Here is a 57,074-nt window from a genome sequence, read left to right as displayed (position 1 = left end):
CCCGCGGTAGCGGTACCGATGGTTTTACCGTTGTCGAGAATGGTGACGGTATCACCGGCTGCCGCGGTTCCTTTGAGGATCGGGGTGGCATCGTTACTGGTCTTCCCGCTCAGATTGTCTCCGGCGGAATCGGTGAGGCTGATATCTCCTGCCGGGGCCGGGGTAGCAGGGCCGACGGTGACAGTGATGGCGGCTGAAGGCTGGCTGGTATTACCGGCCGCATCGGTGACCGTGGTGGTGATACTGTGGCTGCCGTCGGTCAGAGCATGCAAGGTACTGCTCCAGCTGCCGTCACTGCCCGCGGTGGCGGTGCCGATGGCTTTACCGTTGTCCAGAATGGTGACGGTGTCGCCGGCTGCCGCGGTGCCCTTCAGGATCGACGTGGTATCGTTGGCCGTTTTCCCGCCCCGTTCGTCCCCGGCGGAATCGGTCAGGCTGATATCGCCTGCTGCAGCCGGCGCCGTGGTTTCGATCGTGACAGGAATAGCCGCCGAAGACTGACTGGTATTGCCGGCGGTATCGGTGACGGTGGTGGTGATACTGTGGCTGCCGTCGGCCAGGGCCGGCAGGGTGCTGCTCCAGCTGCCGTCGCTGCCTGCCGTGACTGTGCCGATGACTTTACCGTTGTCCAGAATGGTAACGGTGTCGCCGGCTGCCGCGGTGCCTTTGAGAACAGGGGTGGCATCGTTACTGGCTTTCCCGCTCAGGTTATCCCCGGCGGTATCGGTTAGTTCGACATCACCGGCTGCTGCCGGCGCCGTGGTATCGACCGTGACAGGAATGGCGGCCGAAGGCTGGCTGGTATTGCCGGCGGCATCGGTAACGGTGGTGGTGATGCTGTGACTGCCGTCGGCCAGGGCCGGCAGGGTACTGCTCCAGCTGCCGTCGCTGCCGGCAGTGACTGTGCCGATGACTTTACCGTTGTCGAGGATAGTGACGGTGTCGCCGGCTGCCGCGGTCCCTTTGATAATCGGGGTGGTGTCATTAGTAGTCTTGCCGATTAGAGAGTTACCAGAACTATTGCTAATTTCTATATGACCTGCGGGGGGATTGTCTTCCTCAGAGGGAGATGAATTATCCGAAGAAGTTATATTGTCATGATGATTGGCACCTAAAAGCATAGCGCCTACACCCAGTAATGCAGCACCTACGGTGGCTATTTTTTCAAAACTTCCGGTTGCAGCATTATTTGCCGAAGATATTGAATCTAAACTTGTAATTGATGATAGGTGGAAATTATTATCATTATCATTTAACCACCATAAGTTTCCATGATGATCCTCAATAACTAAATCACTATGCTGCCCGTTACTGTATGAAAGGAAAAAGTTTTTCAGTTTTAGATGATCTCCTGATGTGGTAACGATGACCAGATCATTTCCATCTCTGCTAAAAGAGGAAATCTGTTCACGGTTCAAATGAAGGAGAATTGTGCTAGGGCCTGAAATATTCACATTTGATGTATTCAGCGTAAGTTTCTGGCCGGTATCTTTTATCGTAACGGAGACATTTTCCATAGGATCATAATTACCTTTAAAAATATTTATTGAGGTGGATATTAACCAGCATCAGTAGGATCATATTTTGGTCACATGAACACAGGTTTTGATTTCGATGGTCTGAACTTGGTATTGGGCAAAAATTAACCAACAGATGGAATATATCAGTTCCCAGATATTTTCCATCTGTTAACCAGGTCAGTAGTTTGCTTTTAATAGTACAAGATTGTAAAGATTAACTTATATTTAACTATTTTTGGAAGCAAGGTTGTTTTTATTAAATGGATGAATAAATCGCAATTGCATATTTTTATCCTTATAAAACATAGTATTACATTGAGAGCCTGTTTGTTTCAAAATGTATATTATGTGTTTTTTCATTAATAATTATTAATGGTATTTTTGATTATCACGCTTCTTACAAGATAAGGAAATTTAAACTTAAACCCTATATTTTGGAGGGTTTTTTTCATATTGCTACATTAGTCTGTTATAGAGTCGCTGATTTTTTGGCGTCGTTTTACAAGCAGGCAGGCCTTGGATATCACGCTTTTACTCGGAAGCTACCTTAATAAATCATGATAAATTAACTCTCATCATTACATTACAGTTGAATATTTCGAAAGAGAGTGAAGGGGATTTTAGAAACACTATAATCTGCCAGGTCGTTTATTTAACCTTTATTCCTGTGTGGTTATTTTTCTGTTGGAATAGTAATCATGATTATTATCTTGCTAAGAATACAACAGAGCTCATTTGGTATCAGTGCGTGGAGTAACATGGAACGAATAGGGGGTTATAATACTTATCGGTTGGTAATATGACTCTCTATATTATCCTCCCCGAGCCAGAAGATGATGTATAATAAGTTGGAAATTAGCACGATCATGTATTTAAGAGGGAACGTTTTATATCATAAGACGTTCAGAATGTTATTGTCAGTAGCCTACAAGCACACGACATTTTACAGGCAGGGCATAGGAGCAGAAGATGGCGCAGGGTCCACTGACTGAGAAAGAGCTGGAATGGCTGGATGATATTTTTATGAAGTACGGGGATGACGATTCAGTGCTGGATGTTTCCGGGCTGGATGGTTTCCTTACGGCCATTCTGTCAGGGCCGGTCATGGTTGAGCCGGAAAGATGGCTGGTAGAAGTGTGGGGCGGAGCAGGTAAGGTGCCGCGCTGGAGTTCTGAACGCGAAATGGAACGGTTTATGAACCTCACTTTCCAGCATCTGGACGATATCGACCAGCGTTTATCGGACTACCCTGAACAGTTTGAACCGCTGTTTGGCGCCCGTGAAACAGAAGGTCAGGAGTTCACCATCGTTGAGGAATGGTGTTTCGGCTATCTGCGCGGAGTGGCACTCGGGGGCTGGCCGGAATTACCGGCGGCATTACAACCTGCGCTGGATGCCATTGCGTTACACGGACAGGAAGAAAAATTCCCGCTGCTGGAAACCTTAAGCCCGGAAGCTTACGAAGAAAGTATCGACGCGATTTTACCGGCAGCACTGGCACTGCACAGCTACTGGCTGGAGCATCGCTGTGACGAAGTGGTCAGTCAGCCGTTTATCGCAGAGGTCAAAGCCGGACGTAATGACCCTTGCCCTTGTGGCAGCGGGAAAAAATTCAAACAGTGTTGCCTGCACTAATCACCGGTGATCTCACGGGGAGAACCCCGTAACATCACCGGAGGGTATTAGTGGCTAATCACCTGTAGCTGATCACCCACGGCTTTGTAGTCTTTCTGATTGTCCGGGCCGATAAAGTCAGCGGCCGGGGCATTGACGTGAAAGGCAGCAAACGCCTCTGATTTTACCGGTTTCCAGGAAGAGGCCAGGTTTTTATCGCCTTCCCCTTTGTAGACCGCAATGTAAGGGTAAGGGTACACCGGACGGGTAGCTTTCAGTGCCGGCATCGCGCTGGCATAAGGCTTGCCGGGACGCTGAACCCCATGGAACGCCGTCTGAGCCGCACTGGCTGGCGATGGCGGAGGGCCGGGCGGCATCTCTGCCCCGGCATTCAGTGTTTTACCAGTGATCAGTGCCTGAGGTGCTTTACCGTCTTCTGTCCAGGCCATTAGCGGTGTCAGTAAGTCGACCTGATCGTAACCTTCACCCCGTCCGCAGTGTGCCACGCCCGGTAACAGGAACAGCTTCATGAACGTATCCGTCTCCTTCTGACCGAGCGTTTTGACCACGCCCTGATAATAGGCCAGCGAGAAGGCCGGGCTTACTGAGTCATCAGCCAGCCCGTGCCACATAATCAGTTTACCGCCCTGCGCACGGAAAGGTGCCAGATTGGTATTCGCTGCGTTATACAGCGGGGCATAACGGGCGACTTTTTCAAAATTCGCCAGGTTGAGCGGGAAATCACGCATAGAGCGGATAGTGTTTTTACCCGGGGCCAGCAATACAGATTGCAGTGCCGGTAACACCATCGATTCGGCCGGAGATGTGCCGTTGCGGGTGGCAGGTACAGGCCAGCGGAGTTCCGAACCGACAGGGAAGCCGCCCGGCACAAACTGATGACCCTGACCATCATTTGCCCCTTCATAGTAGCGACTGACGACGCCCAATTCTTCGCGGGTCAGGCAGGCTGAGTGATCTTTGTCACCGGGCTTACATATTTTGAACCAGGAAGGTGAGAAAGGGCAGGCATACGGGTTCTGCAGAATGCCGTCATTGACACCGGATAAGGTCGGGCAGTGGGCAAGCGCCGTTTTGTGGATCAATGGCAGGCGATCCGCTAACAGGATGGCAGAGCCGTCTTTACGTTCGTTGGCCACCACACTCCAGCCATGGAAGAAGGAGTTCTGGAAAGAGAAGAAGGCTGCCGGTGCGCCGGCACTGATCCCGTCGAAGTCTTTCGGAAAACGCTGGGCTTCCATCAGGGCCTCGCGGCCACCGTCAGAGCATCCCATAAAGTAGGCATATTTCTGTGGCTGATGATAGAGCGCAGAGATCAGTGCTTTGGAGAGCAGCGCAGTCAGGTGATTGGCTCGCCAGGCAAAATCAATCCGCTTTTGCGGATCTTCAGCCCAGGTGGCATCCATCATACTGCCGCTGTGGCCCATATCGGTAGCGGCAACCACAAACTCACCATTCATCGCAGGAATGCAACCGCCGGTATTCGAGAGCCTGAGATTGATCGTGCCGCATAATCCGCCACAACCTACCTGCAGAAAGCGCTGGGTCCAGTGTTCTGTCGGAAGCGCAACCTGCACGCCGATATCCGGCGCGATGCGGGCAGAAACTTTACAGTACGTCCCTTTTTCACTGTTTTCATTGCGGGCAGACAGGATTGTCACCGCCGCACCGGTTTGTGCAGAAAAATTCTGCTGCGCCAGCGCGCTACAGTCAATCACCGGTTTGACCACCGGTAATGTGGCCGCTTTCGTCAGCGGGCTGAAGAGAGAGAACAGCAGGCCGACAGCCAGCAGTCTGCAAACGATCATCAAAGATTTCATTACCTGAGTATCCGTTATTGGCAAGCGGGTATCCGTCCCGACAGACATATGCCTGGGAAACTGCGGGTGCTTCAGGACGGAGGATCCGCAGCAACGCATTAGCCGCATTGCTGCTGAATAAGCTTAGCAACCGGACGGCAGAAATGTATATTCACTGAAGCGTAAAAGAAGTGTTAAAACGCCGCACTTCTGTCACGTTCCGGCGGATGATGCGGCCTTCGGCCGAATAAAGGAGTCCTGATGAGCGAGTTTATTTTCTCTGTGTTACCTGCAGCCGTGGAATTTTATGACCGGCAGCAACATCTCAAGGCCAGGCTAGAGGGCGGCTACCAGACTACCGCGGCCGGGTTATTCAACACCGGACAGGCAGATGCACTTGCGACCGAAACGCTTATTTACCGGATTGAAGAAGTGCTGGAATCCGAAGGCAGAATTGTTTCTCCGGGCGGCATTGCGATATGCCATGACCCGTTATTGGGCAGGGTGTGCGGGGACTTTCTGGCGGGCGAAACAACCATTACGCCCGCGGGCGTTGAGGTGGCCTTTAATCGTTTGTCTGAACAACTTTCTTATGCCCCTCTGGCGCTGACCGGCCTGCAAACGGGGACGTTCTGTTACTTCGTATTCATCCGCGAAATGATCCATCATCTGCAGATAGCTCACCTTTACTACCAGCCCTGAAAATATCTGAAATATTTTTAATATCCTCCTGAACAGAGGGTAGCCAGCGGTCAGGGGATTATGTAATATGACGTCTGGACATCCAGACGGATATACGTGCAGACGCATAATATTATCCGGCAGGGATCAGGGAAAAACACCGGTCGGCACCGGTAAACCGCAGACACTGAGCCGCAGGTGCGACATTCCGGGCGGCAGCACTATTACAATAATCAGCCTGATCACAGGCGGGTATACAGGACAGAACATGAAAAAAATTGCATTCTCATTACTGGCATTAAGCCTGTTCAGCACCGCTCCCGTTTTTGCCGACACTATGACTCCGGTGCCTGCGGCCATTGCCAGCCACCACGGTCCAATCCGTATTGCGGTTATCCGTAACCTGGGGTCAGATGATAACACCACCCAGTTTGTCGCCGGGGCTATCAAACAGGCGAGAAAACTGGGCTTTAAGGTCAATACCTTCCTGAGTAACGGGGATGATGCGCGTTTCCAGGACTTCGTGAACCAGGCGATCACCCAAAAATATGACGGGATTATCCTGTCACAGGGCCGTGCACCTTACTCAGAAGATCTGGTGAAACGCATCACTCAGGCAGGGATCGCAGTCTCTGTCTTTGATACGGCGGTGCCTGACAATATTCCGGGCGTGACAGTAACCCGTCAGGATGATGCTTCCCTGACGGATATGTCTTTCGGACAGCTGGTGAAAGATTTCCACGGTAAAGCGAATATCGTCAAGCTATGGGTCGCCGGTTTCCCGCCGATGGATCGTCGTGAAAAAGAGTATCAGAAGTTACTGAAGCAGAACCCGGGCATTAAACAGCTGGAGTCTCTGGGGGCAGTATCCAGTGATGTTCAGGGCGATACCGCGAACAAAGTCGGTGCCATCCTGGCGAAATATCCGAAAGGAAAAATCGATGCTATCTGGGGATCATGGGATGCGTTCAGCCAGGGTGCTTATAAAGCCTTACAGGAAAATGGCCGGACAGAGATCAAGCTTTACAGCATTGATATCTCCAACCAGGATCTGCAGATGATGCACAGCAAAAATAGCCCGTGGCAGATGACGGCGGCCGTCGATCCGCAGTTGATCGGTGCCACTAACGTCCGCCTGGTCGCGCTGAAAATTGCCGGCGAAAAAACGCCAGCGACCTATGAATTTAAAGCAGCTTCAGTCTCGCAGGCACTGCTGAAACAGCAGAGCGGTGATGTCAACATGGCCAGCCTGCCAAAAATTATTCCGGGCTGGGGAACGACGCAGGATTTCGTCGCACCATGGTTTGCCACCCTCGAAGCAAAAGCGAAATAAGACAGCGATGAGCGCGCTACCACCACCGGAATACAGCCGCAATATGCGGCTTATCGGGCACAGTGATCAGGGGGGGCGGCCGGACGGCGTCCAGCTTATGGTTCATCGCGGGTTTGCCTATATCGGTCATATGGTCTCCTCCGGGTTTTCGGTGGTGGATGTGCGGGATCCCTCCCGACCGAAAACGGTGAATTATATTGCCGCACCGCCCGGAACCTGGAACATACACCTGCAGGCCCATGACGATCTGTTACTGGTGATCAATGCCCGTGACCTGTTTGCGGATACGCGTTTTGCCGATGAGAAAGTCTATTACACCCGACAGGTCGGTGAGACGGTCAGTGATGTGCAGGATAAAGGCTGGAGTGCCGGTCTGCGTATTTTTGATATCTCGGTGCCGCAGAGTCCGCGTGAGATAAGTTTTCTGTCACTCGGAGGCATTGGTATCCACCGCATCTGGTATGTGGGGGGACGCTGGGCCTATGTCTCGGCGTTGCTGGACGGTTTTAGCGATTATATCTTCCTGACCATTGATTTAGCGGATCCGCGCCATCCGACGGTCGCCGGTAAATGGTGGCTGCCCGGCATGAATCAGCAAGCCGGTGAAGTGCCTGACTGGCCGGAAGGTAAACGTTATGCCCTGCATCACGCGATCATCAGCGGAGATACGGCCTATGGGAGCTGGCGTGACGGGGGACTGACGTTACTGAACATCAAAGATCGCACCGCCCCGGAACTGATCAGTCATCGCAACTGGAGCCCGCCTTTTGGTGGCGGTACGCATACGGCGCTGCCTTTACCGGACCGGGATTTACTGGTCGTTCTGGACGAAGCGGTGCTCGATCAGCAGCAGGATGGAGAGAAATTGATCTGGCTGTTTGATATTCGTGACCCGGCGAACCCGGTCAGTATTTCGACCTTTCCGCCGCCGGACGAAGCCGATTATATTGCCAAAGGAGCGCATTTCGGGCCACATAACCTGCATGAAAACCGGCCAGGCAGCTTTATCAGTTCCACGCTGATCTTTGCGACCTATCAGAATGCCGGGGTACGTGCGTATGACATCAGCAATCCTTACCGGCCGGTAGAAACGGGTGCGCTGGTGCCGGCGGCCCCCGAAAAAATGATGGATACCCGGCCCGGACGTCCGCAGGTGATCCAGTCCTGTGATGTCTTCGTGGATGCACAGGGGATCATTTACAGTACGGACTACAACGGCGGCTTGTCGGTTATCGAATATCTGGGCTGATGGCTCAGGCCGGTCGTTCAGACCGGCCCGGATCCTGTTGCCGTTTTCCTCCCGCCGGGGACCGGACTGACCCGGAGTCAGTCGGCGGATTATCATCCTCAGCAATTACCGTCCGGAGGCGTACGGGTGCCAGGGGGATATGATCGCCCGTCGCAACCGGAGGTGCAGGCGGCCTTCCCTTTAGCAGATAGCCGGTAGTGCCGTGACCTGGCGGATCAGCGTTTCTCTGGCGTTATCCAGCAGTTGCGGGTTGGTTTGCCGGGATAACTCTGCCCGGGATTTTTTACCCAGGAAGTAATGGATCCTTTCACTGTTCGCACCGGAAGGGTGTGGTAATCCCGCCAGTACCCGCGCCGGATCGATCCGCTGTTGCTGAACCAGTAGCGCCACACCTTGTGTTGCCACCGGCCCCAGCGGGACAAAGACCGCCTGCGGAAGTTGCGCAGCTTCTGCCGCGAACCCGCGTTCAATGCTGTGTCTCAGCAGTGCTGACTGGCGGAAAGACGGGGTATTGTTATAATTTTTGCCGTTCACAAACACTGGCTGATTAAACAGCGAGGTAAAATGCACCAGTGACAGATGGTCCCCGAATAATGCTCTGCAGGAAGGGAGGGCCAGCCAGTCAGCCAGCCCGACAGCATCCAGTAGCTGGATCAGATTATTGCGGATAGCACCGCTGAACGCACCCTGCTGTTTTGCGAGTAATAACGCCTGCTCATCACTGCTGCCCGCCAGCAAAGCCTGCTGTGCCGCAGTGACCGCATCCCGCCATTGCTGGTAACCCGGGGTGATCCCGACCAGCACGATGCGGGCAGCCGGATTCAGGTAGTCAAACGGGATGTAGTATTCAGCCAGAGCGCCTTCCTGACCCAGTAAAAATTCCTGAGGGAGCTGTCGGCGGACAGAGGGGGTAAAGTCTTTAATGGCCTGACGGAACTGGCTGAACATCATGAGCATTATCCTGAACAAATTTCACGAGATATTCCGGCTCCCCGCCCGTGGAGGTCAGGGTTAATTCTGACTGGCCGGTATGGCAATCATAAAACAGCATTAACCGGGCACCCGGCAGGGGGAATAAACTCACCCTGTGGAACGGGTCATGCATAGGCTCCGCTGTGGAGACCGGTATCCGGGTACAGATAAAAAAAAACCTCACCCGTCAGGTGAGGCTTTCTGAGACATCAGTACGGCGACGGCTTAGTCATCCAGGAAGCTGCGCAGAACTTCTGAGCGGCTTGGGTGACGCAGTTTACGCAGTGCTTTCGCTTCGATCTGACGGATACGTTCACGGGTAACATCAAACTGTTTACCCACTTCTTCCAGGGTATGGTCAGTGTTCATATCAATACCGAAACGCATACGCAGAACTTTTGCTTCACGGGCAGTCAGTCCGGCCAGAACATCATGGGTTGCTGAACGCAGGCTCTCAGAGGTTGCAGAGTCCAGTGGCAGTTCCAGCGTGGTATCTTCGATAAAGTCGCCCAGATGTGAATCTTCATCATCCCCGATCGGTGTTTCCATCGAAATCGGCTCTTTAGCGATTTTTAATACCTTACGGATCTTATCTTCCGGCATCAGCATACGCTCAGCCAGTTCTTCCGGAGAAGGCTCACGACCCATTTCCTGCAACATCTGACGCGAAATACGGTTCAGTTTGTTGATGGTTTCAATCATGTGCACCGGAATACGGATAGTCCTTGCCTGGTCTGCAATCGAACGGGTGATTGCCTGACGGATCCACCAGGTTGCATAGGTAGAGAATTTATAACCGCGACGGTATTCAAACTTATCAACGGCTTTCATCAGACCGATGTTACCTTCCTGAATCAGATCCAGGAACTGCAGACCACGGTTGGTGTATTTCTTAGCAATGGAGATCACCAGACGCAGGTTCGCTTCAACCATCTCTTTTTTCGCACGGCGGGCTTTCGCTTCACCGATGGACATACGACGGTTAATGTCTTTTACCTGCTCAATCGTCAGGCCGGTCTCTTCTTCAATCTGTGCCAGTTTCTGCAGGCCACGGGAAACATCTTCCTGAACTTCCTGCAGTTTTTCGGACCATGGTTTCTTCAGGGCCAGAGCCGCTTTGAACCAGGTATCGTTCGTCTCGTTACCGGTGAATAACGTGATGAAGTTCTTCTTCGGCATCTTGCAGATTTCAACACACAGTCGCATGATGGCGCGTTCCTGACCACGGACACGATCCATCATTTCGCGCATATTGTTGACCAGATAATCAAACTGTTTAGGCACTAAGCGGAACTGCTTAAAGACCTCTGACAGGTTCTGGATTTCGACAATAGCGTCAGCATGGCTGCGGCTTTTGCTTTTGATGACGTTACGGGTGACTTCATACTGAGCACGTAATTCAGTAAATTTCTCGCGCGCCAGTTCAGGATCGATAGAGTTATCGTCATCTGAATTGTCGTCGTCGTCTTCTTCGTCTTCATCATCGTCACGATCTTCTTCTGAAAGTTCAGACCCGACGTGTGTTGCTGTCGGTGCCAGATCTTCTTCAGCATTCGGATCGACAAACCCGGTAATGATATCGGAAAGACGGGTTTCACCGGCTTCAACTTTGTCGTACTGCTCAAGCAGGTAGGTGATTGCTTCCGGATATTCTGCGACGGAGCACTGAACCTGGTTAATACCATCTTCAATGCGCTTAGCAATGTCGATTTCGCCTTCACGGGTCAGCAGTTCTACTGTCCCCATCTCGCGCATATACATGCGGACCGGGTCTGTCGTCCGGCCAATTTCGGATTCTACGCTGGATAATACCTGCGCAGCGGCTTCTGCTGCATCTTCATCAGTATCCGAACTGTTTTCATTCAGCATCAGATCATCAGCATCCGGGGCTTCTTCCACCACCTGGATGCCCATGTCGTTGATCATCTGAATGATGTCTTCAATCTGATCGGAGTCGACAATATCTTCCGGCAGATGGTCATTGACCTCAGCATAGGTCAGATAGCCTTGCTCCTTACCACGGGTGACAAGTAGCTTCAGCTGTGACTGCGGGTTTTGCTCCATAAGACGGTATCCACACTTCTGTTAATGAGATTGGTGTTGGCCGGGGCTAACCGGCAATAACAGTAAAGGCGTTCAATAGCTGCGGCCTTCATCGCAGCAATGGGCATCTGCCCTCAGTAATCGGCAATTAAGCCGCGAGTAATCTTTTTGTCATCTTTCAGGTTTCAGTATAGAAGAACCTGGCAGAGTCTGTGGTCTCTGATGATTTTTTCATCAGTATTTACATTCGTAATCGCACACCCGCGTGCAGCGAATGTGCTAATGACTATTTTTTCGCTAATGCGGTCAGCAGCGACTGTAGTTCCCGCCGTTCTTCACTGTTCAGTCCGCGGGTACGATCATAGGCAATTAACTGCTCAAGGCGTTGTTCCAGTGCCGAGTCATAGAGACTTGCCAGTGAATCGCTGAAGACGGCTTCAACTTCTTCATCCACTATCATGTGGTTCCAGATAGCCAGAGTTTCAAGGGACTGGCCGGTTTTTGTATCGCGATAGCTTTCCAGCAACTGAGCGGTTGTCATACCCGGTTGCTCATTGCAACGTTGTACCAGTTCAGCGAACAGGGGGAGGCCGGCAATGCCTGTCTCCATCAATCCGTCAAGTGAGGGTACCTGCGCGGCAAGTTCAGGATGCTGCAATAGCAGGGCAACCAGTACCCGCATGGTCGTCTTTTTCATCACCGGGCCCGCAGGGGCGGCTTTATTCTCAGCCTGTGCCGGTAACAGCTTCTCCAGCTGCCGGTCATCCAGAATACCCAGTTTATTCCCTAGTACCTGACGCAGATAAATTCGCAAGGTTTCGCCAGGGATTTGACTAATCAGCGGCAGTGCCAGTGTGCTCAGTCTCGCTTTCCCTTCACGGCTGCTTAAATTGGTCTGCGGCAGTAAACTTTCAAATAAAAAGTCTGACAACGGCACGGCCTGAACCATACGCTGCTCAAAGGCCTGTTTACCTTCTTTACGTACCAGCGTATCCGGGTCTTCCCCGTCCGGCAGGAACATAAAGCGCAGCTCCCGTCCGTCGGTCATATAGGGCAGGGCGGTTTCTAAGGCCCGCCATGCTGCATCCCGGCCCGCCCGGTCTCCGTCGTAGCAACAGATCACGGTATCGGTATTTCTGAATAATAACTGGATATGTTCGCTGGTGGTTGAGGTACCTAACGAGGCAACGGCATAATCGATGCCAAACTGTGCCAGCGCAACCACATCCATATACCCTTCAACGACCAGCAGCTTTTCTGGCTGCGGATGCTGACGGGTGACTTCATAAAGGCCGTATAACTGGCGTCCTTTATGGAAAATCGGTGTTTCAGGTGAGTTCAGGTATTTAGGGGTATCATTCCCCAGCACCCGTCCCCCGAAACCAATGACTCTGCCGCGTTTGTCGCGGATAGGGAACATGATCCTGTCACGGAAACGGTCGTAACTCCGGCCATTATCATTGGTGATGAGCATTCCGGCCTCAGTCAGGGAGTGTTTATCCTCCTGCTGTTTTCCGAAACGCTTCAGGGCATTGTCCCAGCCCGGCGGAGCATAACCTATTGAAAAATGGTCGATGACCTGCTGGCTTAACCCCCGGCTTTGAATATACTGGCGTGCGGGTTCGGCCTGTTGTCCGGTGAGCGATGTCTGATAGAAGCTGTTCAGGCCATCCATCAGTTGATAAAGACTCTGACGCTGATGGCGTTCCAGGGGGCTATCGCCGCTGCCACTTTCATAAGGGACTTCCAGTCCGTTCATGGTGGCGAGTTCTTCGATGGTTTCCACGAATTCCAGACGGTCGAAATTCATCAGAAAGTCGATAGCATTACCATGGGCACCACAGCCAAAACAGTGGTAAAACTGTTTGTCGCCGTTAACGGTAAAGGACGGTGTTTTTTCGTTATGGAAAGGGCAACAGGCGTGATAATTTTTGCCTTGCTTTTTTAACTTTACACGGGCATCGATCAGATCCACGATATCTGTGCGCGCAAGCAAGTCATTGATAAATATACGCGGTATTTTCCCAGCCATAGACTCCGGATCTTTAGCTCATAAACGGCAACAAGCCGCGCTTCCTTTCGGAAAGCACGGCCTTTCACTTAACTCAGTCTGCGCATAACACGCAAGGGAGCGGACTCCCTAAGAAATTAGTACAGACGAGTACGGCGTGCGTTTTCGCGAGCCAGTTTCTTGGCATGACGCTTAACAGCAGATGCTTTAGCGCGTTTGCGTTCAGTCGTTGGTTTTTCATAAAACTCACGACGACGCACTTCAGCCAGAACGCCTGCTTTTTCGCATGAACGTTTGAAGCGACGCAGTGCAACGTCGAAAGGCTCGTTTTCACGTACTTTGATTACCGGCATGTAACTCTCACCTCGATAAAATTCGGTTTTTGCAGCTGGCTGCAGCGCCAGCTTATTTCAAAATGGTGCAGTATTTTACTCCAGCGTAGGCTGACTTGTAAAGCACCATGAACAATTTCAAACCAACGAGCACTCTGCGCTGCGGCTGCCGGTTTTTTCAGACCGCGAAGTATAGCCTATTCTTTGGCCGGTAAAAAATGTTTTTAATGAAATCGTGCAGCGTAGGTCTGAATTACCACCTGTGGTACACTCCTGCAGCGAAATCAGAGGTGAGTGTGATGCGAGTTTTGGGTATAGAAACGTCTTGCGATGAAACCGGAATTGCAATTTATGACGATGAATCCGGTCTGCTGGCTAACCAGTTGTATAGTCAGGTAAGTTTACATGCGGATTACGGCGGTGTTGTGCCGGAACTGGCCTCACGGGACCATGTGCGTAAAACCGTGCCCTTAATCCAGGCAGCCCTGGCAGAAGCAGGCCTGACCCCGAAAGATATTGATGCGGTCGCTTATACCGCCGGTCCCGGACTGGTCGGCGCTCTGATGGTCGGGGCGACGGTCGGACGTTCGCTGGCGTTTGCCTGGCAGGTTCCGGCTATCCCGGTTCATCACATGGAAGGCCATCTGCTGGCTCCTATGCTGGAAGATAACCCACCGGAATTTCCGTTCGTTGCGTTACTGGTTTCCGGGGGACATACCCAGCTTATCAGTGTGACCGGCATCGGTGAGTATCAGTTACTGGGCGAGTCCATTGATGATGCTGCCGGTGAAGCGTTTGATAAAACGGCGAAGCTGCTGGGCCTGGATTATCCGGGCGGGCCGCTGTTATCTAAAATGGCGATGCAGGGCGTGGCCGGTCGTTTTACCTTTCCGCGGCCGATGACGGATCGCCCCGGACTGGATTTCAGCTTTTCCGGGCTGAAAACCTTCGCGGCGAATACCATTCGTAACAATGACGATGATGAACAGACGCGTGCGGACATTGCCAGAGCCTTTGAGGATGCCGTGGTTGATACGCTGATGATTAAGTGCAAAAGAGCGCTGCAGCAGACCGGCTTCCGGCGGCTGGTGATTGCCGGCGGAGTCAGCGCCAATCGTACTTTACGGACACGTATGGCGGAGATGATGCAGCAGCTGGGGGGCGAGGTATTCTATGCCCGTCCGGCTTTCTGTACCGATAATGGTGCCATGATCGCCTATGCCGGGATGGTGCGTTTTAAAGGCGGAACCGAAAGTGATTTGGGGATAACGGTCCGTCCCCGCTGGCCATTATCAGAACTGCCCCCGCTGAACGATTAAAAAACGGTCAGCCGTTCTGAGGGCGGGTATGCCCGGAGGTCAGGGCTGAGTTATTCTGACTTCCGGCGTTTGCCTCTGCGTTTCCAGAGTCTGGGTTCCAGGCCGCGCCACAGGCGCTGAATATTATCATGGTGGCGCAGCAGGATAAGACAGGACAGCATGGATACCGGAAAGGTGAACTGCGGTTTAAACCACCACACATAGAAAGGTGCGATCAGCGCACTGATAATCGCTCCCAGCGACGAGTACCCGCTGAGCAGGACGGTCAGCAACCATGTCCCCATCATCAGCCCCGTCAGATCCCAGCCAATAGGTGCGATTGCACCCAGCGCGGTGGCAACGCCTTTACCGCCCCGAAAATGAAAAAATAACGGATAGATGTGTCCCAGACAGGCTGCGATGGCCGTGAGACCTAAAAAGAACGGGGATACGTGCAGGGCATAGGCCAGCCAGACCGGTAACATTCCTTTTAAAACATCAAATAACAATACCGCGACCGCAGCGAGTTTGCCGCCGAAGCGCAGAATATTCGTCGCACCCGGATTACCGGAACCTTGTGTCCTGGGGTCAGGGTATCCGCATATTTTACACAGCAGTATTGCTCCGGAAACGGAGCCACAAAGATAGGCAAAAAGGATCATTCCTGCGGCAATTACTGTCATAATACCCTCTATACCCTGTCCGTTATCCTGGTCGCTGACAGAGGATAATACGCATAAAGTGTCGGAAGTGGTATCGGTTCACGGCAAAAATACAGAGAGTGTCACTATGGATATAGTTTTTATTGAGCAACTGACGGTATTCACTACCATTGGTGCTTACGACTGGGAACAGACGATTCAGCAAAAACTGTTGCTGGATATTGAAATGGCCTGGGATAACCGTAAAGCCGCAGCCAGCGATGATGTTGCCGACTGCCTGAGCTATGCGGATGTTTCTGAAGCGGTGCTTCACCACTTGCAGGGACAGCGTTTTGCCCTGGTAGAGCGGGTGGCGGAAGAAATTGCCGGGTTACTGATGCAGCGTTTCGGGCTGGAAGGGGTAAGGATCAAAGTGAGTAAACCTGGTGCGGTAGCGCAGGCGACTCAGGTCGGTGTCCGTATTGAACGGGGTAATATTCCGAAATAAAAGGTAATACTCTTGCGGTGATTGCCATCTTAATGAAACCCAACCACATTACCAATGTCATAAGTCCGGTTCATTTATTACGTTACGGAATTTTCAGACATTCCGCAGCCGTGGTAACCGGACCCTGGCAGTTGTATACCGTCTGAAAATCAGACGGTGATGGGGAGTTTTTAAGGGCAGAATAAAAAAGAGGGTAGTCCCGGATGGCAGATATGCATCACCTGTTTGTTGCCGCTATTTTAGGCATAGTGGAAGGGTTAACAGAGTTTTTACCGGTGTCATCGACGGGTCATATGATCATCGTCGGTCACTTGCTGTGTTTTGAAGATAAAACCGCCGAAACGTTTGAAGTGGTGATCCAGCTGGGGTCAATTCTGGCCGTGGTCGTCATGTTCTGGCGGCGACTGTTTGGTCTGATAGGTATCCGTTTTGGTCAGGTTCCCCATGAAGGTGAAGGTCAGGGGCAGCTGACGCTGATCCATATTTTACTGGGGATGATCCCTGCGGTAGTTATCGGTCTGCTCCTGCACGACAGAATTAAAGCGTTATTTACGCCGATGAATGTCATGTATGCGCTGGTCGCCGGGGGGGTGTTACTGATTCTGGCCGAAAAACTGAAGCCGGCACAACCGAAAGCCGTCGGTCTGGATGATATCACCTACCGGCAGGCTTTTATGATCGGTCTGTTTCAGTGTCTTGCGCTCTGGCCGGGTTTCTCGCGGTCAGGCGCAACCATTTCCGGGGGAATGCTGACGGGAGTCAGTCGCTTTGCCGCCTCAGAGTTTTCTTTCCTGCTGGCGGTTCCGATGATGATGGGGGCAACCGCGCTGGACTTATATAAAAGCATGGGCTTCCTGACGGTCAGTGACATACCGATGTTTGCTACCGGATTTATTATGGCATTTATCGTCGCTCTGGTGGCGATCAAAACCTTCCTCGGCGTGATCAAACGGATGTCGTTTATCCCGTTTGCGATTTACCGTTTTATCCTGGCAGCGATCGTGTTTGCGATTTTCAGCTAATCCGGCAATGACGCGGGTGCCGGGCCACAGAGGGTGTGGCCCGGCATCTTTTAACTATTCACCTGGTGGCTGACAGTACGGGATTAACGCCTCCGTCCGTTTCTTTGTCAGTTCCTGACGTATCTCCGGCCCTTTAAATCCTGCCTGAACAATCGCCGCGACCGGTACGGCGGCGGCAATCTCATACATCTTTCTGACAAAAGCCCCCTGGGGGTAAGGATTAGCGGTTAATCCTGCCCGGCCGCGGGCATCAGCTTCACTGGCGAGCGTCAGTTGCAGAATACGTTCGGGTTTTCGCCAGCCGTCGATACTGTCAAACAAACCGATAATCTTCTCTGCCGGCTGGCGCTCAATCGTGTGCAGTACGTCATGAAACTCAGTGATCAGTAACGCAAGATCCCGGTAATGGTTCGGGACTTTCAGGCGCTGGCACAGGGCGGTGATCAGTGGCAGTCCAGCCACGCCATGACCCGGGTGTGACGGCCAGAGGGCCGGCGGGGTCAGGGCTTTCCCGGCGTCGTGAAACAGCGCGGCGAAACGCACGGCGGGATCATCGGTGAGTGACGCCGCCATTGCCAGCGTCATCAGGCTGTGGATGCCGGTATCGATCTCAGGATGCCATTTGGCCGGCGCGGGGACGCCGAACAGATTATCCAGCTCAGGGAACAATACCTGCAGAGCACCACAGTCACGCAGCACCTGAAAATAGACCTCCGGAGCGGGTCCGCTGAGCACCTTTTCGGTTTCTTTCCACACCCTTTCCGGGGTCAGGTGTGCCAGTTCACCGCTGGCGGATAATTGTTGCATCAGGGAAAGGGTTTCGGGGGCGATGGTAAACCCCTGCGCCGAGAAACGGGCGGCAAAACGGGCAACTCTCAGAACCCGTAACGGGTCATCGATAAAGGCGGGGGAAACATGACGCAGCAGACGCTGGTTCAGATCCTGCCGGCCCAGCCAGGGGTCGATAATTTGCCCGTCGCTGTCCTGAGCCATCGCATTGATGGTCAGGTCCCGTCGTTGCAAATCGTCTTCCAGCGTGACATCCGGGGAAAAGCGGGTGGTGAAACCGGTATAGCCATGGCCGGCCTTACGTTCGGTGCGTGCCAGTGCATATTCTTCATGGCTGACCGGGTGCAGAAATACCGGAAAATCGCGTCCGGCCTGTTGGTATCCCTGTGACAGAAGCGTGTCGGGGGTTGCTCCGACCACCACCCAATCCCGATCTTTCACCGGTAACCCCAGCAGGGCATCACGGACGGCACCGCCGACCAGATATGTTTTCACGGCATAACTCCTTTATCACCCACGTATACCTGCCAGAGTATACATGACTATGACAATTCAGAAATTATCTGCCGGAAATCCTCTGCCGGGGCAGTCGTGTCCCCGGCAGAGATCAGTCTGTCGCGGCTAGCGCATCCAGCGGTCACTGTTTTTGCGACGCGGGATCATATGAGGCAGCAACAGACCGATCAGCAGACCGATCCCCAGCACCCCGCCGCCATACATAAACCACTGCATAATGATGGCGCGTTGCTTATCATCCAACTGAACGTTCGCGGCACTGACTTTTTTCTGTGCGACGATCAGCTGATTTTTCAGATCCTGGTTTTCCTGCTTCAGCGTATTGATAGCCGTATCACTGCCGGCCACTTTCTTTTGCATATCAGCCGTACGCTGATTCCAGCTGTTATCGATATTTGCCAGTTTATCGGTCAGATCTTTCACTTGTTGCTGCAGTTGCGGTACCTGGGTACGCAGGCTGGGGGTATCACTCAGTTGTGACAGCGGGATCCAGTTAGTCCGACCCTGGCCATCACGAATTTCGGCGTAGTGGGTATTCTGATCCGTCTGTAACAAGGTGACCTGGTCTCCGGCATTCAGCTTGCCGACCAGACGGTATTGATCCCCGGGGCCACTGCGGACCCAGGTGGACAGCTCATCAGAAATATAGCGGGTGGTGTCTGCATGGACGACCGGCGCAATACCGGTGAAAGCCAGCAGAAAAATACCTGTACGAGTAATTTTATTCATTCGACGTCGTTTTTGCATATTATAGGGGTCAGTTCAATGCCACAGTCTGGCGAGGGGCCGTAGAGATATAAATGAGAACTTTCCTGTTCTCGGCGATGGTAAAGCCTAACAAATCCAGGACATTGAGTCTTTAGTCGATTACTCTGGTTAAGGAGTAATTCTCCGGTTAATTGATAGCAATTGTGATACTCAGAGATCCTATGACCATAGAAACAGAATTAAAGTTCATTGCCAGTAAAGAAGCCGTGACCCGTCTGGCAGAACGCCTGAATAGCTGCCCGGGCCAGCATTTCGAACCCCGCGCGTTGGCAAACATCTATTTTGAAACGTCTGACAACCAGCTGCGTCGCTGGGATATGGGGTTACGCATCCGTGGCGTTGATAACCACTATGAGATGACGCTGAAAACCCGCGGACAGACGATCGGCGGCTTGCATCAGCGTCCGGAATATAATGTCAGCTTAACCTCGAATGCTCTGGATATCCGTTTATTGCCTGCAGATGTCTGGCCGGAAGGCACGGATGTTGAGGCATTGCAGCAACAATTGCACCCGCTGTTTCAGACCGACTTTGCCCGGGAAATCTGGCTTATCACCTATGCCGGCAGTGAAATCGAAGTAGCGTTCGATCAGGGTGCGGTGATAGCCGGTGAACTACAGGTGCCATTATTTGAAGTCGAACTGGAACTGAAACAGGGAACCCGTCACGATTTAATGGCTTTTGCTTTTGAACTGATCCGTGACGGTGGGCTGCGTCCTGGCAGCCTGAGTAAAGCTGCACGCGGTTATCATCTGGCTCAGGGCAATCCGCAGAAAGATGTCCATCCGTTCCCGCGTCTGCAGTCGGATAAGAAACTGAACTGCGAGCAGGGCTTACAGGCGATGCTCTCCACCTTACTGGCGGAGTGGCAGTACCATGAAGAACTCTGGCTGAACGGTGATCGCAAAGCGGCAGCCCGGGTACAGGAAATTCTGCTGGCGATCCGTGAAGTGTTTACATTATTCGGTGGCATGCTTCCGCGCAAAGCCAGCGGGCAGTTGCGCGAACAGTTGCTGGCACTGGAACAGGCGATGACGGGTGACATTGCGGCTGAAACGCTCTGTTTCTCTGCCGTTTCTGCAGAAACTCAGCTGACACTGACTCACTGGTTAATCGAACAACCGTGGAAAGCTCTGCTGGAAGAGAAACACCGTAAAAAAATGGAAGGTTCGTTTAAACGCTTCTGTGATGTGATGCTGGGGCGGGTTTTCGCTGAATTAAAACAGATCACCAGTGGAGTTAATCAGGTGTCTGAATATCAGGACAGGGCTCTGAAAATTCATAAGCAGTTACTGGCTGTCTGCCTGCTCTGCGGTGCCTACCCGCTGTCGGCGGTCGATGAGTGGCTGGCACCCTGGTGGCTGGCACTGAAAAAAATTAATGAACAGCAGTACGACGATCTCCCCTGGACCTTACGTTCGCTTCACCGGCAGGCCCCTTTCTGGCTGAACGGTAACGAGGCGGCCAGAAACAGAGAATAATCGCTGCAGACTACAGGCAGCCCTTCAACAGAACTCACAGGAAAAGTGTATGTTGCCGTTACCTTCGTTGTTGCAGGATCTGGCCGGTAAAGCGGCCGCTACCCTGGCTCCGCCGCTATCACCGGATACCCTGCCGGCGGCCGCGCTGGCATTCAGTGACTTTATCTGCGAAAGCTTACAACAGCACCCCGGCTGGTGGCAGCAGATACAGCAACAGCCGCCTCAGGCGGAGGAATGGCAACAGTATTCGTCGTGGCTAAGCACCGCGTTACAGCCGGCTGACAGTGAAGCTGCGGTGATGCAGATATTGCGAGAGTTCCGGCGGCATATGCTGGTACGTATTGCCTGGATGCAGACACTTTCTCTGGCCGGTACGGAACAAAGCCTGCGTCAGTTGAGTGAGCTGGCGGAGGTCCTGATCGTGGCGGCCCGCGACTGGACCTACCGCCAGTGTTGTCTGGAATGGGGAACCCCCTGTAATGCCGATGGAAAACCCCAGACCCTGTATATTCTGGGAATGGGCAAGCTGGGCGGCGGCGAGCTGAATTTCTCGTCAGATATCGATCTGATTTTTACCTGGCCTGAAAACGGGACGACCCGCGGGGGGCGACGGGAACTCGACAACACGCAGTTTTTTACCCGCATGGGTCAGCGTCTGATAAAACTACTGGATCAGCAAACCCCCGACGGCTTTGTGTATCGGGTCGATATGCGTCTGAGGCCTTTCGGCGACAGCGGACCTTTAGTCATGAGTTTTGCGGCCATGGAAGACTACTACCAGGAGCAGGGGCGTGACTGGGAACGGTATGCCATGGTCAAAGCGCGGATCATGGGGGCCGCGGACGATGAAGGGTACCAGGAGCTGCAGCAGATGCTGCGTCCGTTTATCTACCGGCGTTATATTGATTTCAGTGTGATCCAGTCGTTACGCACGATGAAAAGCATGATAGCCCGTGAGGTCCGCCGTCGCGGGCTGACGGATAATATTAAGCTGGGCGCCGGAGGGATCCGTGAGTGTGAGTTTATTGTTCAGGTCTTTCAGCTGATCCGTGGCGGACGTGAGCGTTCTCTTCAGCAGCGTTCCTGGCTTGCCGCACTGGAGGCTATTGCTACGCTCCATCTGTTACCGGCAGAGGAGGCTGAGCAGTTACGGACGGCCTACCTCTGGCTGCGCCGGCTGGAAAACCTGTTGCAAAGCATCGGTGATCAGCAGACGCAGACATTGCCTTCGGATCCCCTGCAGCAGGAAAGACTGGCCTGGGCGATGGGAACTGACGGCTGGATGCAGCTTCGTACGGCACTGGCACAGCATATGTCGCGGGTGCGGGCCATCTTTGATGCACTGATCGGCGAAGACATTCCCGATGCGCCCGGGCAACATGCGCCGGGTGATTATAATGAATTATGGCTGGGTGATTACACCGGCGAAGAACTTAGCCCGTTGACACCGGCACTGGATGAAGAGCAGCGCCGGCAATTACTGCACCACTTACACCACTTCCGTCACGATGCTAACCGCCGTACCATCGGCCCCCGGGGCCGCCTGGCGCTGGACCAGCTGATGCCGCGTCTGCTGGCAGAACTCTGCCCTCGTCCGCAGGCGGATACCGTGTTGCAGCGACTGCTCCCCCTGCTGACGGGAGTGCTGACACGAAGCACGTATCTCGAGCTGCTGACGGAACATCCCGGTGCACTGTCTCACCTGATCCGGTTATGTGCAGCGTCTCCGATGGTGGCCGATCAGCTGGCCCGTTATCCGTTATTACTGGATGAATTGCTGGACCCGGCGACACTTTACCAGCCGACGGCCACGGATGCTTATCGTGATGAATTACGTCAGTATCTGATGCGCATACCGGTGGATGATGAAGAACAGCAACTGGAAGCACTGCGCCAGTTTAAGCAGACTCAGCAGTTGCGTATTGCCGCTGCCGATATTGCCGGGGCATTACCGGTAATGAAAGTCAGTGATCACCTGAGCTGGCTTGCTGAAGCGATCCTTGAAACTGTGGTGCAACAGGCCTGGAATGTGATGGTTCAGCGCTATGGCCGGCCTTCGCACCTCAGTGATATGCAGCAGCGGGGATTTGCGGTGGTCGGTTACGGAAAACTTGGCGGACTTGAACTGGGTTACAGCTCTGATCTGGATCTGGTTTTTCTGCATGACTGTCCTGAGGATGCCTTTACCGATGGCGGGCGCAGCATTGATGGCCGTCAGTTCTATCTGCGGCTGGCCCAGAAAATTATGCATTTATTCAGCACCCGCACCGCGTCGGGCATTTTGTATGAAGTGGATGCCCGTCTGCGTCCGTCAGGCGCGGCCGGTATGCTGGTCAGTACGTTCAGTGCTTACCGGCAATATCAGCTGGAAGAGGCCTGGACATGGGAGCATCAGGCGCTTGTCCGTGCCCGTATCGTTTATGGTGATCCCGGGCTTGCGACCTGTTTCGATGAAATTCGCCGGGAAGTCCTCTGTCAGTCACGCATGTTGCCGGCTCTGCAGAAAGACGTGCGGGAAATGCGTGAAAAAATGCGTCAGCATCTCGGCAGTAAGGTCAGACACCGCTGGGATATTAAGACAGATCAGGGCGGGATCACGGATATCGAATTTATTGCCCAGTATCTGGTGCTGGGACAGGCGGCAAGTCAGCCGGCGCTGGCCCGCTGGTCGGATAATATCCGTATCTTTGAAGCTATGGCACATCACGGCGTGATGCCTGCTGAGGAGGCAGAGCAGTTAAGCGCTGCTTACGTCTCACTCCGGGAGGCGCTGCATCATCTCGCACTGCAATCCCTGCCCGCGACGGTGGATGAAGATGCCTATCTGCCGCAGAGGAAAAGGGTGCAACAGAGCTGGCAGCACTGGCTTGAACAGCCGACGTAACCCTTTTAATACCCTGAGTGGCTGGCAACTTTTTTTCGTCTATGTTGCCTTAACTTCGGGGTATTTTGCTGGCTGATGTGTCAGGCCAGCGCTTTAGGTCTTGCAGATAGCAAACACTGAAGGGTGTTTGTGGTATTATCGGCAAAAATTTTTGGTCTGGTTAATTGCTGTCTGGAGTCGTTTGAATGAAAGTAACGCTGCCTGATTTTGGCCGTGCGGGTGTACTGGTAATTGGTGACGTGATGCTGGATCGTTACTGGTATGGGCCGACACAACGCATATCTCCTGAAGCGCCGGTGCCCGTGGTTAAAGTGGAAACCGTGGAAGAGCGGCCTGGCGGCGCGGCAAACGTCGCAATGAATATCGCGGCCCTCGGGACGGCTTCACGCATTATTGGTCTGACCGGGGAAGACGAAGCGGCTGACACATTATGCCGGACACTCGAAGAGGTACAGGTCGGGTGTGATTTTGTCCGCCTCAGTACCCATCCGACCATTACCAAATTACGGATCCTGTCGCGTAACCAGCAACTTATCCGTCTGGACTTTGAAGAAGGCTTCGGGGACATTGACCCGGAACCTATCCGTCAGCGTATGAAAGCCTCTGTCGATCAGGTCGGTGCGGTGGTGCTTTCTGATTATGCGAAAGGAGCCCTGGCTGACGTACAAACGCTGATCCGTCTTGCCCGCGAGGCCGGAGTCCCGGTACTGATCGACCCGAAAGGGACTGATTTTGAACGTTATCGTGGCGCAACGTTACTGACACCGAACCTGTCAGAGTTTGAAGCCGTGGTTGGCAAATGCCGTGATGAAGCCGAAATTATCGGCCGCGGTATGACTCTGATGGAAAAATATGAACTGTCTGCGCTGCTGGTGACCCGTTCCGAACACGGCATGACCTTATTGCAGCCAGGCAAAGCACCGGTACATTTACCGACTCTGGCGCAGGAAGTTTACGATGTCACCGGGGCCGGTGATACGGTGATTGGTGTGCTGGCAGCCTCACTGGCGGCCGGATGCAGTCTGGAAGATGCCTGTTTCCTGGCCAACGCCGCGGCAGGGGTGGTTGTCGGTAAGCTGGGTACCTCGACGGTCAGTCCGGTAGAGCTGGAAAATGCCATTCATGCCCGTCCGGAAAGCGGATTCGGGGTGATGGATGAACAGCAGCTGAAACAGGCAGTCGCGCAGGCCCGTGCCCGCGGAGAGAAGGTCGTCATGACCAACGGTTGTTTCGATATTCTGCATGCCGGGCATGTTTCTTATCTGGCTCATGCCCGTAAGCTGGGTGACAGGCTGATTGTGGCCGTGAACAGTGATGCTTCTACCCGTCGTCTGAAAGGCGAAAGCCGTCCGGTGAATGCGCTGATGAACCGTATGATTGTGCTGGGCGCTCTGGAAGCCGTAGACTGGGTTGTTGCATTTGAAGAAGATACCCCTCAGCGACTGATCAGCGAAGTATTACCGGATTTGCTGGTCAAAGGTGGCGATTACCGGCCGGAAGAGGTTGCCGGAGGCGAAGAGGTGATTGCCAATGGCGGTGAGGTTCGCATTCTGAATTTTGAAGATGGTATTTCTACCACGAATATCATTAACACCATTAAAAGCCGTCAGTCCTGAGTTTTAACGGGCAGTTGACGGACTGAAAAACGGGAGCCTCTGGCTCCCGTTCTTTTATTCTGCTGCAGACGGTTTGTGGTCTTCTGCGTCAGCATCAGCCACGACTACAGGAACGTCGGGGGTACTCTGACTTTCCAGAGCGGCCAGACGTTGCTCCAGTGCAGTCAGTTTTTCACGGGTACGGAGCAGAACCTGAGTCTGAATATCGAACTCTTCGCGGTTCACTAAATCCATCCGGCCCAGTTGCGCCTGCAATACCTGACGAATTTTCTTTTCGACATCATCGCCCAGAGTACGGATCCCCTGCGGCATCGCGTCATGCACCTGGCGGGCAAGTTGTTCAATTTTCTTCGTATCTATCATGACTGTTTCCTGTAATGTACGCCCGAAAGCGGTTTCGGCACCGCCGGTGGCTGTCCCGGATAAGATTAAGTGTAATGCTTCAACGGTCAACGGGAAACCATAAATTAAAAGCAATAAATGTTAATAGCTTTTGCCTTTCGCCTGATTGCCGTTTTTTCGGATTGGGGATATAGTGGATCTGCTTATTCTCAGGGCGGGGCGAAATTCCCCACCGGCGGTAAATCAGTGTCTACTGAAAGCCCGCGAGCGCTTCAGCCAATGGCGGAAGGTCAGCAGATCCGGTGTAATTCCGGGGCCGACGGTTAAAGTCCGGATGGGAGAGGGTAACGATAATCCAATGGCCCCGGGTGGGTCCATGCCGTTATTTTTTATGTCTTGCTGACATTCCTCCTAAGCTGCCCTGATTCTGGTAACGTTGATAATCAAAGGATTTTTACCATGAATCAGACTCTTCTTTCTGAATTTGGCACGTCTGAACAACGTGTAGAGCGTGCACTGGCTGCACTCCGGGAACATCGCGGCGTCATGGTGCTGGATGACGAAAACCGGGAAAATGAAGCGGATATGATCTTCGCCGCAGAAACAATGAGCGTGCCACAGATGGCGCTGACCATTCGTCACGGCAGCGGTATTGTCTGCCTGTGTCTGACCGAAGAACGCCGCCGTCACCTGGCGTTACCGATGATGGTGGATAATAATACCAGCGCTTACGGTACCGGGTTCACCGTGACTATCGAAGCTGCTCAGGGGGTTACCACCGGCGTTTCGGCACAGGATCGTATTACGACAGTCCGTGCGGCTATCGCCGATGATGCTCAGCCTTCAGACCTGAACCGTCCCGGCCATGTGTTTCCGCTGCGCGCCCGTGAAGGGGGAGTTCTTACCCGTGGCGGCCATACGGAAGCGACTATCGATCTGGTCCGTCTCGCAGGCTTTAAACCGATGGGTGTGCTGTGTGAGCTGACCAACGATGACGGTACCATGGCCCGAGCACCGGAAGCCATTCTGTTTGCAAAACAACATAATATGCCGGTTGTCACTATCGAAGATCTGATTGCCTGGCGCCAGGTGCACGATAACCGTCAGGCGGTTTAATTCCGCGACGAACTCCCTCAAAAGCTGACATTTTGTCAGCTTTTTTTATGGCTCACGGCGGGTGGGCCATTCTTCCTTATTCAAATTCATTGAAAATGATCATCACCGTTATCCGGGTGTAATCCGTGATGGAAAGCGTATCGTGTCATGCATTAGCCATCTGAATTGCGGAGTAAATATATGACAGCCTCACGTATGCCGGCGGTGTTTCTCGGCCATGGCAGCCCGATGAATGTACTGGAAGAAAACCGTTATACCGAATGCTGGCGCGAGCTGGGGGAACGGTTACCCCGACCTGACGCCATTCTGGCGGTGTCTGCCCACTGGTATACCCGCGGCACCGCGGTGACGGCGATGGCACAGCCACGCACTATTCATGATTTCGGGGGCTTTCCGCAGGCGCTGTTTGATACGCAGTACACTGCTCCGGGCGCGCCGGCACTGGCCAGAAAAGTGGCCGACGTATTGTCACCGGTCCCGGTAGCGCTTGATCAGCAGTGGGGGCTGGATCATGGGTCATGGGGAGTGCTGATTAAAATGTACCCGGATGCTTCTATTCCGGTGGTGCAGCTCAGTATTGATGGTACGCAACCGGCCAGCTATCACTTTGTTCTCGGACAGAAACTGGCAGCGCTGCGTGAGCAGGGGATCATGATTGTTTCCAGCGGGAATGTGGTCCATAACCTGCAGAAAGCGCGTTGGGGAGGCGATAATGAAGTGTACCCGTGGGCAGGATCCTTTAATCATTTTGTCCGTGAGAACCTGAACTGGCAGGGCGAGCCGTCTCAGCATCCGCTGGTGAATTTTATGCAGCATGAAGGGGCCGCCTTATCTAACCCGACGCCTGAACACTATCTGCCATTACTTTATATTCTGGGCGCATTTCAGCCGGGTGATAAGATCTCTGTTCCGGTCGACGGTATCGAGATGGGATCTCTGAGTATGCTGTCGGTGCTGATGGAATAACGTTACGGTGGCGGGGATCGCCGGGATCCCCGCCGGTGCCTCTCTCCGGTCAGCTTATCCGGTGAAATAGTGCGGGTAAAAGCGCGAGAGATCCTGCGTGATCATTTGCTTATCTTCCCTCAGTCCGATACCTGCCGGCGCATCATCTATCAGCCAGCTACCAATCACGGTGTAATTGCCGTCAAATACCGGGAGCGGATGAAATTGCTGAATAATATAGCCTTCTTCGCCGTACGGGCCATCGGCACGGGCAACTTCGCCCCGGGTATCCATAATACGGATATTGGCTCCCTCGCGTGAAAATAAGGGCTTGATAACATATTTCTCCGGCAACGGCGGATTATCTTCAGCAAACCACGCCGGTAACAGATTCGGGTGGCCGGGAAACATCTCCCATAACAAGGGCAGGATGGCTTTATTCGAGATAATGCTTTTCCAGGCCGGTTCCAGCCAGCGAACCCCGGCATCGGCCAGTTTCATGGAAAAGGATTCCCTGAACATATGTTCCCAGGGATAGAGCTTGAACAGATTACTGATCACTCTGTCGCCGGTATCGGTGAACTGACCTTTTTCACCCAGCCCGATATCATCAATGTACAGAAAATCATTATCGACACCGGCCGCGCTGGCACAGTCCTGCAGATACTGTACTGTTGCCCGGTCTTCGGCGGTATCACGACAGCAACTCAGGTGCAGCAGTTGTATGCCGGAATGTTGTTGTAACTGACGGAAACGCTCGATCAGTTTTTCCTGCAGACTGTTAAACTGATCACTGCCGGCGGGCAGATGCCCGGCCGCCACCTGATCCTCCAGCCAGATCCACTGGAAAAAAGCGGCTTCATACAGTGAGGTCGGTGTATCGGCATTATTTTCCAGCAGTTTAGCATCGCCTTCGCCTCCCCAGGCCAGATCCAGCCGGGAATAAAGTGACGGTTGCCGGTTTTTCCAGGCATCGGCGACAAACGGGCGGACATGTGCCGGAATGCGGAATTTATCCAGCAGTGCTTCACTGTGGATCACTCTGTCGACGGCCTGCAGACACATCTGATGCAGTTCTGCCGTCACTTCTTCCAGATAGTCAACCTGTGGCAGCGTGAAGCGGTAACAGGCTTCTTCACTCCAGTAAGGTTCGCCATACAGAGTATGGAAACGGAAGCCATATTCTTCGGCTTTCCTGCGCCAGTCAGGGCGCTCGGTGATCAGTTGTCGTTGCATTCCAGGCATCAGCCTCCGAAGGTTCTGCCGCTGCGGGCAGCGGGTGCAGCGCTATGACGCTGCATTGGCATCTGACGCGCCACGGACTCTCCGAAACCGCCACGGGTAATGGTGGTGGTGGTTGCCGGTTTCGGTGCCATGGCGGTTTTCGGCACGGTCGCACTTCGTCCGCCCGTTGCCGGACCGTAGCTCCGGCCGGAGGCATCCACAAATTGTCCCCGGGCCGGGCTTGCCGCATTACGCGGGCTGAACAGCGGCTGGGCCATCCCCCCACCCATCATGCGCCCCATCATGTAGCCCGCCATCAGTGGCATCCAGGGGCTGCTGCTGTGCTGAGGTTCAGTCCCTGCGGCAGCCGGTACCTGCTGGCACTGATTTTCACCGAATTCGGCGACACAGTCTTCGCGGGTAGCATATTTCGGGGCAGTACGGGCGGCTTCTTTGACGGCGCTGTTATAAGCGCTGGTACATTGTGCGGACTGCCCGGGATTTGACTGACTGCACTGGTCAGCATTCATGTACATTGAGACTTTCTCGTCTTTTTGTTCGCAGCCACTGACCATAAATACTGCGGAAAAAGCCATCGCCACCGGCGTCAGATGGCGAGGCTGCCAGCCTTTTCGAAAGGCAGCATGACGTATATTTTTTGTCCGTTTCATTTTATTTTTCCTGAGCCCAGAGATCAGGGCTAAGAATAGGGGATGGCTGGTCGAAAATGAAGCAGAAGCAGGGAGCGCACGGGGATCTTTACGTTGTTATACGTTTCGCCGGGGAACGGAGTTGTCCCCGGCGGATCAGGGCTAGTGGCGGAAAGGGTTACCACTGCGTTGTGATGTGACGTTCTGACGTGCTGCGGCCGGTGTCACTGCAGCATTACCTTGTGCGGAGGTGTCGCCATCTGCCGCAGCATCCTGTTGCGGATTTTCAGGCGCAACGGTATCCGGTGAAGTAGATACGTCTTTACCCAGCTGAGCATTCAGTGTGGCCAGGTCCTGTTCATTCAGGGTTCCCAGTGCATACTTGATATTCAGCTGATTAATCAGATAACTGTAGCGTGCATCTGACAGTTGCTGTCTTGCGTTGTACAGGGTAGTGGTGGCATCCAGTACATCGACGATAGTACGGGTACCCACCTGGTAGCCTGCTTCCATCGCATCCAGCGAGCTTTTGGCAGAAACGACGGCCTGTTTGTACGCATTAATGCTGCTGATGGAGGCATTCACGTTATTAAACGAGGAACGTACGGTCTGGACCGCGGAGCGATGTGCACTTTCCAGTTTTTCGCTGGCGCTGACAAAGCTGTATTCTGCCTGCTTCACTTCTGAGGAGACGGCACCGCCGCTGTACAACGGAATAGAAAGGCTGAGGCCGACCTGAGTTGTTCCGGCAATCGAGTCCTGAGTGGACGACGTGGTATGTGCACGGTAGCCATCATACTTACTGTTAGACATTCCGGTAGATGCCGTCAGGCCCAGCGTAGGCATATGACCGGTTTCAGCATATTTAATCTGTTCACGGGCCAGATCCTGCGATAAGCGCGCCGACAATAAGGTCAGGTTGTGATTATCCGCTTGTTTCAGCAATGCATTCACGGCTTCCGGTTTCTCGGTCCGGAAACGGGACATATCCAGCGAGGCCAGCGAGTAATAGTCATTCCCTGTGACCTGACGTAAGGCTTCAACCATATTATCAAGATTATTACGGGCAGTGACTTCATTCGCTAATACACTGTCATATTGTGCACGGGCGTTCTGTACATCAGTAATCGCGACCAGGCCGACATTGAAACGCTGAGTTGTTTGATCCAATTCGCGATAAATGGATTGTTTCTGCGCTTCAGTATAAGAAAGCGTATCAATAGCCTTTAACACATTGAAATAGGCTGTTGCCGTATTCAGGATCAGATCCTGTTGTGCAACCTGATAAGTAACATCCTGAATACCGGCGGTTTTTTCCTGTAACGTCAGCGCACGCCATTTAGACATATCAAAAATAGTCTGTGTCAGCTGTAATGAGGCACTGCCGGTGTTGGAGCGAACACCGCTGTTATCACGATAGCCACTGTTGAAAGTGTAATCGCCACCCAGACCTAACTGAGGTAACAGAGGGCTGCGTGATTCATTGATTTTTTCGAATGCGGCATCACGATCGGCAGCAGCACTGCGCAAGTCAGGGTTAGAGGTACGGGCTTGCTGGTAAACCTGGAGAAGATCTTCTGCCTGGCTAAGCTGTGTGAAGCCGGCAAGGCTCATGCCAATAATAATGGGGAGCAATTTTTTCATTTGCATTCCTTGTATTGCAGCGAAATTGCATAAATAGTGCTATCGGGTGCCAAAAAATAATCAGCGATTCTATCAGAGTAAGATGGCATGTTAAGTTGGCTTAACGTGCCATCCGGGTTGGATAGCGCGAAATAAGGGCCAAATATGTACCTGCAACGGGGTGTAACATTTGCAGTATATAACGTTATACCGGGTTGTCATTATAGGTTATCAGGAGTAACGCTATGGCGGAGATAAAAAAATCGCCCCTGACTTTCGGGCATCACGATGTAGAAATTATGACACGGGAAAGCCGGTATAAAGGTTTTTTTTCTTTGATTAGCTACCGTTTTCGGCATCGTTTATTTTCCGGCGGGATGAGCCCGGTGATTGAACGTGAAGTTCTGGAGCGGGGACACGCCGTTGCGGTGCTGCCTTATGACCCTATCCGTGACCAGGTTGTGCTGATAGAACAGATACGAATTCCGGCCTATGATACCAGTGAAACCCCGTGGCTCCTTGAGATAGTGGCGGGTATGATAGGTAAGGATGAATCTGATGAGCAGGTGGCACGGCGCGAGGCAAAAGAAGAAACCGGTTTAACCCTGGGCCGGCTGAAACCTGTGATCAATTATTTGTCGAGCCCCGGCGGGAGCAGTGAGCGGATCACTGTGCTGGCCGGAGAGGCTGATGCTTCGAAGGCTCAAGGAACTCACGGGCTGGCAGAGGAAAACGAGGATATTCTCGTCAGGGTGGTGAGCAGGGAGCAGGCTTATCAATGGGTAGAAAAGGGGATTATCGATAATGCAGCCACAGTGATTGCCCTGCAGTGGCTTGAGCTGCATCACAGACGACTGAAAGAAGAATGGAAGGCCACATGACACAACGCTACACTCCCGATTTCCCTGAAATGATGCGTCTTAACGAGACGAACTATGCGCAACTGCGCCGGCTGTTGCCCCGGGAGGAGCGGGAAGGGGAGAGCATAACGTATCAGATTAACAGTGCACGTTATCGCCTGACTATTGAAGAATCCACGCGCTACACCACCCGCATTAATCTTTGTCAGACCGCGCCTGCCGTCAGCTACTGGAGTCTGCCTGCGATGTCTGTCAGGCTTTATCATGATGCACGTGTTGCGGAAGTGTGTTCAACACAACAGATCTATCGTTTTAAAGCGCGCTATGATTATCCGAATAACAAATTGCATCAGCGTGATGAAAAACATCAGATTAATCAGTTCCTGGCCGAATGGCTCCGTTACTGCCTGCTGCAAGGTACGATGGCCGAAGCGATGTGTTAACCCCGGGCCCTTTCCCGATAATCGTGTGCTCACAAAGGATATCTCTTGGATAGTGTGCTAACCCCCCGGATCGCCGACAATGCACAGATACGTGTGCTGCAATTAACAGATACCCATCTGTTTCAGGGCAGGCACGAATCTCTGCTGGGCGTGAATACCTGGGCAGGCTTCCAGGCGGTGTTAGATGCTATCCTTGAGCAACAGGATCATTTTGATTTGATCATCGCTACCGGTGATCTGGCTCAGGACCATTCGGTACAGGCATACCGGAATTTTGCGGAAGGTATTTCCCGTCTCCCCGCCCCCTGTGTCTGGTTACCGGGGAACCATGATTTTCAGCCAGCCATGTATGATACGCTGGCCAGTGCCGGTATCAGTCAGTGCAGGCATGTACTGCTGGGTGATGACTGGCAGATGTTGCTGCTGGACAGTCAGGTGTATGGTGTCCCCCATGGCATGCTGTGTGACTTTCAGCTGGAATGGCTTGAAACGACACTTTCCCGCTCACCGGAACGTGATACGATCATCCTGCTGCATCATCATCCGGTACCTTCCGGATGCCGCTGGCTGGACCAGCATAGCCTGCGTAATTCTCACCAGCTGGATGCCGTACTGCAGGGCTATCCCCGTGTCAGGGCGCTGATTTGCGGGCATATCCACCAGGAAATGGATGAGGATTGGCAGGGCCGTCGGGTACTCTCTTCGCCTTCCACCTGTGTCCAGTTTAAACCCCATTGCAGCGGTTTTACTATTGATGCCCTGCCACCGGGCTGGCGCTGGTTAACTCTGAAACCGGGCGGAGAAATAGAGACTGCCGTTTGTCGTCTCAACACGACCGATTTCCTGCCCGATCTGGAATCTGAAGGATATTAATCCATGTCTGTTTTGCTTTACCTGCATGGTTTTAACAGTTCCCCCCGTTCTGTGAAAGCCACCCTGCTACAGCAATGGGTGCAACAACATTACCCGCAAGTCACCATGATCACGCCACAGTTACCGGATTATCCCGATGACGCCGCCAGGATGCTGGATGCACTGGTCCCGGAATTTGCCGGAGAGCCTGCGGGCATTGTGGGGTCGTCTCTCGGCGGGTATTATGCCACCTGGCTGTCACAGCGTTTTATGCTGCCTGCGGTGGTGATAAACCCTGCGACCCGGCCTTTTGAACTGCTGCAACACTATCTTGGCGATAACCGGAACCCGTACACGGGCCGGGAATATGTGTTAGAGTCTCGCCATATCCATGACCTGAAGGCAATGCAGGTCGACCCCCTGGTTGCACCGGATCTTTTATGGCTGTTATTACAGACCGGCGATGAAGTGCTTGATTACCGGCAGGCGCTGACCTGTTACTCAGCCTGCCGCCAGACAGTCGAGGAAGGGGGAGACCATGCCTTCCGCGGTTTTGAACGCTATTTTCCACAGTTGATTGATTTCCTGGGATTAGCCTGCGACTGACCATGCAGCGCGAACCAACCTAATTCAGAAAAAACGAAAAGAGAACAATGACCCAATCAAGTTATAACGCGGATGCTATTGAGGTACTGACCGGGCTTGAGCCTGTCCGTCGGCGACCAGGCATGTATACGGATACTGCGCGTCCTAACCATCTTGGCCAGGAAGTCATTGATAACAGTATCGATGAAGCGCTGGCCGGGCATGCAAAACGCGTTGAAGTGATTTTGCATGCGGATCAGTCGCTGGAAGTGATTGATGATGGCCGGGGAATGCCGGTCGATATCCACCCGGAAGAAGGGGTGCCGGCGATTGAATTAATTTTCTGTCGCTTACATGCCGGGGGTAAGTTCTCTAATAAAAACTACCAGTTTTCGGGCGGCTTACACGGGGTCGGGATATCGGTCGTAAACGCACTGTCGACCCGTGTTGAAGTCTCTGTTCGCCGTAACGGTGAAGTCTTTGCGATGGCCTTTGAAAACGGTGAAAAAGTTGAAGACTTACAGGTGGTCGGCACCGTCGGTCGCCGTAACAGCGGGACACGGGTTCACTTCTGGCCGGATGCGTCATTTTTTGACAGCCCGCGCTTTTCCGTCACCCGGCTAACCCATTTACTGAAAGCAAAAGCGGTTCTCTGCCCCGGCGTGGAGATTATTTTTCGGGATAAAGCGGCGAATACCGAGCAGCGCTGGCGCTATGAAGACGGCCTGACAGACTATCTGAAAGAGGCCGTTGATGGCCTGATCACCTTGCCGGAACAACCGTTTGTCGGGACTTTTTCCGGCGATACGGAAGCCGTGGACTGGGCATTGCTCTGGTTACCGGAAGGCGGAGAGTTACTGACCGAAAGTTACGTTAACCTGATCCCGACAATGCAGGGAGGCACGCACGTTAACGGATTGCGTCAGGGGTTGCTGGATGCGATGCGTAACTTCTGTGAGTACCGCAATATTCTGCCGCGGGGTGTCAAACTGTCCGCCGAAGATATCTGGGATCGCTGTGCCTATGTGTTATCGGTCAAAATGCAGGACCCGCAGTTTGCCGGTCAGACAAAAGAACGTCTTTCTTCGCGCCAGTCAGCGGCCTTTGTTTCGGCAATTGTTAAAGATGCCTTCAGCCTGTGGCTGAACCAGAATGTTCAGCAGGCGGAACAACTGGCAGAAATGGCCATCAGTAGTGCCCAGCGCCGTATGCGTGCTGCCAAAAAAGTGGTGCGTAAAAAAATCACCAGCGGCCCGGCGCTGCCAGGCAAGCTTGCAGATTGTACGGCCCAGGATCTGAACAAAACCGAACTGTTTCTGGTGGAAGGGGATTCCGCGGGGGGGTCCGCTAAACAGGCCCGGGATCGCGAATATCAGGCGATTATGCCGCTGAAAGGGAAGATCCTGAATACCTGGGAAGTCTCTTCCGATGAAGTGCTGGCCTCACAGGAAGTTCATGATATTTCTGTGGCGATTGGTATGGATCCGGACAGCGAAGATTTGAGCCTGCTGCGCTATGGCAAAATTTGTATCCTTGCGGATGCGGACTCCGACGGGCTGCATATTGCCACCTTACTGTGTGCCTTATTCGTCCGTCACTTTCCGGCACTGGTCCGGGGCGGCCATGTTTATGTCGCGATGCCGCCATTGTACCGTATTGATTTAGGGAAAGAAGTTTACTATGCCCTGGATGAAGACGAAAAAGCCGGTGTTCTGGAGCAACTGAAACGCAAGAAAGGGAAAGTGAATGTTCAGCGCTTCAAAGGGTTAGGTGAGATGAACCCGATGCAACTGCGTGAAACGACACTGGATCCTAACACCCGTCGACTGGTTCAGCTGTCTGTTGATGAGAATGATCGGGATGAAACCCTGAAAATCATGGATATGCTGCTGGCGAAAAAACGTTCTGAAGACCGTCGTAACTGGTTGCAGGAACGGGGTGATAAAGCGGATATCGAAGTCTGAGTCCCGGCCAGGCAGGCAGGTGTCTGCCTGGCGTTAAACTGCGGTGAAATCCCCCGTTATCTGTGGCGATTACAGTTCGGTTAATCGTCGTGCTGAGCGGTTGGGATCCGGCGCCAGAGAGATAAGCACGACGGAGAAAAGAATGAGCAGAGAGCCTGTCCATTCGGGCAAGCCAAAAGGAACGCCCAGCAGTATGACCGACAGGAAAGCACTGCTCAATGGCTCCGCACAGCTCAGAATACTGGCATTCTGGCTTCCGGTCAGATAAGCCCCCTTCAGAAACAGACTGAACGTCAGCGCGGTCCCTATCAGGATCAGATAACCCAGAGCCAATCCGCCGGAAATGCCCAGCATACGCAGGTCCAGACCCGGCAGATAAAACGGTACCAGGGCGACACCGGCAATCAGCATACTTATCCCCGTGACAGACAATGTGCCGAACCGGCGTATTAATTCTGAGGAATACCCGGCGTTAAATGCCGCCGCGCAGGCGGAGATCAATCCCCAAATCAGACCTGAAGCAGAAAGCTGTAAGGATGTCAGATGGCCCTTTGTTGCCATTAATAATGTTCCTGCCAGTGAGGCCAGTACAGCAATACAAATCATCATTCCCGGCAATTTCCGGCGGGTAACGACGGTGTACAGGACCAGCACGACAGGGGCCAGAAACTGTAATACGGTCGCGGTCGCGGCGTTGGTCTTCTCTATAGTGATCAGGAAGGAGAGCTGTATCATCAGCGTCCCGAACACACTGAAAATAATCAGCCTGATCACCGTCGACCTTTCACGAAACATTTTCCCCGGCTGGCTGCCCTGTAGCAGACCGAGTGCTGTCAGGATCAGACCGGAAAACAGTAGCCGGATCATGGTGACAGCGCCGGGGCTCAGAGCATAAGACCGGAAAAGATACTGGGCACTGACCCCGGAGCTTCCCCACAGTGTCGCGGCCAGCAGTACCAGATAAACTCCCTGACGAGATGTATTCATTAATTTCAGACAAACCATGGCGATAAAACGTATAGAAACCATTTTTTGACGTCAGTGTCACGTGAGCGTCAGCCGTTCTGATAAATACAGAATTTGGTTCTGCGTATCCGGATTCTGTTAAACAATTATTGTCCTGATGGCGAGCCAGGGACAGTCTGCGATCACCGCTCCGGCTCTTTTTTCTCAGGGATTGTCTGTCTTTCCGGGGCTGCTGTGAGTTTTGTCGGATACGCTAGCAGGACGGAAATTCACGGGCAAAGAAATCGATAAAGGCACGTAACTTAGGTCCTGTATGACGGTTATCCGGCCAGACAATATTTACCGTGCGGGTGGATGTTTCACTGCCGGCTAAACGGATAAGTTTTCCTTCCGCGACGGCTTCCCGGCAAATATATTCGGGCAGATACGCAAGTCCGGCCCCCGCAAGGCATAACTGATGGATGAGCGGCACCGAGTTGAACGCGGATGCCTGTCTGACTTCCCGCGGGTCGAACGGGATCGCGCCATCCCATCGTTCAATCCGGCCAGTGGAAGGATAACGGTAAAACAGAAAACGATTCGCATTCAGCTTTTCTGCAGGCGCGTAGGCCGGGGAATGGAAAACAGCCATGGATAATGTGCCGATACTTCTGGCATATAATCGCGAATCATGACTTTCGCCAAAACGTATCACCGCATCAAAGCCATCTTTAATAATATCGCTGTGATCATCACTGACATCGACGTCGAGCTCAGTCTGAGGCCAGGCCTGCATAAATTTTGCCAGCAGTCGGCTGAACAGACCATCGATATTCGGTACGCTGATTTTCAGTTTTCCCCGGTAATTCTGTTTAAGATCACTGAAGGCACTTATGGCATTATCAAATTCACTGACGATAGTCGTGGCATAATGTAAAAGAAGTTCACCTTCCTCCGTCAGAGAAATATGCCGGGTACTGCGCCGGAACAGCAGAATATTATGACGGTGTTCAATTTTCTGAATCACTTTGCCCACGGCGGAAGGCGTCATACCGAGTGCACTGGCCGCTTTGGCAAAGCTCTGGCTGTTCGCTGCCTGAATAAAAACAGATAAATCCTTCACAGAATACATGTACGCTCCGGGTCTGATTACGGAATAATATTCCATTCACTGTATCCGGATTGTAAGTTAAACACTTCGCAGACAGAAGATATGATGACCCGGTAGACAGGAAGATCTTAAATCATGATGTCCTGTGATCCCGGACGACAGCGACGTAATATCAGTTACGCAGTCCGATAACCCTAATGATTAACGGAGAATAGCAATGGCAACACTTTTCCCTCATTCAGGCCAGAGTTTTACCTTAACGATGGATAATGGTCTGCAGATTATTAACAGTTATCATGCCGAGAACGATCTTATTCGTGTGGAGTTTTTATCGGGCGACTTAACCGGGACCGTGATGGAAATTCCTTTCCAGTGGCGTGAACTGGCGGATGGCAGCTTTCTGCTGAGCTGGCAGGAGTCAGATAATAATACCGTCGTGCATTGCGATAATTTTAAAACCGGTATTTCTTATGCTTATTACACCACTATGACCGGGGATTTTTATGTGATGGAAGGAAAAATCCGACCTACCGGCGGGGAGTAAAGGGAAGCATTTAGCAGGTATATTGTGCGGGCTCTCTGGTCATCGCGGGCCTGCTGATGGCAAACTCGGCACAATAAGTCACAATGGCAGCCTGTCAGGTCTCTCCGGCCGGTGATAAGGCTGGGAACCTGCCGGGAAAATAATTGATGAAAGTTACTCTTGAGGATATGCGGATCTGGATAGCTGTCGTGGACAGTGGCTCCATCACGGCCGCCGCCTCACAGCTGGATATGACATCGTCGACAGTCAGCAGAACACTGAGCCGCCTGGAACGTAAACTTGAAACCGCCCTGATGTTGCGTACTACCCGCAGAATGGCACTGACGCCGGAAGGGACATTATTTCTGCAGCGAGCCCGGGAAATTCTGGCTGCCATGGCGTCTGCCGAAGATGAGCTGGCGATCCGCCGGGAAACCCCGGCAGGCAGATTACGCATCAACACCGCCCCTTCATTTATGCAGCATGTCATTGTGCCGTTTATTGGCGGATTTATAGAACAATACCCGCAGATTGAACCTGAACTGGCCACTGACGATTTACCTATTGATCTGCTTGAGCAGCAAACGGATATCGCTATCCGGATGGGGGTATTGCAGGACTCAGGGATCCATGCACGGTTGCTGGGGTACAGCCCGTTACGTTTATTTGCCAGCCCGGACTATCTCCGCCGCTATGGTACGCCGCGTCACAGTGATGAACTCAGTCAGCACCGGACACTGGGATTTTCCCAGCCGGCGGTACACAATCACTGGCCGGTGATGAATGCGCAGAATGAACTTTTACAGGTCACTCCCACGTTACGGGCTTCAAGCGGGGAAACTATCCTGCAGCTTGCCATTGCCGGGCAAGGTATCGCCAGGCTCTCTGATTTTGCTTCTGCATCTGCACTGCGTCAGGGGCTGCTGGTACCGGTACTGGAACAGGTTCTGCACCCGATGCAGCTTCCGGTGCATGCCGTGTATTACCGGAATACCTCTCTGACGGCACGGGTACGCTGCTTTCTTGATTATCTGCAACAGACCGTGCATCAGCACGGTCTGTTAGTGAACCGGTAGTGGTCAGTTAAATACTTTCTGTAAGTGCTGCTGATATTGCGAGATATAGAACGGCACTTGCGGATCTTTAATCACATCATTGCAGATAAAGGTCGGTAACGGGCTCATACCCAGGAACTGACAGGCTTTATGGGAATGCAGATACACGCCATCGACCCCGACACCTTCAAAGAACTGCTGCGGATCGGTAAAGGCTTCCAGCGGAGCATTCCATGTCAGAGATAACATATATTTTTTACCCTGCAGCAGGCCCCCTGAACCGTATTTTTTGGTGCTGTCTTCGCGGCTGCGTCCGTCACTGGCATACAAACGGCCATGACCATAGGTAAATACTTCATCGATATATTTTTTAACGGTCCAGGGTTCACCCATCCACCAACCCGGCATCTGGAAAATGACCACATCATGGCTGACGAATTTATCGATCTCTGCCTCGATATCGTAGCCCTGATCGATACGCGTGACGGAGACCTGATGCCCAAGACGGCGAAGTTCTGCGGCACCTTCTTCACTCAGGGTGTGGTTTAATCGTCCGGCGGAGTGACCGAAAGTGGTCCCTCCATCAATAATCAGTATCTGGCTCATCGCTGTTTCCTCATTAAGTATTTTTACGCATTATGATCTCTGAGGATGAGTAAAAAAACCCTGCAGTGAGCAGAAGAATGTTGCTGCCGATGCAATAATCGCTCAGTGCCCGGGGTATCGGATAGCCGTTGCGGGCTGTGATCTCTGACCGGGGCCCGGGAAGAAAACATACGGGCAGGAAGGCCACTTTTTTGAACATCGGGAATGGCCGGGGCTGAGTACATTGTGCAGGCCGGGAGCGGTTGCCGGGAAAACACCCGTTATTTTCTGCAGTCAGCGACACTGACAGCGATAATATTGACCCGGGGATCGCGGAACGGGTGACGGATCTGAGTATGGCGGAGGGACTGAGCGTATCATTATCCCCCGTCCGGGAAATAAAAAGGCAGAACAAGCATCGTCATCGGCCGGGTATCGCTCTCAGGTCGGAGATACCGCGAGAGCATACCGGCGGGGCAGGCGGTGTTGGTCACGCTATTTTCAGCCACTCACCGGTTGGTCATAAAAAATCTTCCGGTGCTGCGTCCTCTTCGTCCCTGTGACTAAGCCCTGTGAATAATGTACTATCCCCGCCAGATAACCGCCAAAGACTGGTGTCTGGCTGGCCGCGAAGTGAGGATTGATTAAGATGAGCGACATGACCCGGGACGGAACTGAACGTCTCGCATTGCATAAATTTACGGAAAACGCGTACCTGAACTACTCCATGTACGTCATCATGGACAGGGCACTGCCCTATATCGGTGACGGACTGAAGCCTGTTCAGCGACGTATCATCTATGCAATGTCTGAGCTGGGGTTAAATGCCAGTGCAAAATTTAAAAAATCAGCGCGTACAGTCGGGGATGTTTTAGGTAAATATCATCCGCACGGTGACAGTGCCTGTTATGAAGCGATGGTGCTGATGGCACAGCCGTTTTCCTACCGTTATCCGCTGGTGGACGGTCAGGGGAACTGGGGGGCACCGGATGATCCTAAGTCATTTGCAGCCATGCGTTATACCGAATCACGCTTATCGAAATATGCTGAAATCCTGCTCAGTGAACTGGGGCAGGGGACGGTCGACTATGTCCCTAACTTTGACGGTACGCTGGAAGAGCCGAAAATGCTGCCCGCCCGGTTACCGAATATTCTGCTGAACGGGACGACCGGTATCGCGGTGGGTATGGCCACTGATATTCCGCCACATAACCTGCGTGAAGTTGCGAATGCCGCTATTGCACTGATTGAACGCCCCTCCACAACGCTGGATGAGCTGCTGGACATTGTTCAGGGCCCGGATTTCCCGACCGATGCGGAAATTATTACCCCGCGCAGCGAGATCCGTAAAATTTATGCCAACGGACGCGGTAGCGTCAGACAACGCGCTGTCTGGAAAAAAGAAGACGGCGAAATCATTATCTCTGCGCTGCCTCATCAGGTATCCGGGGCCCGGGTGCTGGAACAGATTGCGACACAGATGCGTAATAAGAAGCTGCCGATGGTGGAGGATTTACGTGATGAGTCAGATCATGAAAATCCGACCCGGCTGGTGGTTGTCCCTCGTTCTAACCGTATCGATGCAGAGCAGGTGATGAACCATCTGTTCGCCACCACGGATCTTGAAAAAAGTTATCGTATTAACCTCAATATGATAGGCCTGGACAACCGTCCGGCGGTGAAAGATCTGCGGGAAATCCTGAGTGAATGGCTGGTTTACCGTCGTGAAACCGTCCGTAAACGTCTGAACTTCCGGCTGGATAAAATCCTGCGCCGGTTAAATATTCTGGCCGGTTTACTGGTTGCGTTCCTGAATATCGACGAAGTGATCGATATTATCCGTACAGAAGATGCCCCCAAACCGGTACTGATGTCGCGTTTTGAGCTGAATGATATTCAGGCAGAAGCCATTCTCGAGTTAAAGTTACGCCACCTGGCAAAACTCGAAGAGATAAAAATTCGTGGAGAGCAGGAAGCGCTGGAGAAAGAGCGTGATGAGCTCCAGGCCTTACTGGCGTCAGAACGTAAGATGAATACGTTACTGAAAAAAGAACTCCAGGCCGACAGTAAAACCTATGGCGATGATCGTCGCTCTCCGCTGTGTGAACGTTCTGAAGCGAAGGCTATCAGCGAGACCGACCTGGTGCCTTCAGAGCCGGTGACTATCGTCCTTTCCCGGATGGGGTGGGTCAGAAGTGCAAAAGGTCATGATATTGATCCGGCCGGGCTGAATTATAAATCCGGTGACAGTTACCTGGCTTCCGCGCGGGGTAAAAGTAATCTCCCTGTCTCCTTTATCGATTCCAGCGGACGAAGCTATACCCTTGACCCGAACACCTTACCTTCCGCGCGAGGCCAGGGAGAACCCCTTACCGGGAAACTGACGTTGCCGCCGGGGGCGACCATGGAACACGTACTGATGGAGGCTGACGATCAGCGTTTACTGATGGCCTCGGATGCCGGTTATGGCTTTATCTGTACCTTCAGTGACCTGCAGTCGCGTAACCGTGCCGGTAAAGCCTTACTCTCTCTGCCGGCCAATGGCAAAGTAATGACCCCTCTGGCCGTCCATCATGATGATGATATGCTGCTGGCGATTTCTGCGGCAGGACGGATGCTGATGTTCCCGGTGACTGATCTGCCAGCATTGTCTAAAGGTAAGGGCAATAAAATTATCTCTATCCCGGCGGCTGAAGCGGCCGAAGGGAAAGATACTCTGGCCTGGTTACTCCTGCTGCCGCCAGGAAGTGTGGTGACGTTACATGTCGGTAAACGCAAACTGACTCTGCGTGAAGAGGATTTACAAAAATTCAGAACCGAACGTGGTCGTCGCGGTACGCTGTTACCTCGCGGGTTACAACGGATTGATCGGGTGGAAGTGGATGCGCCGTCACGGGCAGAGGCCGGGACTAAGGATGACAGCGAGTCTTCTGAGAATTAACCGATTGATATTTCTGCCGGCAGATTCTGCGAACTGAAAAAAAAACGTTATACTTGCCGGCTGAAAAGTATATCAGGGTAACCACAGCGATGACCTACGGCCAGCGTTGTGATATTCAGGCCTGTCTTCAGGATGCTCCGGAGCAGGCCACTATTAAGAGGTTGTTATGCTGTTAGTTCTGCGCGCCCTTTTCGTTTTTGTTTATTCGGTTATCGTCTGTGTAGGCGGATGTCTGTGGTGTTGCTTCTCTCCCCGCAACCCTCGCCATGTGGCGACTTTTGCCCATGCGTTTGGCTGGCTGCACAATATTTTTGGTCTGCGGATCGAGTCCCGAAAACCGGAAGGGGCTGAAAAAATCGGTAATGCTATCTATATTGCTAACCACCAGAATAATTATGACATGATCACCGCGGCCAATATGGTCCAGCCACCGACAGTTACCGTCGGCAAAAAAAGCCTGGTATGGGTCCCTTTTTTCGGACCGCTTTACTGGCTGACCGGTAATTTGCTGATCGATCGCAATAATAAAAGTAAAGCCCACGACACCATCAGTGATGTGGTCGAACAATTTAAGAAAAAAGAGATCTCTTTCTGGATGTTCCCGGAAGGAACCCGTAGCCGTGGCCGTGGTCTGCTGCCGTTCAAAACCGGGGCATTTCATGCTGCTATCGCCGCCGGCGTTCCGGTCATCCCGGTGGTTGTTTCAGATACCCATGATAAAATTAAGTTTAATCGCTGGAATAATGGTCTGGTGATTGTTGAAATGCTGCCACCTGTCGATATCAAACAGTTTGAAGGTCAGTCCGCCAGGAAGCTGGCGACTCACTGCCGTGAATTAATGGCGGCAAGACTGGAAGAGCTGAATGCAGAGGTTGCCCGTCGTAGTCAGGAAGAAAAAAGATAATCTGACCGCTGGCTGAAGTGGTCAGAAAAAATGTGGGTCGTTTGTCGTGGGGCGTTAATAAGTATAAGGTCAGAAGCATTATGTCTTTTAGCAGGCGTCAGTTCCTTCAGTTATCCGCTGCAGCCGTCGCGGGTACGACATTATTACCGCAGGTAGCACAGGCCGAGGAACGCGGAGAGAATCCCTTACCGGTACCGCCTTTGCTGGAATCCCGGCGCGGACAACCACTATTTCTTACCCTTCAGTCGAGTCACTGGGCCTTCAGTGGCGGGAATAAAGCGCCGGTATGGGGCTTTAACGGCCGTTATCTGGGGCCGACCGTACGAGTAAAAAATGGTGATGATGTTAAGCTGATTTACAGTAACCGCTTGCAGGAGGCGGTTTCTATGACGATCAGTGGATTACAGGTACCTGGCGCGTTGAATGGCGGGGCTCCCCGGCAGATTTCGCCGAACGTTGACTGGGCACCGGTACTGCCGGTCCGCCAGCCTGCGGCGACCTGTTGGTATCATGCCGATACGCCACATCTTATGGCTCCCCATGTATACAATGGCCTGGCGGGCATGTGGCTGATTGAAGATGACAACAGTAAATCTCTGGCATTACCCAAACATTATGGTCTTGATGATTTTCCGCTGATCATTCAGGACAAACGACTGGATAATTTCGGGTCACCGGAATACGACAGTCACGCGAAAGAAGGCTTTTACGGCGATGTTCTGTTGGTGAACGGCGTGCAGAAGCCCTATGTGAATGTATCGCGCGGCTGGGTCAGGTTACGTCTGCTGAATGCTTCCAATGCCCGTCGTTATCAGCTGCAACTCAGTGATAACCGGCCTTTTACCGTGATTGCGGGTGATCAGGGCTTTCTGCCCGCGCCGGTCACGGTACAGCAATTGGCGCTGGCCCCGGGGGAACGCCGGGAAGTGCTGGTCGATCTTTCGCAAGGCAATGATGTTTCAATCACTGCCGGTACCGCGGCGACCTTTGTTGAACGTATCAAGGGTATCTTCCAGCCATCCTCTATTCTGACCTCGACGCTGGTGCTGACATTGCGTCCGACCGGTTTATTGCCTCTGGTGACTAATGATTTGCCGACACAACTGAACGGTCCGGCTCAGCAGAGTAGCGTCACCGGCAGCCGCCAGATCCGTCTGGATGATTCTCCGCCCGGCATCAATGGTAGTGCCTGGGATATGATGCGTATTGATACGGTGGTGACTCAGGGAACGACTGAACGCTGGACAGTGCAGGCTAATCATCCGCAACCTTTCCATATTCAGGGCGCGGTATTTCTTATCAGCAGTATTAACGGTGCGCCGCCGATGGCAGAAGATCGGGGCTGGAAAGATACGGTCTGGGTGGACGGTACCGTGGAATTACTGGTCACTTTCCCGCACAGTTCCTCTGAGCATTTTCCGTTTGTTTATTACAGCCAGAATCTTGAACTGGCTGACCGCGGCGTGGCCGGTCAGCTTATGGTTCAGCAGGCGATTAACTGATCCTGATGCTTCCTGAAATGACCGGCGGGATAGCCGCCGGTCAGCGTATTACACTTTATTAAAACTCTCGGGTTCCGGACCCAGGCGTTTTCCTGCATCCAGCGCAGCCAGCTCGCTCAGTTCACTTTTATCCAGACTGAAATCGAAGACGTCAAAGTTCTCATCGATCCGTTTCGGGGTCACTGATTTGGGGATCACGACCAGCCCGCTATCAATATGCCAGCGGATAACAATCTGTGCTGGCGATTTTCCGTATTTTTGAGCCAGGCGAAGGATCAGCGGCTGGTCAAAGACACCTTCACCGCCTTGTGCCAGCGGGCTCCATGATTCTGTGCGAATATGATGCAAATCATTCCAGGCATGCAACGGACGTTGCTGGAACAGGGGATGCAGCTCAATCTGATTAATCGCCGGGGTCACACCGGTTTCGCGGATAAGCTGTTCCAGGTGGGCCTGCTGAAAATTACAGACACCGATACTGCGCGTCAGCCCTTGCTTCTGTAACTCAATCAGTTGTTTCCAGGCATCGACAAAATTGTCATTCTGCGGACAGGGCCAGTGGATAAGGTAGAGATCCACATAAGAAAGTTGCAGCTTTTGCAGGCTGGTTTCCAGTGCCTCGCGGGCCTGTAACTGATCTGAATTCCAGAGTTTGGTGGTAATAAACAGATCTTCCCGGGGCAGGTCACTCTGCTGCAGAGCCTGACCGACACCTTCTTCGTTCTGATAGACGGATGCGGTATCGATAGAGCGGTATCCTGTCTTCAGGGCATGGATAACGGCATGGCGCGTCTGTTCAATGCTGGCTTGCCAGACGCCTAATCCCAGTTGAGGCATAAGACAATCGTCATTGAGTCTGACAAAGGGTTGTCCGGACATACTGTTCTCCTCCGTGGTATTTGGGTATTGCATGATTACGGTGGCACGGGGTTGAGTGTAGCTTGTTATTGCCGTCTTTACCGGGCAGGGCGGTCACTCTCAGATAATACCGGGTATGATGTTGCGGGCCGGAGGAAAAGGGGGCCTGCCTGTACCGAACAGGCCCTCAATCAACAGCGATACCGGGAAGTTATCCGGCGTTGTGATAGCGTTTTTTCAGGATAAGGATCAGTGACCCGAGAAGGCCACTGACCAGTAGCAGTAGCGGGATTAACATCAGGACGGTCATCACCTGGTCTTCATGTCGCCGGATCAGCGGCACATGACTGATCCCGTAGCCGAGAGTCACCAGGATCACCACCCACAGCAGGCCACTCAGCCAGTTAAACACCTGAAATCGGGTATTGCTCAGTCCCGAAATGCCCGCCATGGTCGGCAGCAGGGTGCGGACAAAGGCCAGAAAACGGCCAATCAGCAGTGCCGCAAGGCCATGCTGCTGAAACATCTCCCCGGCCCGCTGATGATAACGGGGCGGCAGATGTTTCAGCCAGCCCTGCACCAGCGGGGAATTCCCGAGCCATCGCCCCTGAAGATACCCCATCCAGCATCCCAGGCTGGCTGCTGTGGTGAGGAGCACCAGCGCAGGAATAAAGTGCATCACGCCTCTGGCAATCAGAGCGCCGGCCAGTAACAGTAAGCTGTCACCTGGCAGGAAGGCTGCAGGCAATAAGCCGTTTTCCAGAAACAGCAGGGTAAACATTACCGCATAGACAATCCATACACTCTGAGGATCCGCAAGAACGGCAAAATCCTGATGCCAGAGAGCCAGGACTACCTCATTTAAAGCACTCATCAGTCGTCTCGTTATAAAATCATTACCGCAGAGCCGCCGCAATAACTGCCCGTCAGGGCGGTTAAAGCCGCATCACCCTCTCATTTGTTTGCAGGCCAGTGCATTATCCCCGATGACGTGCCAGACGTTCAAAACCCGCCGCCAGGTCGGCAATCAGGTCATCGACATTCTCCAGCCCGATATGCAGACGTACCAGAGTGCCGGGCAACAGTGCTTCTCCCTGAGGACGGATGGCTGCAATTTCTTTCGGCTGGTTAGCGAGGATCAGCGATTCAAATCCGCCCCATGAATAGGCCATGCTGAAGTGGCTGAAATTATCCAGGAAATCGGCCAGCGCTTCTTGAGAGAGTTGTTCCCGTAATACAAATGAGAACAGACCGCTGCTGCCGGTGAAATCGCGTTTCCAGAAGCGGTGGCCCGGTGACTGCGCCAGCGCCGGATGATTGACACGCCAGACTTCTTCACGTTCTGCCAGCCATTCGGCGACTTTCAGACTACTTTCTTCATGCTGCCGCAGACGGACGGACAGGGTACGCAGGCCCCGTGAGGTCATATAGGCCGTATCTGCATCCACCATTTGCCCCATCAGATAAGAATTTTCACGCAGGGTCGGGTAACAGCGCTCATTTGCTACCGCCGTACCGATCATCCCGTCGGAGTGACCTATCAGGTATTTAGTGCCCGCCTGGATTGAGATATCAATTCCGAAATCCAGTGCATTAAACAGTACACCGGCCGCCCAGGTATTATCCATCATAATAATGGCGTCCGGAGCTTTCCTGCGGACTGCGGCCACAATGGCCGGAATATCCTGCACTTCCATAGTGATGGAGGCCGGAGATTCAAGGAAAACGATACGGGTGTTCGGCTGGACCCATTGCTCAATTTCACTGCCGGAGGTATGAGGAAAGTAGGTGGTGGCGACGTTAAGCTTACGCAGGATAGTGTTACAGAAGTCGCGGGTGGGTTCATACACGGAACCGCACATCAGAACGTGGTCACCGCTTTCAGCGAACGCCAGAATGGCGTTGGTCACGGCGGCAGCGCCACAAGGATAAAGGGCACACCCTGCACCATTTTCCAGCTCACACATCGCTTCCTGAAGTGCAAAGTGAGTCAGGGTGCCGCGACGCCCGTAAAAAAGCTCACCTTGTGTGCGGCCCGCCGTCGCTCGTTTTTTTTCGGCAACAGTCTCAAAAACCAGCGATGATGCCCGCTGAATGACGCTGTTTACCGCGCCTGCGGTATAGCGTTTGCCTCTGCCTGCGCTGATCAGTGTCGTTTCCAGCTTTTTATCTGAAGTGTTATTAGTCATTTTTCTCTGCTCTGCCAGTATAACCCTGAGTGACACGTTAACATGAAAAGGTGCCCGGGCCAGTGATCACGAGAAAAATTCACCTGATCGTTTCCTGTCACAGAATAAGGGGTTCTGATGACAGCATAATGACGGCGGCAGAGGCCTCCCGTGGGGGGGCAGGCACTTCAGGATGTAAATACTAATGATAACCACTATCAATTAAGCTGTGATTTGGTATGATCGGTGATATTGCAGGTTGTTAAACGGTTATATGGAGTCGCACACGTGGTAGCCAATGATCTTATGCAGACGGATCTTTCCGTTTGGGGCATGTATCAGCATGCCGATATTGTTGTAAAAATTGTCATGATTGGTCTGTTACTCGCATCAGTGGTGACCTGGGCGATATTCTTCGGTAAGTTTACTGAACTGAGTGCAGCCAAACGCCGGCTCAGAGCAGAACAAAAGGCGCTAAAAGAGGTACGGACTCTGCAACAGGCCGTGGATGTCTCTGCGACGTTCCCGGCCAGTAGTCATAGCCGGGCACTGATTGCGGAAGCGCTGGACGAACGGGATCTCTCTGCCGGAAGTCATGAACCGGAAGGGATTAAAGAACGTACCGGTTTCCGGCTGGAACGTAAGGTCGCCTCAGTTGGCCGTTTTGCCTCACGCGGTAACGGTTTTCTGGCCACTATCGGCTCTGTTGCTCCGTTTATCGGGCTGTTCGGTACGGTCTGGGGCATAATGAACAGCTTTATCGGGATAGCTAAAACGCAGACCACCAACCTGGCAGTGGTCGCACCGGGCATCGCAGAAGCTCTTCTGGCAACGGCTATCGGCCTGGTGGCGGCGATCCCGGCAGTCGTTATCTATAACTTTTTCGCCCGGATGATTGCCGGTTATAAAGCGTCTCTGAGTGATACCGCGGCGCAGGTACTGCTGCTGCAGAGCCGTGACCTCGATCTGAATCAGGGTGCGGTGAACAGTACTCCGGCGCGTACCTCTGCCCAACAACTGCGGGTGAGTTAATCGTTATGGCAATGCGTCTGAATGAAGATGTGGAAAACGATGGCGAAATGAGTGAGATCAACGTGACGCCCTTTATCGACGTCATGCTGGTATTACTGATTATTTTTATGGTAGCGGCCCCGTTATCGACGGTAGATGTTAAGGTCAATCTCCCGGCCTCTACCAGTAAGCCTGCACCACGCCCTGAAAAGCCGGTCTATCTGAGTATCAAAGCAGATAAATCGCTGTATGTCGGCAATGAGCCGGTCTCTGCCGGACAACTGATGGCGTCTATTGATGCACTGACCAGTGGTAACAAAGACACCACCATCTTTTTCCAGGCAGACAAAGATGTGGATTACGCGACCCTGATGAGCGTTATGGATGAATTGCGCGCGGGCGGGTATCTGAAAGTCGGGCTGATGGGGCTGGAATCCGCGGCCCATTGATTGCCGGTTATGTGTCCAGTGAGTGAAGGGCTTCTCTGAAAAGGGAGGCCCTTTTTTATACCGTCAGTTCTTATTGTTATTGTTGGTAAATTGTTACCTGCGACCGCCATTGCAGGCACATTCCTTCCGATAAGTTTACCTGACGTTTGCCACCTGCTGATCGGCACACTGTGTATCGGTGACCTGGTCAGACGTTATCCGTTGAAACAGAAATCGGTGACACTGAACGTGTGTGAATAAGTGTTCTTTGACGCTGTCTGCTGTGATCTGTCAGCGCAGGAGGCGATGGAATAAATGTTCCCGTCACCCCCGTTTTATACTCCCTGCATTGTATGCGGATATTTTTGGCGTCCGGAATCAATTAAGATTTGTTAATGCCAGATTGTATGACGTACTATGATTAATTAGCAGACGTTTTTTACAGGGCGTCAGCGTGCAACAGTTCTTGCCGTACTTGTCTGCGCTGGCGCAGTGCCGGATTGATTCAATCACTTAATAAGTCATGACATTCTCTTTCGCAACGATGATTTTCATTGTGCCAGGGAGTTGTTCTGTTTTTCACTGCTATTTTTAGTCAATACCTTCGTTTATCAACCTGTGACAAAAGGAATCATTATGCTCGATGTCTCCTGGGATAAGTGGCTGGTCCTTATATCCCTGCTCATCGCCTTTATCGCCTCTTTTACTGCATTGGATACAGCAGGGCGTGTCGCCAGTTCGCAGGGATGGAAAGCCAGGTTCTGGCTGGCGGGTGGCGGAACAGCTATGGGTATTGGTGTCTGGTCGATGCACTTTATCGGCATGCTCGCCATGAAATTTCCGATGCCAATGCATTACAGTATCGGTTATACCGGAGTTTCTTTGCTGCTGGTGATTGTGGCATCAATCGTCGCTCTGCAACAGGTGGTCAGCCAGCAACATCTGGGCTGGGAACGACTCACCCGTGGTGCATTATTGTTAGGCAGCGGGATTGTGGGGATGCATTATCTTGGAATGTATGCCTTGCTGATTGACCCGGGGATCGTCTGGGATCGAGGTATGGTGATCCTGTCCATCGTCATTGCCTATGTTGCGTCCGGCGTTGCCCTCTGGCTGGCTTTTGAATTGCGCAAAGGGGAAAGCGGGATTGTACTGCGTCGTCTGCAGGCATCTCTGGTGATGGGATTCGCGATTGCCGGTATGCACTACGTGGGGATGGATGCAGCAAGTTTTAAGTCCGGGTCCCATATGTACGGGCACGGTATCAATTCGCCAGCGCTGGCTATTTGGGTGTTTTTGTTTACCCTCAGTATCCTTGGCTGCAGTCTGCTGGTATCGATGATTGATTCGCAGATAAAAACGACACGACTGGCAAAGAAATTACATCAGGCCAACCGTGAGTTACATAAGCTGGCGATGCATGACCCATTGACCTTATTGCCGAACCGCGCTTATCTGGAAGAACAACTGGACCACTACATTCAGGGTGCATCCTCAGGGTCGGCGTTTGCCCTGATGTTCCTCGACCTGGATGGCTTTAAGATGATCAATGATGCTTACGGGCATCATATCGGTGACCGGTTACTGATTATGGTGACCGAGCGGTTAAAGAATATTCTTGATTCTGACCATGTGCTGGCGCGTGTCGGGGGGGATGAGTTTGTGTTACTCACACCGTCTACCTCGGCAGAAATGGCAGAACGAATCGCTGCCGGAATGGTGAAGGCTATCGAAAAGCCGTTTCATATTTCGGACTATGAGCTGATGGTGTCAATCAGTATCGGGATTGCCCTCTATCCGCCACACGGGTCCGAAGGCCGGGATATGATGTTCAATGCTGATGTCGCCATGTACCACACCAAAAATAATGGCCGTAATGGTTTCAGCGTCTACCGTCCGGACATGAACCCGATGGGTAAAAGTCAGGTCCAGTTGAAAAATGAACTGTGGCGGGCGTTGTACCATAATGAGTTACGTCTGTTCTATCAGCCGAAGAACGATGCCGGAAGTGGTCAGATTATCGGTTACGAAGCACTGGTACGCTGGCAGCATCCTGTGCGTGGTTTATTATCTCCGGATAAATTCCTGCCGGTGGCAGAAAAAAGCGGCATGATCATTCAGGTGGGCGAATGGGTGCTGAATGAAGCCTGTCGTCAGCTGGCTATCTGGCACGCTCAGGGCAATACAGAATTATCCGTATCCGTGAATCTGTCAGCACTGCAGTTTGAACAGGAAATGCTGGCCCAGGTGGTACTGAATGCATTAACTACCAATAATGTGCCGCCGGAAAAAATGATTCTGGAGATCACCGAAACCACGGCCATGCGTTCGCCTAAGGAAACTATACGGATACTGAACATTCTGAAAGAACACGGTATTCAGGTTTCTATCGATGATTTCGGCACCGGCTATTCCAGTCTGCTGTACCTGCAAAGTATCCCGGCCAGCGAACTGAAGATTGACCGTGCGTTTGTGCGTGAAATTAATAATAACCATACCGATACCCGGTTATTAGCTATGATCATTGAACTGGCGAAGAATATGAATCTGAATATTGTCGCTGAAGGCGTCGAGACCGAGGAGCAGCAGCGTCAGCTGACGGAACTGGGCTGTAATATCCTGCAGGGCTTTTATTTCAGTCGTCCGGTTCCGCCGGAACAACTGGTACTGCCGGAAGTGATGGCTAAACCCCATGCACAGGTCAAACTGGATTTGGTACCGGATACCGGTTCCCGGAAAATCAGCGCCTGACGAGAGCTTAAAGGCCCGTGCGGGGATCGACCGACCCGCATAAGGTGGATGTCACTGTTATTAATCATTCACCGCGGTTTTTCGCATAAAAAGCCCTCCCCGAAAAACGGGGAGGGCTTTTTTAATATGCCGGGAACCCGCAGCCGGGCCATGAGGAAACGGCTTCCGGGGTTTATCTGCAAATGTGTCATTTTTCGAACGCCTGGCACAAAGGGGACGCAGGCCGTTATTCCGCGGCTATTTCGGCAATCATTTCGATTTCCACCGCCATCCCCAGCGGTAACTCTGTGGCCGAGACGGCACTCCTGGCATGTTTGCCTTTGTCACCAAACACCTCGACGATAAAATCTGAAGCACCATTGATGACCAGATGCTGCTGATCAAACCCCGGAGCACTACGAACCCATGCCAGCAATTTGACGAATCTTTTGATTCTGTTTAACGACCCCAGTTCGTTTTTCAGCACGCTGAGCGCATTAATCGCAGCCAGCCGTGCCGCCTGATATCCCTCGTCAGGCGTTATGTCGTGGCCTACCGAACCTTTCCAGACCACAGTACCGTCTGACAGCGGCCCCTGCCCGGAGACAAACGCGAGTGAACCACTGATGACCACTGGGACAAAGTTAGCCGGGGGGGAGGTAACGACGGGAAGAGTCATACCCATTGCTTCGATTTTCTGATCCGGAGTTAGCATATCGTTTTCCTGAACGCGGAGAGTAAGTGATACCAGGGGGTACCGCTGAGCGTTTCATCATAAAATCTTTTCCGGATTTACTCTCATACTGAAAACTGATATCCGTAATGATACTCCGCGGATTAACGGGCCGTCGCGGGGCCGTGACAGCAGTAACATTCCCCCGGGTCGCCGTGACCGGCGAACCTGTGACAAATCGCGGACGGCAGGAGACAGGGTTAACACTGCAGTGCCTGAAACCGGAAGGATCCCGGGTAAGGCTCAGACGTTCACTGCCAGTGCTGGCATACGAATTGCTTTACTTTCTATGAACCGCAGAACCCCGGTACGGAAGGGGATCCCATCGAACAAAGGGCCGCGGACCGTGAACTCCGGATACCGGAGACACGCGATGACTCTTAGTACCGAACCGGTACTGCTTTTACAGGTAAATTCTATGACGTATGACGTATTTGTTTTAGGTGCAGGGATGGTGGGTACCGGCTGCGCGCACTATTTACAGGAAAGCGGAAAAACCGTCGCCCTGGTCGATAAAGGTGCACCCGGCATGCAGACCTCTCATGGTAATGCAGGCATCATTCAGCGGGAGGCTATTCAGCCGTATGCGTTTCCCCGCCAGTTATCGGTGATCCTTACTGCGGCGGCTAACCGGCGAACGGATATACGTTACCAGCTGCCCGCGGTACTTTCGTTTATCAGGCCGCTCCGCCAGTATTACCACTATTCGGCTCCTGCCAGGTATGCCGGCATCGCACGCGAGTATGCCTCACTGATCTCCCTCTCACTCGAAACGCATAATGAGTTAATTCATAAAGCGGGTGCAGAGGCACTGACGGGAACTCACCAGTGGCTTGCACTGTCACGTACCGACCGGCACCTGGAAGAAAGTTACCTGTCTGCAGATTTGCTGGCAGAGCAGGGGGTCAGCCACACAAAATTATCGGCAGAGGATTTGAAACTCAGAGAACCGGATATCAGTCCTCTGTTTCCCGGGGCTGTTATGTGGACGTCTCCCAGGACGATTCGTGATCCGTCAGCATTAGTGCAGTCGTATGTGGATCTTTTTCTGAGTGGCGGCGGAACCTTTATTTCCGCAGATGCGCAAACCCTGAGCCGGACCCGTGACGGTTTGTGGGAGATCAGAAATGACCAGGGGGATGTCAGCCAGGCACGCCAGGTGGTGGTGGCTCTGGGGCCATGGAGTACATTACTGACCGCTAAGTTCGGATATCAGCCCCCGCTATTTTCTAAGCGCGGTTATCACCGGCATTATAAAACACAATCCGGTAAGCAACTGAATAACTGGGTACTGGATGCGGAAAAAGGATTTCTGCTGGCGCCGATGAACCGCGGTATCCGGCTGACGACCGGTGCTGAGCTTGCAAGGCTTGATGATCCGCAAACGCCCCGTCAGCTGGAACAACTGGAGCCGGTTGCCCGGCAGGACTTTCCGCTGGGAGAACGGGCGGATGATGAGACATGGTCAGGCAGCCGGCCATGTTTCCCGGATATGAAGCCGGTTATCGGTGAAGTGCCTGGTGTCAGTCATATGTGGTGTGCTTTCGGTCACGGGCATCAGGGGTTCACCCTGGGACCTGCCACCGGCATGCTGCTGGCGCAGATGATGACCGGTCAGAAAACCGCTATCGAAATGCAGCCTTTCCGTCCGGGAAGGTGGACGTAGCAGCTTTCTGCGGTATGCAGATGGCCGGCCTTCGGAAATTGCACGGAGAAGGACCCATAAAAAGAACGGCGGGGAGTGGCCCGCCGTCAGTCAGTCAGACACCTTTGTTGTGCACTTCACTGTCCATTCTTGCCAGGTCTTTATCCAGCAGGAAGGCACCATTTGAGCTGTTTTCCAGCATGCCCAGTTTATCCAGTACGGTTTTGAAGATTTTTTCTTCTTCATGCTGCTCAGCGACATACCACTGCAGGAAGTTGAACGTAGAGTAGTCGTGAGTCGTCATCGCCGCATGAGCCAGCTCATTAATTTTGCCGGTAATCAGTTGCTCATGTTCGTAAGTCTGTGCAAAAACGTCAGAGAGTGATTCAAAAGTGACCGGTGGTGCTTCGATGCTGCCAAGTACCGGCAGAGCACCGGTATCGCTCAGGTAATCGAACAGACGCTGCATATGTTCCATTTCTTCACGGGAATGCTTTTTCAGGAACGATGCTGCACCTTCAAAGCCTTTATCCGCACACCAGGCGCTCATCTGGAGGTACAGGTTGGCTGAATAAAACTCAAGGTTCAGCTGGTCGTTCAGGCGGGAGATCATATCGGCACTTAACATAGGGATAACCTTTTAAACAGAGGTAATTAGTTGTGTATTTGTGGTGTGCAATTATGCATCAATACGGGCTGCTTGTGAAGTGAGCTTTTGTGTTTTTATCTTTATTTATCATGGCCTTAGTAATGTGAATTATTCAGTTAATGTAATGCAAGTCTTTCTCATTTTCATCTTTGTCCGGCAGGCATTTTGTTAAGAAAAAAGTGTTTTTTGCTATCAGGCAGCGCTGAGTATGAAATATCGCGGGGCACGCATTTAAGAAAGCTGTCGGCTGAATACCGAAATGTCCTGAAATAAGGTAGAATATGCATCCGGAGAATGCCGTCATGTGCACTCCGCAGATAATTACGTGATGTTGACTGATGCAGGTGGGGTTCAGGCCAGGCAGTAACATCCGTTGGAGCCGCCGGAGAAACATTTTCCCGGTACGATGATTTTTACGGAAATACACCCCTGTATTGTTTTTCCGCCAACAATGAAGAACCTGTTGATGTCTACAGCACTTTTTTTAGACGAAGTGGCTCGTCGCCGTACCTTTGCGATTATTTCGCATCCGGATGCCGGTAAAACCACCATCACCGAAAAAGTCCTATTATTCGGACAGGCTATCCAGACTGCGGGTTCAGTTAAAGGCCGTGGGTCCAGCCAGCACGCAAAATCTGACTGGATGGATATGGAAAAGCAACGCGGGATCTCCATTACCACCTCGGTAATGCAGTTTCCGTACCGCGATAAGCTGGTGAACCTGCTGGATACGCCGGGGCACGAAGACTTCTCGGAAGATACTTATCGTACTCTGACCGCGGTGGACTGTTGTCTGATGGTGATCGACGCGGCGAAAGGTGTCGAAGACCGTACCCGTAAACTGATGGAAGTAACACGCTTGCGTGATACTCCTATCCTGACGTTTATGAATAAACTCGACCGTGATATCCGTGATCCGATGGAAGTCATGGACGAAGTCGAAAGTGAACTGAAAATTGCCTGTGCGCCGATCACCTGGCCAATTGGCTGCGGTAAGTTATTCAAAGGGGTGTACCACCTGTATAAAGATGAAACTTATCTTTATCAGACCGGACAAGGCCATACGATCCAGGAAGTCCGTACGATTAAAGGGCTGGATAACCCGCAACTCGATGTGGAAATCGGGGAAGAACTGGCCTCTCAGCTGCGTGATGAGCTGGAGTTGGTACAGGGGGCCTCTCATGAATTTGATCAGGAAGCTTTCCTGCAGGGACAACTGACGCCGGTCTTTTTCGGTACCGCACTGGGTAACTTCGGTGTGGATCATATGCTGGATGGTCTGGTCAGTTGGGCGCCAGCTCCTATGCCACGTCAGACAGACAGTCGTGAGGTGGTTTCCGGAGAAGAGAAATTCAGCGGGTTTGTTTTTAAAATTCAGGCCAATATGGACCCGAAACACCGCGACCGTGTGGCCTTTATGCGCGTTGTGTCCGGTAAATATGAAAAAGGCATGAAGATGTATCAGGTGCGTACCGGCAAAGATGTCGTTATCTCTGATGCGCTGACCTTTATGGCCGGTGACCGTGCACACGTCGAAGAGGCTTATCCGGGCGATATTATCGGCCTGCATAACCATGGCACCATTCA

Annotated in this window: 48 protein-coding genes, 1 pseudogene and 1 riboswitch (1 of these 50 only partly in view); of the genes and pseudogenes, 27 read left to right on the top strand and 22 right to left on the bottom strand. The window is 52.6% G+C overall.

Annotated elements, in window-relative coordinates:
- Both GTPT_RS16500 and GTPT_RS18070 read right to left on the bottom strand, forming a co-directional pair.
- On the bottom strand, nucleotides 1-1,121 hold a 1,121-nt coding region (locus GTPT_RS16500; RefSeq protein ID WP_248700195.1), incomplete at its 3' end, for an Ig-like domain-containing protein.
- An 81-nt stretch (nucleotides 1,122-1,202) separates the two neighbouring features.
- Nucleotides 1,203-1,517, bottom strand: a pseudogene (locus tag GTPT_RS18070) (BapA/Bap/LapF family prefix-like domain-containing protein); the annotation flags it as partial.
- Between the two features lie 972 nt (nucleotides 1,518-2,489).
- Here GTPT_RS18070 and GTPT_RS16495 point away from each other — a divergent pair.
- Nucleotides 2,490-3,155 (top strand): YecA/YgfB family protein, encoded by a 666-nt coding sequence (locus GTPT_RS16495; RefSeq protein WP_029991416.1) that lies wholly within the window; start codon nucleotides 2,490-2,492, stop codon nucleotides 3,153-3,155.
- A 47-nt stretch (nucleotides 3,156-3,202) separates the two neighbouring features.
- Here GTPT_RS16495 and GTPT_RS16490 read toward each other — a convergent pair whose 3' ends face one another.
- Entirely contained in the window at nucleotides 3,203-4,960 is a 1,758-nt protein-coding gene (locus tag GTPT_RS16490) for a tannase/feruloyl esterase family alpha/beta hydrolase (RefSeq protein WP_244875089.1), read from the bottom strand.
- A 252-nt stretch (nucleotides 4,961-5,212) separates the two neighbouring features.
- Between GTPT_RS16490 and GTPT_RS16485 the strand changes: the two genes are divergently transcribed.
- From GTPT_RS16485 to GTPT_RS16475, 3 genes are all read left to right on the top strand, one after another.
- Nucleotides 5,213-5,653 carry a hypothetical protein gene (locus GTPT_RS16485; RefSeq protein ID WP_029991414.1) on the top strand — a complete coding sequence of 147 codons (441 nt, stop codon included), beginning with the start codon at nucleotides 5,213-5,215 and terminating at the stop codon, nucleotides 5,651-5,653.
- A 247-nt stretch (nucleotides 5,654-5,900) separates the two neighbouring features.
- Nucleotides 5,901-6,965 (top strand): sugar ABC transporter substrate-binding protein, encoded by a 1,065-nt coding sequence (locus GTPT_RS16480; RefSeq protein ID WP_025901696.1) that lies wholly within the window; start codon nucleotides 5,901-5,903, stop codon nucleotides 6,963-6,965.
- Nucleotides 6,966-6,972: 7 nt separating this feature from the next.
- Nucleotides 6,973-8,214 (top strand): LVIVD repeat-containing protein, encoded by a 1,242-nt coding sequence (locus tag GTPT_RS16475; protein ID WP_029990037.1) that lies wholly within the window; start codon nucleotides 6,973-6,975, stop codon nucleotides 8,212-8,214.
- Between the two features lie 180 nt (nucleotides 8,215-8,394).
- Here the strand turns inward: GTPT_RS16475 and GTPT_RS16470 are convergent, their stop codons facing one another.
- The 4 genes from GTPT_RS16470 to rpsU all read right to left on the bottom strand — a co-directional run bounded on the left by GTPT_RS16470 (nucleotide 8,395) and on the right by rpsU (nucleotide 13,593).
- Nucleotides 8,395-9,165, bottom strand: coding sequence for a hypothetical protein (locus tag GTPT_RS16470; protein WP_038011831.1), 771 nt, complete (start codon nucleotides 9,163-9,165; stop codon nucleotides 8,395-8,397).
- Nucleotides 9,166-9,411: 246 nt separating this feature from the next.
- Nucleotides 9,412-11,250 (bottom strand): RNA polymerase sigma factor RpoD, encoded by a 1,839-nt coding sequence (gene rpoD, locus GTPT_RS16460; protein WP_025903182.1) that lies wholly within the window; start codon nucleotides 11,248-11,250, stop codon nucleotides 9,412-9,414.
- A gap of 265 nt (nucleotides 11,251-11,515) precedes the next feature.
- A complete protein-coding gene (gene dnaG / locus GTPT_RS16455) occupies nucleotides 11,516-13,261 on the bottom strand; it encodes a DNA primase (RefSeq protein ID WP_029990034.1) in 1,746 nt (581 codons plus the stop codon).
- A 116-nt stretch (nucleotides 13,262-13,377) separates the two neighbouring features.
- Nucleotides 13,378-13,593, bottom strand: coding sequence for a 30S ribosomal protein S21 (gene rpsU / locus GTPT_RS16450; RefSeq protein ID WP_001144069.1), 216 nt, complete (start codon nucleotides 13,591-13,593; stop codon nucleotides 13,378-13,380).
- Nucleotides 13,594-13,871: 278 nt separating this feature from the next.
- On the opposite strand from rpsU, the gene tsaD reads away from it, so the two are divergent.
- Entirely contained in the window at nucleotides 13,872-14,891 is a 1,020-nt protein-coding gene (tsaD, locus tag GTPT_RS16445; protein WP_025903184.1) for a tRNA (adenosine(37)-N6)-threonylcarbamoyltransferase complex transferase subunit TsaD, read from the top strand.
- A 50-nt stretch (nucleotides 14,892-14,941) separates the two neighbouring features.
- Here the strand turns inward: tsaD and plsY are convergent, their stop codons facing one another.
- On the bottom strand, nucleotides 14,942-15,553 hold the full coding sequence (gene plsY / locus GTPT_RS16440; protein WP_025903185.1) for a glycerol-3-phosphate 1-O-acyltransferase PlsY: 612 nt from the start codon (nucleotides 15,551-15,553) through the stop codon (nucleotides 14,942-14,944).
- A gap of 106 nt (nucleotides 15,554-15,659) precedes the next feature.
- On the opposite strand from plsY, the gene folB reads away from it, so the two are divergent.
- Nucleotides 15,660-16,019: a bifunctional dihydroneopterin aldolase/7,8-dihydroneopterin epimerase gene (folB, locus tag GTPT_RS16435; protein WP_025903186.1), complete on the top strand. Its 360-nt coding sequence runs from the start codon at nucleotides 15,660-15,662 to the stop codon at nucleotides 16,017-16,019.
- A 203-nt stretch (nucleotides 16,020-16,222) separates the two neighbouring features.
- Entirely contained in the window at nucleotides 16,223-17,041 is an 819-nt protein-coding gene (gene bacA, locus GTPT_RS16430) for an undecaprenyl-diphosphate phosphatase (protein WP_029990033.1), read from the top strand.
- Nucleotides 17,042-17,095: 54 nt separating this feature from the next.
- On the opposite strand, the gene GTPT_RS16425 is transcribed toward bacA, so the two are convergent.
- Together GTPT_RS16425 and GTPT_RS16420 are read right to left on the bottom strand one after the other, a co-directional pair.
- Nucleotides 17,096-18,325: a multifunctional CCA addition/repair protein gene (locus GTPT_RS16425; protein WP_025903188.1), complete on the bottom strand. Its 1,230-nt coding sequence runs from the start codon at nucleotides 18,323-18,325 to the stop codon at nucleotides 17,096-17,098.
- Nucleotides 18,326-18,451: 126 nt separating this feature from the next.
- A complete protein-coding gene (locus GTPT_RS16420; protein WP_025903189.1) occupies nucleotides 18,452-19,075 on the bottom strand; it encodes a TIGR04211 family SH3 domain-containing protein in 624 nt (207 codons plus the stop codon).
- A 200-nt stretch (nucleotides 19,076-19,275) separates the two neighbouring features.
- On the opposite strand from GTPT_RS16420, the gene GTPT_RS16415 reads away from it, so the two are divergent.
- From GTPT_RS16415 to hldE, 3 genes are all read left to right on the top strand, one after another.
- On the top strand, nucleotides 19,276-20,595 hold the full coding sequence (locus GTPT_RS16415; protein ID WP_025903190.1) for a CYTH domain-containing protein: 1,320 nt from the start codon (nucleotides 19,276-19,278) through the stop codon (nucleotides 20,593-20,595).
- A 49-nt stretch (nucleotides 20,596-20,644) separates the two neighbouring features.
- Nucleotides 20,645-23,479, top strand: a complete 2,835-nt coding sequence (gene glnE, locus GTPT_RS16410; RefSeq protein ID WP_029990031.1) for a bifunctional [glutamate--ammonia ligase]-adenylyl-L-tyrosine phosphorylase/[glutamate--ammonia-ligase] adenylyltransferase — start codon at nucleotides 20,645-20,647, stop codon at nucleotides 23,477-23,479.
- A gap of 185 nt (nucleotides 23,480-23,664) precedes the next feature.
- A complete protein-coding gene (gene hldE, locus GTPT_RS16405; protein WP_029990029.1) occupies nucleotides 23,665-25,095 on the top strand; it encodes a bifunctional D-glycero-beta-D-manno-heptose-7-phosphate kinase/D-glycero-beta-D-manno-heptose 1-phosphate adenylyltransferase HldE in 1,431 nt (476 codons plus the stop codon).
- Nucleotides 25,096-25,149: 54 nt separating this feature from the next.
- Here hldE and ubiK read toward each other — a convergent pair whose 3' ends face one another.
- The gene (ubiK, locus tag GTPT_RS16400; RefSeq protein ID WP_025903193.1) at nucleotides 25,150-25,458 is read right to left on the bottom strand and encodes a ubiquinone biosynthesis accessory factor UbiK; all 309 of its coding nucleotides are present in this window, start codon (nucleotides 25,456-25,458) and stop codon (nucleotides 25,150-25,152) included.
- Between the two features lie 180 nt (nucleotides 25,459-25,638).
- Nucleotides 25,639-25,787: riboswitch (FMN riboswitch) on the top strand.
- A gap of 109 nt (nucleotides 25,788-25,896) precedes the next feature.
- On the opposite strand from ubiK, the gene ribB reads away from it, so the two are divergent.
- Nucleotides 25,897-26,553, top strand: coding sequence for a 3,4-dihydroxy-2-butanone-4-phosphate synthase (gene ribB, locus GTPT_RS16390; RefSeq protein WP_025903195.1), 657 nt, complete (start codon nucleotides 25,897-25,899; stop codon nucleotides 26,551-26,553).
- Between the two features lie 180 nt (nucleotides 26,554-26,733).
- Nucleotides 26,734-27,519, top strand: coding sequence for a 4,5-DOPA-extradiol-dioxygenase (ygiD, locus tag GTPT_RS16385; protein ID WP_029990028.1), 786 nt, complete (start codon nucleotides 26,734-26,736; stop codon nucleotides 27,517-27,519).
- A 54-nt stretch (nucleotides 27,520-27,573) separates the two neighbouring features.
- On the opposite strand, the gene GTPT_RS16380 is transcribed toward ygiD, so the two are convergent.
- From GTPT_RS16380 to tolC, 3 genes are all read right to left on the bottom strand, one after another.
- Nucleotides 27,574-28,734: a glutathionylspermidine synthase family protein gene (locus GTPT_RS16380; RefSeq protein WP_029990027.1), complete on the bottom strand. Its 1,161-nt coding sequence runs from the start codon at nucleotides 28,732-28,734 to the stop codon at nucleotides 27,574-27,576.
- 8 nt (nucleotides 28,735-28,742) lie between these two features.
- Nucleotides 28,743-29,393, bottom strand: coding sequence for a DUF1190 family protein (locus GTPT_RS16375; protein WP_025903198.1), 651 nt, complete (start codon nucleotides 29,391-29,393; stop codon nucleotides 28,743-28,745).
- Between the two features lie 141 nt (nucleotides 29,394-29,534).
- The gene (gene tolC, locus GTPT_RS16370) at nucleotides 29,535-31,016 is read right to left on the bottom strand and encodes an outer membrane channel protein TolC (RefSeq protein ID WP_025903199.1); all 1,482 of its coding nucleotides are present in this window, start codon (nucleotides 31,014-31,016) and stop codon (nucleotides 29,535-29,537) included.
- Between the two features lie 224 nt (nucleotides 31,017-31,240).
- Here tolC and nudF point away from each other — a divergent pair, with 224 nt between their 5' ends.
- Genes nudF through parE form a run of 5 tightly spaced genes read left to right on the top strand, consistent with a single transcriptional unit; the run spans nucleotide 31,241 to nucleotide 35,699 of the window.
- Nucleotides 31,241-31,876, top strand: coding sequence for an ADP-ribose diphosphatase (nudF, locus tag GTPT_RS16365; protein WP_025903200.1), 636 nt, complete (start codon nucleotides 31,241-31,243; stop codon nucleotides 31,874-31,876).
- Nucleotides 31,873-32,298 carry a DUF1249 family protein gene (locus GTPT_RS16360; protein WP_025903201.1) on the top strand — a complete coding sequence of 142 codons (426 nt, stop codon included), beginning with the start codon at nucleotides 31,873-31,875 and terminating at the stop codon, nucleotides 32,296-32,298. Before nudF ends, GTPT_RS16360 begins: the two co-directional genes overlap by 4 nt.
- A 45-nt stretch (nucleotides 32,299-32,343) precedes the next feature.
- Complete coding sequence (cpdA, locus tag GTPT_RS16355; protein WP_025903202.1) at nucleotides 32,344-33,171, top strand: 3',5'-cyclic-AMP phosphodiesterase; 828 nt, start codon at nucleotides 32,344-32,346, stop codon at nucleotides 33,169-33,171.
- A gap of 3 nt (nucleotides 33,172-33,174) precedes the next feature.
- Entirely contained in the window at nucleotides 33,175-33,756 is a 582-nt protein-coding gene (yqiA, locus tag GTPT_RS16350) for an esterase YqiA (RefSeq protein WP_025903203.1), read from the top strand.
- 47 nt (nucleotides 33,757-33,803) lie between these two features.
- Nucleotides 33,804-35,699 carry a DNA topoisomerase IV subunit B gene (gene parE / locus GTPT_RS16345; RefSeq protein WP_025903204.1) on the top strand — a complete coding sequence of 632 codons (1,896 nt, stop codon included), beginning with the start codon at nucleotides 33,804-33,806 and terminating at the stop codon, nucleotides 35,697-35,699.
- A gap of 69 nt (nucleotides 35,700-35,768) precedes the next feature.
- Here parE and GTPT_RS16340 read toward each other — a convergent pair whose 3' ends face one another.
- Nucleotides 35,769-36,686: a DMT family transporter gene (locus GTPT_RS16340; protein ID WP_025903205.1), complete on the bottom strand. Its 918-nt coding sequence runs from the start codon at nucleotides 36,684-36,686 to the stop codon at nucleotides 35,769-35,771.
- A gap of 232 nt (nucleotides 36,687-36,918) precedes the next feature.
- On the bottom strand, nucleotides 36,919-37,776 hold the full coding sequence (locus tag GTPT_RS16335) for a LysR family transcriptional regulator (protein WP_025903206.1): 858 nt from the start codon (nucleotides 37,774-37,776) through the stop codon (nucleotides 36,919-36,921).
- Nucleotides 37,777-37,972: 196 nt separating this feature from the next.
- On the opposite strand from GTPT_RS16335, the gene GTPT_RS16330 reads away from it, so the two are divergent.
- Nucleotides 37,973-38,299 carry a MoaF-related domain-containing protein gene (locus GTPT_RS16330; protein WP_025903207.1) on the top strand — a complete coding sequence of 109 codons (327 nt, stop codon included), beginning with the start codon at nucleotides 37,973-37,975 and terminating at the stop codon, nucleotides 38,297-38,299.
- Nucleotides 38,300-38,445: 146 nt separating this feature from the next.
- The gene (locus GTPT_RS16325; protein WP_025903208.1) at nucleotides 38,446-39,354 is read left to right on the top strand and encodes a LysR family transcriptional regulator; all 909 of its coding nucleotides are present in this window, start codon (nucleotides 38,446-38,448) and stop codon (nucleotides 39,352-39,354) included.
- A 3-nt stretch (nucleotides 39,355-39,357) separates the two neighbouring features.
- Here GTPT_RS16325 and GTPT_RS16320 read toward each other — a convergent pair whose 3' ends face one another.
- A complete protein-coding gene (locus GTPT_RS16320) occupies nucleotides 39,358-39,939 on the bottom strand; it encodes an NAD(P)H-dependent oxidoreductase (RefSeq protein ID WP_029990024.1) in 582 nt (193 codons plus the stop codon).
- Nucleotides 39,940-40,567: 628 nt separating this feature from the next.
- Here GTPT_RS16320 and parC point away from each other — a divergent pair.
- The 3 genes from parC (at nucleotide 40,568) to ftsP (ending at nucleotide 45,265) form a co-directional block, all read left to right on the top strand.
- Nucleotides 40,568-42,859: a DNA topoisomerase IV subunit A gene (parC, locus tag GTPT_RS16310; RefSeq protein WP_029990023.1), complete on the top strand. Its 2,292-nt coding sequence runs from the start codon at nucleotides 40,568-40,570 to the stop codon at nucleotides 42,857-42,859.
- A 166-nt stretch (nucleotides 42,860-43,025) separates the two neighbouring features.
- The gene (locus GTPT_RS16305; protein ID WP_025903212.1) at nucleotides 43,026-43,763 is read left to right on the top strand and encodes a 1-acylglycerol-3-phosphate O-acyltransferase; all 738 of its coding nucleotides are present in this window, start codon (nucleotides 43,026-43,028) and stop codon (nucleotides 43,761-43,763) included.
- A gap of 80 nt (nucleotides 43,764-43,843) precedes the next feature.
- Entirely contained in the window at nucleotides 43,844-45,265 is a 1,422-nt protein-coding gene (gene ftsP / locus GTPT_RS16300; protein ID WP_029990021.1) for a cell division protein FtsP, read from the top strand.
- 48 nt (nucleotides 45,266-45,313) lie between these two features.
- Here the strand turns inward: ftsP and dkgA are convergent, their stop codons facing one another.
- The 3 genes from dkgA to metC all read right to left on the bottom strand — a co-directional run bounded on the left by dkgA (nucleotide 45,314) and on the right by metC (nucleotide 48,312).
- Nucleotides 45,314-46,144: a 2,5-didehydrogluconate reductase DkgA gene (gene dkgA / locus GTPT_RS16295; RefSeq protein ID WP_025903214.1), complete on the bottom strand. Its 831-nt coding sequence runs from the start codon at nucleotides 46,142-46,144 to the stop codon at nucleotides 45,314-45,316.
- A 190-nt stretch (nucleotides 46,145-46,334) separates the two neighbouring features.
- On the bottom strand, nucleotides 46,335-46,997 hold the full coding sequence (locus tag GTPT_RS16290) for a DedA family protein (RefSeq protein ID WP_025903215.1): 663 nt from the start codon (nucleotides 46,995-46,997) through the stop codon (nucleotides 46,335-46,337).
- A gap of 103 nt (nucleotides 46,998-47,100) precedes the next feature.
- Nucleotides 47,101-48,312 (bottom strand): cystathionine beta-lyase, encoded by a 1,212-nt coding sequence (gene metC, locus GTPT_RS16285; RefSeq protein WP_029990019.1) that lies wholly within the window; start codon nucleotides 48,310-48,312, stop codon nucleotides 47,101-47,103.
- 285 nt (nucleotides 48,313-48,597) lie between these two features.
- Between metC and exbB the strand changes: the two genes are divergently transcribed.
- The 3 genes from exbB (at nucleotide 48,598) to GTPT_RS16270 (ending at nucleotide 52,481) form a co-directional block, all read left to right on the top strand.
- Nucleotides 48,598-49,323: a tol-pal system-associated acyl-CoA thioesterase gene (gene exbB, locus GTPT_RS16280; protein WP_025903217.1), complete on the top strand. Its 726-nt coding sequence runs from the start codon at nucleotides 48,598-48,600 to the stop codon at nucleotides 49,321-49,323.
- A gap of 5 nt (nucleotides 49,324-49,328) precedes the next feature.
- Complete coding sequence (gene exbD, locus GTPT_RS16275; RefSeq protein ID WP_025903218.1) at nucleotides 49,329-49,751, top strand: TonB system transport protein ExbD; 423 nt, start codon at nucleotides 49,329-49,331, stop codon at nucleotides 49,749-49,751.
- A gap of 615 nt (nucleotides 49,752-50,366) precedes the next feature.
- The gene (locus GTPT_RS16270) at nucleotides 50,367-52,481 is read left to right on the top strand and encodes a putative bifunctional diguanylate cyclase/phosphodiesterase (RefSeq protein WP_029990017.1); all 2,115 of its coding nucleotides are present in this window, start codon (nucleotides 50,367-50,369) and stop codon (nucleotides 52,479-52,481) included.
- A 226-nt stretch (nucleotides 52,482-52,707) separates the two neighbouring features.
- Here the strand turns inward: GTPT_RS16270 and GTPT_RS16265 are convergent, their stop codons facing one another.
- Nucleotides 52,708-53,175, bottom strand: a complete 468-nt coding sequence (locus tag GTPT_RS16265) for a RidA family protein (protein ID WP_025903220.1) — start codon at nucleotides 53,173-53,175, stop codon at nucleotides 52,708-52,710.
- Between the two features lie 436 nt (nucleotides 53,176-53,611).
- Here GTPT_RS16265 and GTPT_RS16260 point away from each other — a divergent pair, with 436 nt between their 5' ends.
- On the top strand, nucleotides 53,612-54,859 hold the full coding sequence (locus tag GTPT_RS16260) for an NAD(P)/FAD-dependent oxidoreductase (protein ID WP_029990016.1): 1,248 nt from the start codon (nucleotides 53,612-53,614) through the stop codon (nucleotides 54,857-54,859).
- Between the two features lie 94 nt (nucleotides 54,860-54,953).
- On the opposite strand, the gene ftnA is transcribed toward GTPT_RS16260, so the two are convergent.
- Complete coding sequence (gene ftnA / locus GTPT_RS16255) at nucleotides 54,954-55,466, bottom strand: non-heme ferritin (protein WP_025903222.1); 513 nt, start codon at nucleotides 55,464-55,466, stop codon at nucleotides 54,954-54,956.
- A gap of 487 nt (nucleotides 55,467-55,953) precedes the next feature.
- On the opposite strand from ftnA, the gene prfC reads away from it, so the two are divergent.
- On the top strand, nucleotides 55,954-57,074 hold the 5' portion of the coding sequence (prfC, locus tag GTPT_RS16245; protein ID WP_025903224.1) for a peptide chain release factor 3. Its footprint extends 469 nt past the window's final position; the window shows 1,121 of its 1,590 coding nt (coding positions 1-1,121); it begins with the start codon at nucleotides 55,954-55,956; the stop codon falls past the right edge of the window.

It is taken from the genome of Tatumella ptyseos ATCC 33301 (assembly GCF_000735525.1).
In the GTDB taxonomy this organism is placed as follows: Bacteria; Pseudomonadota; Gammaproteobacteria; order Enterobacterales; family Enterobacteriaceae; genus Tatumella; species Tatumella ptyseos.
The sequence above is the reverse complement of the archived record's forward strand: the minus strand, read 5'-3'. Positions and strand labels throughout refer to the sequence as shown.

Coding starts and splice junctions, on each gene's coding strand:
- dnaG (WP_029990034.1), bottom strand. CDS start 13,261: ATGGCTGGGAAAATACCGCGTATATTTATCAATGACTTGCTTGCGCGC.
- plsY (WP_025903185.1), bottom strand. CDS start 15,553: ATGACAGTAATTGCCGCAGGAATGATCCTTTTTGCCTATCTTTGTGGC.
- GTPT_RS16330 (WP_025903207.1), top strand. CDS start 37,973: ATGGCAACACTTTTCCCTCATTCAGGCCAGAGTTTTACCTTAACGATG.
- hldE (WP_029990029.1), top strand. CDS start 23,665: ATGAAAGTAACGCTGCCTGATTTTGGCCGTGCGGGTGTACTGGTAATT.
- GTPT_RS16335 (WP_025903206.1), bottom strand. CDS start 37,776: ATGTATTCTGTGAAGGATTTATCTGTTTTTATTCAGGCAGCGAACAGC.
- GTPT_RS16265 (WP_025903220.1), bottom strand. CDS start 53,175: ATGCTAACTCCGGATCAGAAAATCGAAGCAATGGGTATGACTCTTCCC.
- GTPT_RS16340 (WP_025903205.1), bottom strand. CDS start 36,686: ATGAATACATCTCGTCAGGGAGTTTATCTGGTACTGCTGGCCGCGACA.
- ftsP (WP_029990021.1), top strand. CDS start 43,844: ATGTCTTTTAGCAGGCGTCAGTTCCTTCAGTTATCCGCTGCAGCCGTC.
- GTPT_RS16320 (WP_029990024.1), bottom strand. CDS start 39,939: ATGAGCCAGATACTGATTATTGATGGAGGGACCACTTTCGGTCACTCC.
- GTPT_RS16475 (WP_029990037.1), top strand. CDS start 6,973: ATGAGCGCGCTACCACCACCGGAATACAGCCGCAATATGCGGCTTATC.
- GTPT_RS16495 (WP_029991416.1), top strand. CDS start 2,490: ATGGCGCAGGGTCCACTGACTGAGAAAGAGCTGGAATGGCTGGATGAT.
- parE (WP_025903204.1), top strand. CDS start 33,804: ATGACCCAATCAAGTTATAACGCGGATGCTATTGAGGTACTGACCGGG.
- rpoD (WP_025903182.1), bottom strand. CDS start 11,250: ATGGAGCAAAACCCGCAGTCACAGCTGAAGCTACTTGTCACCCGTGGT.
- GTPT_RS16325 (WP_025903208.1), top strand. CDS start 38,446: ATGAAAGTTACTCTTGAGGATATGCGGATCTGGATAGCTGTCGTGGAC.
- rpsU (WP_001144069.1), bottom strand. CDS start 13,593: ATGCCGGTAATCAAAGTACGTGAAAACGAGCCTTTCGACGTTGCACTG.
- folB (WP_025903186.1), top strand. CDS start 15,660: ATGGATATAGTTTTTATTGAGCAACTGACGGTATTCACTACCATTGGT.
- ygiD (WP_029990028.1), top strand. CDS start 26,734: ATGACAGCCTCACGTATGCCGGCGGTGTTTCTCGGCCATGGCAGCCCG.
- GTPT_RS16305 (WP_025903212.1), top strand. CDS start 43,026: ATGCTGTTAGTTCTGCGCGCCCTTTTCGTTTTTGTTTATTCGGTTATC.
- GTPT_RS16490 (WP_244875089.1), bottom strand. CDS start 4,960: ATGATCGTTTGCAGACTGCTGGCTGTCGGCCTGCTGTTCTCTCTCTTC.
- GTPT_RS16420 (WP_025903189.1), bottom strand. CDS start 19,075: ATGAATAAAATTACTCGTACAGGTATTTTTCTGCTGGCTTTCACCGGT.
- exbD (WP_025903218.1), top strand. CDS start 49,329: ATGGCAATGCGTCTGAATGAAGATGTGGAAAACGATGGCGAAATGAGT.
- glnE (WP_029990031.1), top strand. CDS start 20,645: ATGTTGCCGTTACCTTCGTTGTTGCAGGATCTGGCCGGTAAAGCGGCC.
- parC (WP_029990023.1), top strand. CDS start 40,568: ATGAGCGACATGACCCGGGACGGAACTGAACGTCTCGCATTGCATAAA.
- GTPT_RS16260 (WP_029990016.1), top strand. CDS start 53,612: ATGACGTATGACGTATTTGTTTTAGGTGCAGGGATGGTGGGTACCGGC.
- GTPT_RS16415 (WP_025903190.1), top strand. CDS start 19,276: ATGACCATAGAAACAGAATTAAAGTTCATTGCCAGTAAAGAAGCCGTG.
- yqiA (WP_025903203.1), top strand. CDS start 33,175: ATGTCTGTTTTGCTTTACCTGCATGGTTTTAACAGTTCCCCCCGTTCT.
- GTPT_RS16380 (WP_029990027.1), bottom strand. CDS start 28,734: ATGCAACGACAACTGATCACCGAGCGCCCTGACTGGCGCAGGAAAGCC.
- tolC (WP_025903199.1), bottom strand. CDS start 31,016: ATGAAAAAATTGCTCCCCATTATTATTGGCATGAGCCTTGCCGGCTTC.
- GTPT_RS16360 (WP_025903201.1), top strand. CDS start 31,873: ATGACACAACGCTACACTCCCGATTTCCCTGAAATGATGCGTCTTAAC.
- GTPT_RS16375 (WP_025903198.1), bottom strand. CDS start 29,393: ATGAAACGGACAAAAAATATACGTCATGCTGCCTTTCGAAAAGGCTGG.
- tsaD (WP_025903184.1), top strand. CDS start 13,872: ATGCGAGTTTTGGGTATAGAAACGTCTTGCGATGAAACCGGAATTGCA.
- dkgA (WP_025903214.1), bottom strand. CDS start 46,144: ATGTCCGGACAACCCTTTGTCAGACTCAATGACGATTGTCTTATGCCT.
- ftnA (WP_025903222.1), bottom strand. CDS start 55,466: ATGTTAAGTGCCGATATGATCTCCCGCCTGAACGACCAGCTGAACCTT.
- ubiK (WP_025903193.1), bottom strand. CDS start 25,458: ATGATAGATACGAAGAAAATTGAACAACTTGCCCGCCAGGTGCATGAC.
- GTPT_RS16270 (WP_029990017.1), top strand. CDS start 50,367: ATGCTCGATGTCTCCTGGGATAAGTGGCTGGTCCTTATATCCCTGCTC.
- ribB (WP_025903195.1), top strand. CDS start 25,897: ATGAATCAGACTCTTCTTTCTGAATTTGGCACGTCTGAACAACGTGTA.
- nudF (WP_025903200.1), top strand. CDS start 31,241: ATGGCGGAGATAAAAAAATCGCCCCTGACTTTCGGGCATCACGATGTA.
- exbB (WP_025903217.1), top strand. CDS start 48,598: ATGCAGACGGATCTTTCCGTTTGGGGCATGTATCAGCATGCCGATATT.
- GTPT_RS16290 (WP_025903215.1), bottom strand. CDS start 46,997: ATGAGTGCTTTAAATGAGGTAGTCCTGGCTCTCTGGCATCAGGATTTT.
- GTPT_RS16470 (WP_038011831.1), bottom strand. CDS start 9,165: ATGATGTTCAGCCAGTTCCGTCAGGCCATTAAAGACTTTACCCCCTCT.
- GTPT_RS16480 (WP_025901696.1), top strand. CDS start 5,901: ATGAAAAAAATTGCATTCTCATTACTGGCATTAAGCCTGTTCAGCACC.
- metC (WP_029990019.1), bottom strand. CDS start 48,312: ATGACTAATAACACTTCAGATAAAAAGCTGGAAACGACACTGATCAGC.
- bacA (WP_029990033.1), top strand. CDS start 16,223: ATGGCAGATATGCATCACCTGTTTGTTGCCGCTATTTTAGGCATAGTG.
- GTPT_RS16485 (WP_029991414.1), top strand. CDS start 5,213: ATGAGCGAGTTTATTTTCTCTGTGTTACCTGCAGCCGTGGAATTTTAT.